The 56,517-nt window shown below is 60.7% G+C and carries 52 protein-coding genes and 3 pseudogenes (1 of these 55 only partly in view); 24 read left to right on the top strand and 31 right to left on the bottom strand.

Annotation, left to right across the window (positions count from 1 at the left end; translation table 11 throughout):
• The 6 genes from ATF69_RS16195 to ATF69_RS16170 all read right to left on the bottom strand — a co-directional run.
• Positions 1–360, bottom strand: partial view of a VOC family protein gene (locus tag ATF69_RS16195; protein WP_244303745.1) — the 5' portion only. Its footprint begins 216 nt before the window's first position; only the first 360 of its 576 coding nucleotides appear in the window; the start codon lies at positions 358–360; its stop codon lies beyond the left edge, outside the window.
• Between the two features lie 4 nt (positions 361–364).
• Complete coding sequence (locus ATF69_RS16190) at positions 365–1,378, bottom strand: zinc-dependent alcohol dehydrogenase family protein (RefSeq protein ID WP_146871616.1); 1,014 nt, start codon at positions 1,376–1,378, stop codon at positions 365–367.
• An 8-nt stretch (positions 1,379–1,386) separates the two neighbouring features.
• Positions 1,387–1,965 carry an amino acid synthesis family protein gene (locus ATF69_RS16185; protein WP_056066523.1) on the bottom strand — a complete coding sequence of 193 codons (579 nt, stop codon included), beginning with the start codon at positions 1,963–1,965 and terminating at the stop codon, positions 1,387–1,389.
• A gap of 29 nt (positions 1,966–1,994) precedes the next feature.
• Positions 1,995–2,966, bottom strand: coding sequence for a Bug family tripartite tricarboxylate transporter substrate binding protein (locus ATF69_RS16180; protein WP_146871615.1), 972 nt, complete (start codon positions 2,964–2,966; stop codon positions 1,995–1,997).
• A 97-nt stretch (positions 2,967–3,063) separates the two neighbouring features.
• The gene (locus ATF69_RS16175) at positions 3,064–3,924 is read right to left on the bottom strand and encodes a fumarylacetoacetate hydrolase family protein (RefSeq protein WP_146871614.1); all 861 of its coding nucleotides are present in this window, start codon (positions 3,922–3,924) and stop codon (positions 3,064–3,066) included.
• A gap of 357 nt (positions 3,925–4,281) precedes the next feature.
• A complete protein-coding gene (locus tag ATF69_RS16170) occupies positions 4,282–5,001 on the bottom strand; it encodes a GntR family transcriptional regulator (protein ID WP_146871789.1) in 720 nt (239 codons plus the stop codon).
• A gap of 34 nt (positions 5,002–5,035) precedes the next feature.
• Here ATF69_RS16170 and ATF69_RS16165 point away from each other — a divergent pair, with 34 nt between their 5' ends.
• From ATF69_RS16165 to ATF69_RS16155, 3 genes and pseudogenes are all read left to right on the top strand, one after another.
• The gene (locus ATF69_RS16165; protein WP_146871613.1) at positions 5,036–5,623 is read left to right on the top strand and encodes an NADPH-dependent FMN reductase; all 588 of its coding nucleotides are present in this window, start codon (positions 5,036–5,038) and stop codon (positions 5,621–5,623) included.
• 106 nt (positions 5,624–5,729) lie between these two features.
• Positions 5,730–6,146 carry an SRPBCC family protein gene (locus ATF69_RS16160; RefSeq protein WP_146871612.1) on the top strand — a complete coding sequence of 139 codons (417 nt, stop codon included), beginning with the start codon at positions 5,730–5,732 and terminating at the stop codon, positions 6,144–6,146.
• A gap of 31 nt (positions 6,147–6,177) precedes the next feature.
• Positions 6,178–6,444 (top strand): annotated as a pseudogene (locus ATF69_RS16155) (cytidyltransferase); the annotation flags it as partial.
• 79 nt (positions 6,445–6,523) lie between these two features.
• Here the strand turns inward: ATF69_RS16155 and ATF69_RS16150 are convergent.
• From ATF69_RS16150 to ATF69_RS16090, 13 genes and pseudogenes are all read right to left on the bottom strand, one after another.
• The gene (locus ATF69_RS16150) at positions 6,524–7,780 is read right to left on the bottom strand and encodes a Zn-dependent hydrolase (protein ID WP_146871611.1); all 1,257 of its coding nucleotides are present in this window, start codon (positions 7,778–7,780) and stop codon (positions 6,524–6,526) included.
• A 24-nt stretch (positions 7,781–7,804) separates the two neighbouring features.
• Positions 7,805–9,289, bottom strand: coding sequence for a M81 family metallopeptidase (locus tag ATF69_RS16145; RefSeq protein ID WP_099729270.1), 1,485 nt, complete (start codon positions 9,287–9,289; stop codon positions 7,805–7,807).
• Between the two features lie 39 nt (positions 9,290–9,328).
• Positions 9,329–10,030 (bottom strand): ABC transporter ATP-binding protein, encoded by a 702-nt coding sequence (locus ATF69_RS16140; RefSeq protein WP_121942010.1) that lies wholly within the window; start codon positions 10,028–10,030, stop codon positions 9,329–9,331.
• Positions 10,027–10,803 carry an ABC transporter ATP-binding protein gene (locus ATF69_RS16135; protein ID WP_146871610.1) on the bottom strand — a complete coding sequence of 259 codons (777 nt, stop codon included), beginning with the start codon at positions 10,801–10,803 and terminating at the stop codon, positions 10,027–10,029. Before ATF69_RS16135 ends, ATF69_RS16140 begins: the two co-directional genes overlap by 4 nt.
• Complete coding sequence (locus tag ATF69_RS16130; protein WP_146871609.1) at positions 10,800–11,810, bottom strand: branched-chain amino acid ABC transporter permease; 1,011 nt, start codon at positions 11,808–11,810, stop codon at positions 10,800–10,802. The genes ATF69_RS16135 and ATF69_RS16130 overlap by 4 nt, the downstream gene beginning before the upstream one ends.
• A 5-nt stretch (positions 11,811–11,815) precedes the next feature.
• Positions 11,816–12,677 (bottom strand): annotated as a pseudogene (locus tag ATF69_RS16125) (branched-chain amino acid ABC transporter permease).
• A gap of 118 nt (positions 12,678–12,795) precedes the next feature.
• The gene (locus ATF69_RS16120) at positions 12,796–14,001 is read right to left on the bottom strand and encodes an ABC transporter substrate-binding protein (RefSeq protein ID WP_099729268.1); all 1,206 of its coding nucleotides are present in this window, start codon (positions 13,999–14,001) and stop codon (positions 12,796–12,798) included.
• A 204-nt stretch (positions 14,002–14,205) separates the two neighbouring features.
• On the bottom strand, positions 14,206–14,964 hold the full coding sequence (locus tag ATF69_RS16115; RefSeq protein WP_056058939.1) for a response regulator transcription factor: 759 nt from the start codon (positions 14,962–14,964) through the stop codon (positions 14,206–14,208).
• Positions 14,965–15,002: 38 nt separating this feature from the next.
• Positions 15,003–17,015, bottom strand: coding sequence for a sensor histidine kinase (locus ATF69_RS16110; RefSeq protein ID WP_056058940.1), 2,013 nt, complete (start codon positions 17,013–17,015; stop codon positions 15,003–15,005).
• A gap of 463 nt (positions 17,016–17,478) precedes the next feature.
• Positions 17,479–18,411, bottom strand: a complete 933-nt coding sequence (locus ATF69_RS16105) for an electron transfer flavoprotein subunit alpha/FixB family protein (protein WP_146871608.1) — start codon at positions 18,409–18,411, stop codon at positions 17,479–17,481.
• Positions 18,412–18,423: 12 nt separating this feature from the next.
• Complete coding sequence (locus ATF69_RS16100; protein ID WP_146871607.1) at positions 18,424–19,173, bottom strand: electron transfer flavoprotein subunit beta/FixA family protein; 750 nt, start codon at positions 19,171–19,173, stop codon at positions 18,424–18,426.
• Positions 19,174–19,191: 18 nt separating this feature from the next.
• Positions 19,192–20,319, bottom strand: a complete 1,128-nt coding sequence (locus ATF69_RS16095; RefSeq protein ID WP_146871606.1) for a CaiB/BaiF CoA transferase family protein — start codon at positions 20,317–20,319, stop codon at positions 19,192–19,194.
• A gap of 13 nt (positions 20,320–20,332) precedes the next feature.
• On the bottom strand, positions 20,333–21,676 hold the full coding sequence (locus ATF69_RS16090) for a hypothetical protein (protein WP_244303744.1): 1,344 nt from the start codon (positions 21,674–21,676) through the stop codon (positions 20,333–20,335).
• Between the two features lie 252 nt (positions 21,677–21,928).
• Here ATF69_RS16090 and ATF69_RS16085 point away from each other — a divergent pair, with 252 nt between their 5' ends.
• The 5 genes from ATF69_RS16085 to ATF69_RS16065 are packed head-to-tail and all read left to right on the top strand — an operon-like array spanning position 21,929 to position 27,373.
• The gene (locus ATF69_RS16085; RefSeq protein WP_146871605.1) at positions 21,929–22,900 is read left to right on the top strand and encodes a Bug family tripartite tricarboxylate transporter substrate binding protein; all 972 of its coding nucleotides are present in this window, start codon (positions 21,929–21,931) and stop codon (positions 22,898–22,900) included.
• A gap of 11 nt (positions 22,901–22,911) precedes the next feature.
• Positions 22,912–24,651, top strand: a complete 1,740-nt coding sequence (locus ATF69_RS16080; protein WP_146871604.1) for an FAD-dependent oxidoreductase — start codon at positions 22,912–22,914, stop codon at positions 24,649–24,651.
• Positions 24,648–25,001 (top strand): NIPSNAP family protein, encoded by a 354-nt coding sequence (locus tag ATF69_RS16075; protein WP_146871603.1) that lies wholly within the window; start codon positions 24,648–24,650, stop codon positions 24,999–25,001. The genes ATF69_RS16080 and ATF69_RS16075 overlap by 4 nt, the downstream gene beginning before the upstream one ends.
• Before the next feature lie 45 nt (positions 25,002–25,046).
• Positions 25,047–26,009, top strand: a complete 963-nt coding sequence (locus tag ATF69_RS16070) for a Bug family tripartite tricarboxylate transporter substrate binding protein (RefSeq protein ID WP_146871602.1) — start codon at positions 25,047–25,049, stop codon at positions 26,007–26,009.
• Positions 26,006–27,373, top strand: a complete 1,368-nt coding sequence (locus tag ATF69_RS16065) for an MmgE/PrpD family protein (protein WP_146871601.1) — start codon at positions 26,006–26,008, stop codon at positions 27,371–27,373. The genes ATF69_RS16070 and ATF69_RS16065 overlap by 4 nt, the downstream gene beginning before the upstream one ends.
• A 92-nt stretch (positions 27,374–27,465) precedes the next feature.
• On the opposite strand, the gene ATF69_RS16060 is transcribed toward ATF69_RS16065, so the two are convergent.
• From ATF69_RS16060 to ATF69_RS16035, 6 genes are all read right to left on the bottom strand, one after another.
• Positions 27,466–28,623, bottom strand: coding sequence for an acyl-CoA dehydrogenase family protein (locus ATF69_RS16060; protein ID WP_146871600.1), 1,158 nt, complete (start codon positions 28,621–28,623; stop codon positions 27,466–27,468).
• Between the two features lie 21 nt (positions 28,624–28,644).
• On the bottom strand, positions 28,645–29,118 hold the full coding sequence (locus ATF69_RS16055; RefSeq protein ID WP_146871599.1) for a MaoC/PaaZ C-terminal domain-containing protein: 474 nt from the start codon (positions 29,116–29,118) through the stop codon (positions 28,645–28,647).
• Positions 29,119–29,138: 20 nt separating this feature from the next.
• A complete protein-coding gene (locus tag ATF69_RS16050) occupies positions 29,139–29,570 on the bottom strand; it encodes a Zn-ribbon domain-containing OB-fold protein (RefSeq protein ID WP_146871598.1) in 432 nt (143 codons plus the stop codon).
• Positions 29,567–30,760, bottom strand: a complete 1,194-nt coding sequence (locus ATF69_RS16045; protein ID WP_146871597.1) for a thiolase family protein — start codon at positions 30,758–30,760, stop codon at positions 29,567–29,569. Before ATF69_RS16045 ends, ATF69_RS16050 begins: the two co-directional genes overlap by 4 nt.
• Complete coding sequence (locus tag ATF69_RS16040) at positions 30,757–32,049, bottom strand: CaiB/BaiF CoA transferase family protein (protein ID WP_146871596.1); 1,293 nt, start codon at positions 32,047–32,049, stop codon at positions 30,757–30,759. Before ATF69_RS16040 ends, ATF69_RS16045 begins: the two co-directional genes overlap by 4 nt.
• A gap of 236 nt (positions 32,050–32,285) precedes the next feature.
• On the bottom strand, positions 32,286–33,107 hold the full coding sequence (locus tag ATF69_RS16035) for a FadR/GntR family transcriptional regulator (protein WP_146871595.1): 822 nt from the start codon (positions 33,105–33,107) through the stop codon (positions 32,286–32,288).
• Positions 33,108–33,744: 637 nt separating this feature from the next.
• Between ATF69_RS16035 and ATF69_RS16030 the strand changes: the two genes are divergently transcribed.
• The 7 genes and pseudogenes from ATF69_RS16030 to ATF69_RS16000 all read left to right on the top strand — a co-directional run.
• Positions 33,745–34,641, top strand: coding sequence for a LysR family transcriptional regulator (locus ATF69_RS16030; protein ID WP_146871594.1), 897 nt, complete (start codon positions 33,745–33,747; stop codon positions 34,639–34,641).
• A gap of 100 nt (positions 34,642–34,741) precedes the next feature.
• Positions 34,742–35,725: a Bug family tripartite tricarboxylate transporter substrate binding protein gene (locus ATF69_RS16025; protein WP_146871593.1), complete on the top strand. Its 984-nt coding sequence runs from the start codon at positions 34,742–34,744 to the stop codon at positions 35,723–35,725.
• A gap of 37 nt (positions 35,726–35,762) precedes the next feature.
• On the top strand, positions 35,763–36,899 hold the full coding sequence (locus ATF69_RS16020) for an NAD(P)/FAD-dependent oxidoreductase (protein WP_146871592.1): 1,137 nt from the start codon (positions 35,763–35,765) through the stop codon (positions 36,897–36,899).
• Positions 36,889–37,233 (top strand): (2Fe-2S)-binding protein, encoded by a 345-nt coding sequence (locus tag ATF69_RS16015; RefSeq protein WP_146871591.1) that lies wholly within the window; start codon positions 36,889–36,891, stop codon positions 37,231–37,233. The genes ATF69_RS16020 and ATF69_RS16015 overlap by 11 nt, the downstream gene beginning before the upstream one ends.
• A gap of 1 nt (position 37,234) precedes the next feature.
• The gene (locus ATF69_RS16010; RefSeq protein WP_146871590.1) at positions 37,235–38,623 is read left to right on the top strand and encodes an NAD(P)/FAD-dependent oxidoreductase; all 1,389 of its coding nucleotides are present in this window, start codon (positions 37,235–37,237) and stop codon (positions 38,621–38,623) included.
• Between the two features lie 30 nt (positions 38,624–38,653).
• Entirely contained in the window at positions 38,654–39,007 is a 354-nt protein-coding gene (locus tag ATF69_RS16005; RefSeq protein ID WP_005797423.1) for a RidA family protein, read from the top strand.
• Between the two features lie 425 nt (positions 39,008–39,432).
• Positions 39,433–40,029, top strand: a pseudogene (locus tag ATF69_RS16000) (IS30 family transposase); the annotation flags it as partial.
• 296 nt (positions 40,030–40,325) lie between these two features.
• Here ATF69_RS16000 and ATF69_RS15995 read toward each other — a convergent pair.
• The 3 genes from ATF69_RS15995 to ATF69_RS15980 form a co-directional block, all read right to left on the bottom strand.
• Positions 40,326–41,405 (bottom strand): Ldh family oxidoreductase, encoded by a 1,080-nt coding sequence (locus tag ATF69_RS15995; protein ID WP_146871589.1) that lies wholly within the window; start codon positions 41,403–41,405, stop codon positions 40,326–40,328.
• 13 nt (positions 41,406–41,418) lie between these two features.
• Positions 41,419–42,441 (bottom strand): Bug family tripartite tricarboxylate transporter substrate binding protein, encoded by a 1,023-nt coding sequence (locus ATF69_RS15990; protein ID WP_158641491.1) that lies wholly within the window; start codon positions 42,439–42,441, stop codon positions 41,419–41,421.
• 817 nt (positions 42,442–43,258) lie between these two features.
• Positions 43,259–43,957 (bottom strand): SOS response-associated peptidase, encoded by a 699-nt coding sequence (locus tag ATF69_RS15980; RefSeq protein WP_146871587.1) that lies wholly within the window; start codon positions 43,955–43,957, stop codon positions 43,259–43,261.
• A gap of 36 nt (positions 43,958–43,993) precedes the next feature.
• On the opposite strand from ATF69_RS15980, the gene ATF69_RS15975 reads away from it, so the two are divergent.
• From ATF69_RS15975 to ATF69_RS15950, 7 genes are all read left to right on the top strand, one after another.
• Positions 43,994–44,440: a LexA family protein gene (locus tag ATF69_RS15975; RefSeq protein ID WP_146871586.1), complete on the top strand. Its 447-nt coding sequence runs from the start codon at positions 43,994–43,996 to the stop codon at positions 44,438–44,440.
• Positions 44,441–44,460: 20 nt separating this feature from the next.
• Complete coding sequence (locus tag ATF69_RS15970; protein WP_146871585.1) at positions 44,461–45,759, top strand: Y-family DNA polymerase; 1,299 nt, start codon at positions 44,461–44,463, stop codon at positions 45,757–45,759.
• Between the two features lie 206 nt (positions 45,760–45,965).
• The gene (locus ATF69_RS23315; protein ID WP_244303743.1) at positions 45,966–46,265 is read left to right on the top strand and encodes a hypothetical protein; all 300 of its coding nucleotides are present in this window, start codon (positions 45,966–45,968) and stop codon (positions 46,263–46,265) included.
• A gap of 655 nt (positions 46,266–46,920) precedes the next feature.
• On the top strand, positions 46,921–47,052 hold the full coding sequence (locus tag ATF69_RS23415) for a hypothetical protein (RefSeq protein WP_280179007.1): 132 nt from the start codon (positions 46,921–46,923) through the stop codon (positions 47,050–47,052).
• A gap of 323 nt (positions 47,053–47,375) precedes the next feature.
• The gene (locus ATF69_RS15960) at positions 47,376–47,576 is read left to right on the top strand and encodes a hypothetical protein (protein WP_056058943.1); all 201 of its coding nucleotides are present in this window, start codon (positions 47,376–47,378) and stop codon (positions 47,574–47,576) included.
• Positions 47,577–47,672: 96 nt separating this feature from the next.
• The gene (locus ATF69_RS15955) at positions 47,673–48,422 is read left to right on the top strand and encodes a hypothetical protein (RefSeq protein WP_146871584.1); all 750 of its coding nucleotides are present in this window, start codon (positions 47,673–47,675) and stop codon (positions 48,420–48,422) included.
• 164 nt (positions 48,423–48,586) lie between these two features.
• Positions 48,587–49,639, top strand: a complete 1,053-nt coding sequence (locus ATF69_RS15950) for an SDR family oxidoreductase (protein ID WP_167514361.1) — start codon at positions 48,587–48,589, stop codon at positions 49,637–49,639.
• A 21-nt stretch (positions 49,640–49,660) separates the two neighbouring features.
• On the opposite strand, the gene ligD is transcribed toward ATF69_RS15950, so the two are convergent.
• From ligD to ku, 3 genes are read right to left on the bottom strand one after another with little or no spacing between them, the layout of a single operon-like run.
• Positions 49,661–53,092: a DNA ligase D gene (gene ligD / locus ATF69_RS15945; RefSeq protein WP_146871583.1), complete on the bottom strand. Its 3,432-nt coding sequence runs from the start codon at positions 53,090–53,092 to the stop codon at positions 49,661–49,663.
• A gap of 4 nt (positions 53,093–53,096) precedes the next feature.
• Positions 53,097–53,279: a DUF3606 domain-containing protein gene (locus tag ATF69_RS15940; protein WP_146871582.1), complete on the bottom strand. Its 183-nt coding sequence runs from the start codon at positions 53,277–53,279 to the stop codon at positions 53,097–53,099.
• 30 nt (positions 53,280–53,309) lie between these two features.
• Positions 53,310–54,230 carry a non-homologous end joining protein Ku gene (gene ku / locus ATF69_RS15935; RefSeq protein ID WP_146871581.1) on the bottom strand — a complete coding sequence of 307 codons (921 nt, stop codon included), beginning with the start codon at positions 54,228–54,230 and terminating at the stop codon, positions 53,310–53,312.
• 128 nt (positions 54,231–54,358) lie between these two features.
• Between ku and ATF69_RS15930 the strand changes: the two genes are divergently transcribed.
• On the top strand, positions 54,359–54,703 hold the full coding sequence (locus tag ATF69_RS15930) for a hypothetical protein (protein WP_056058964.1): 345 nt from the start codon (positions 54,359–54,361) through the stop codon (positions 54,701–54,703).
• Between the two features lie 1,510 nt (positions 54,704–56,213).
• Positions 56,214–56,517, top strand: a 304-nt coding sequence (locus ATF69_RS15920; protein ID WP_146871579.1) for a transposase, incomplete at its 3' end; no start/stop codon positions are given.

Below are 56,517 nucleotides of genomic sequence, written 5' to 3'. Positions count from 1 at the left end.
GCAGTAAATGGATATCGCATTCCCGTGGTTAAGCCCACGCATCTTCGACGCGCCCAGTGCCAAGGCGCGGCGACGCGCCTCGCGCAGATGATCAATGGTCTGGACCTTGAAGGACAGCTGCATCACGGTGCTCGGGGCATCTTCACCCCGCCCTCCAGCCAGCACCAACTGGTGGTGCTGATCACCGCGCCCGCTCAGAAACACGATCTCGAAGCGAAAGGTCACGCCCTGGCCACGATCAGTCTCCTGCATGTCGAACACTCCGGTATAGAAAGCCTTCATCACCTCCAGGTCACGGCAAAAAATGCCACAGTGAGCGAGATTGGCGGTATAGGGTGGGTTCACGTTGCGAGACTCCATGGGTTCAGGGAATGAGGACCAGCTTGCCCAGCGTGCCACCGATGTCCAACAGCTCGTGGGCCTGACGAACCTCTGCCAGTGGCATGCGCATGGCACGCGGTGCACGCACCTGGCCACTCGCCATGAGCGCAATGGCTTGCTCCATCAAGCTGCGGCGCTGAGCCACATCGGCATCCACCGCGTGAATGGAGAAGGTGCGTATCGCCAGACTCTTGGCGAGCAGTTTGCGAAGCTCATCGAACACATCACTCGATGGTGGGCCTGCAAGGATGTTGTACGACACCGCCATGCCTGAGGGGGCCAGCGACCGCAGACAGGCGATAAACAGCGCCGCCCCCACATGATCAAAAGCGAGGTCGACGCCACGCCCCCCAGTGAGCTCCATGACGCGTTGCGGCAGGGCCTGCACATCGCCATCAACAAGTTCGCTAACTCCGTTTTCCAAGGCGAACTGGCGTTTTTCCGGGGTTGATGCAGTACCGATGACGCGCAGGCCTCGCGAGCGCGCCACCTGGGCCAGCGCGGTGGCAACCCCACCTGCTGCACCGGGGATCAGGATCGCTTTAGCGGGTAGGTTGCCGTTGCTGGCCAGCAGCGCCAGTGCGAGCTGGAAGTTACCGAGACTCACCGCGTCCTCGAACGCAATGCTCTCAGGCAGCACAAATGGCACAACTTCGGGCACGCAGATCGCCTGCACGTAGCAGCCCCCGCGCTGTGGCAACTCTCGTGCACTGACCAGCACGCGATCACCCACAGACAGGCGGGTGACGCCCTCACCGATGGCATCGACGACCCCGGACAGCTCATTGCCGGGCACCGCGGGCAGTGGGGGCATCCATTTGTAAGTACCGTTGCGAATCAGAACGTCCGGCCCACCTGCGCCTATGGCATGAGCCCGGACGCGTACCTGGCCCGGTCCGGGATGAGGTACAGGGATGTCCACCAAAGACAGAACCTCCGGACCACCCGTGACCTGGAGCTGCACGGCCTTCATCGTGCCAGTGGAAGAAGTCGCCATGTCTAACCTCAGCGCTGGCCGTCGTGTACAGACACCTGCTCGCGCGTCAGGCCGCCCAGGCGCGAGTGGACGCGTCCGCCATCGGCCATCACCAGTGCGAAAAGGATTTCGTCGGGGCGGGGCGCGTCCTGAATCCCCACCTCGGCACTGTTGAAATGGCTCCGGACATAGGCCGCATGGATGTAATGCAGTGGCACCATCAAGCGGTAGCCCGTAGCGGCCACGGCCTTCGCCGACGGCACGATGGCTTTGGGTTCACCCAGCACTTGGCGCATTGCCCAGCCCCCCGCTTCATGCCAGACGGCGCCATGCTCCAACTCGCCATTCACGCCGACGATGGCTGCCTTGCTATAGGCCTGTACTTTTTCCTTGCCCAGCGTAGCCACCAGCTCTTCAGCGAGCATCGTACCGAGGGTGCGCAGCTCGGCCATGAAGGGCAGCAGATCTGGCTCATAGCGGCCAGCGTAAGGATTGCGAATCACAGCGCAAGCAGAGGCGATGCGCAGCGGCGTGTCTACCGGTGGCCCGCCCTCGTGGTACACCGTTTCAATGGTCAGGCTGCGTTTTCGGATAGCGATCAAGTTCATTCAAAAGTCCTTCGACAAGGTGATTGGAGTCATTGTTTGGGAATCTTGGCATCAGCCACTACCTGCTGCCATTTTTCGATCTCGTGGCTCACCATGACCTTCATTTCCTCGGGCGTGCTGCCACGCGCTTCGCCGCCCATGTCCTCCAGACGCTGCCGTACTGCAGGCGCCTGTAGCGCACGAAGCACCTCCGCATTGAGGCGATCAACGATCGGTCGGGGTGTTCCTGCGGGCGCCAGAAGGCCGGCCCACGAGCGCACGTCATAGCCCGTCACACCGTGCTCCACGACGGTGGGAACGTTTGGCAGGCCTGCCCACCTTTGGGGGCCGGTGGTTGCGATGGCGCGCAGCTTCCCCGCCTGGATGTTGGTCAATACCGCGGTCGGCGGAGCGATGATGAATGGCACATCGCCTGCCAGCAGCGCCGTGATCGATGCAGCATCGCCCCGATAAGGAACGTGCAAAAGATTGACTCGAGCCATCTTGGCCAGCAGCTCGCCCGCCAGATGGTGGGTTGAGCCCACGCCCGCAGTCCCGTAGCCAACCGATCCCGGTGTGGCCTGCGCGTTTGCGATGACTTCACGCAGGCTCTGGACTTTCGAATTGGCGTTGACAACCACCAGGAACGGAAAGAAGGTGATCGTGGAAACCATCTCGAAGTCCGCAACTGACTTGTAGGGGAGCGTGTTGTAGAGAGCGCCCGCCACCGCATGCCCCCCGGTGGCGAGCAGCAACGTGTATCCGTCGGGCTTTGCCCGCGCTACCGTGGTGGCGGCGATGGTGCCGCCAGCTCCAGACTGTGCCTCCACCACCACGGCCTGGCCCAAGGCTTTGGCCATCTCTGCGCCCACAGCGCGGGCGATAGCGTCCGCATTTCCACCAGGAGCGAACCCCTGATAGAGCTTGATCGCTCGCTCGGGATAGGCTTGGGCCAGGGCCGGCAGCGCCGGCCATCCAAGAGCGGCCGCGCTGCAGGCGGCCAGGACGTGTCTTCTTTGCATGGTGTTTGTCTCCGTGGGCGGCGGCCGCGTGGGGCCTTGCTCTACCGTTGCAGGGTCTGGATGGAAGATCGAACGGGTAAATGACGCCAGACGATGGTCAGCCCTGCGCAACCACTGGATTGCGCAGCACGCCGATGGCTTCAATCTCCACTTCCACGACGTCGCCAGGTTTCATGAACTGCGGCGGCTTCTTGCTCCAGCCCACGCCGGCAGGAGTGCCAGTGATGATCACGTCACCGGGGACCAACGTAAAAATGGTTGAGGCATACGCAATCAGGCGGGGGATCGAAAAAATCATGTGCCCTGTATGGCTGGACTGCACCACAACGCCGTTCAGACGCGTCTCCAGCTTGAGTTCGCGACCAGACGCGATCTCGTCTGCAGTCACCATCCAGGGACCGAAAGCACCAGTGGATTCGAAGTTTTTGCCGGAGGCGATCTGCTTGGCATGGAACTGCCACTCACGCACGCTGGCATCGTTGTAGCAGCTATAGCCTGCAATGTGCGCCCAGGCGTCCGCCTCGCTGATGTCACGACCTTCCTTGCCAATCACTACGGCCAGCTCGCCTTCCCAATCCAGCGACTCCGAAACATGGGGGCGGACGATCGGCCCTTGATGTGGTGTCTGTGAACGCCACACGCGCAAGAAGATCGGCGGCTGCTCGGACAGCTCGCGCTGCATGCCAGCAGCGAGCACCTCCTGGTGGTGATCCATGTAGTTGCGCACCGCGCAGACAATTTTTTCGGGGCGAGGAATCACCGGCAGGAACGTCACTTCGGCCAACTTTGCGTCGGCCTTGATATCTGCCACCAACGCATCCCGGCGCGCGAAGTCCGGGCTTGCGATGAAGCCAGCCAGCGTGGCATGGCCAGTTCGGATCGCCAGTTCGGCAACACCGTCACCGAGGACGGCACCCCAGGTTTCACGGCCGGCGATTGAGTAGGACATCAGTTTCATGGGTTTCCTAGAAAAGGGATGAAAGAGGAATCGGAGAAGGCACGACGATCAGAACTTGGACTTCTGTATCTCCGAATCTAGTGCATGAATGTATTTTTATGCACAAAATACAAATTGTGCTTAGTGGTTTACACCGAGCGATTTGCGGCAACTTGCTTGGCCACCTGCGCAAGAAGAGGCACTTGCAGACAACGGAAATGGGGAACTCAGAAGCGAAAAAGCCCACATGCGCGATGCATGCGGGCTCTGCACCACGCGAGTCGGGTGCAACCAGAAATGAGGAGGGGCAGGGCTGCCCAGGAACCGGCGAAATGCCTGTACCTAGACCATGCCCTGGCTTGCAATGGCAGCGGAGGGTCAGCCTCCCTGGCCGTGCTCCAGCTTGCCCAGCACCGAGAGCACATTGCGCTCGGTACTCAAGATGTGCTCTTGCAAGAGTGCACAGGCGGTATCTGCATCGCGCCGCAGCGTAGCGTCCATGAGCTTACGGTGCTCGCTGGATTTGTGCTTAAAGGTCTTGCGAAAGCGCGCTGAAAACCGCCGGTAGCGCTCCGCCTGGTCGAAGAGGCTTGCACTCCAAGTCCGCAGGCGCTCTGATGGACTGGCTGAAATCAGTGCCATGTGAAAGGCAGTGTGCACGTCCGTCCACCCTTGGTCCAAAACGACCGGACCATCGCTAAGTCGGCCTTCTACCTTCTCCAAGCGGTGAAATGCCCCCACTACTTGCGCCTCCCACACGTCATCACCGTGGGCAATCGATTCGCGCAGCGCCTGAACGTCAAGCATCACACGCATGCGCGTGATGTCGCCCAAGTCCTCTGCAGAAATCGCCGTTACACGAAACCCTCGCCGTTCATCTGCCCGGATCAACCCCTCCTGTGCCAGACGACTCAGCGCCTCCCGCAGCGGACTGCTGGAAAAGCCGTAGGCAGCTTGCAGTTCATCGAGCTTGAGCTTGGCGCCTGGACCGTAGGTGCCATTCAACACATCCCTGCGCAATTGCGCGAAGGCCTGATCCACCAGGGGCGGGGTGCGAGGGGATGTGTCTGTTTTGTACATGTTTTGAATTTTATGCATAAACTTCAGGCATTGAAAGAACGAAAGAATCTCAATGAACACCAACCAGATGACACGTCCTATCCGCCTCCTCGCCATCTCCGGAAGCCTCCGCCGCGCGTCGCACAGCACTGCCGTGCTGCGAAGCCTCCAGCCGCTGCTACCTTCTGGAACCACACTGGAGTTGTTCCCTCTCGACGAGATCCCCATGTACAACGCAGATCTGGATGGGGAGCAACCACCGCCTCCAGTCGTCCAGCTCAAGAACGCCATTGAACATGCGAATGGCCTGGTACTGTGTTCTCCTGAGTACAACTACGGCATACCCGGGGTACTCAAGAACGCGATTGACTGGGCTTCACGGCCGGGATTTGCATCTCCTCTCAAGGGCAAGCCCGCGCTCATCATGACGGCGTCGCCAGGCACGGCAGGGGGAGTGCGGGCACAGGCCCAAATTCGTGATGCATTGGCAGCCACACTGGCACGCCCCTTGGTGCGGCAGCACATCGCCATTGCGGGAGTCGCCGCGCGCATACAAGACGGTCACTTAGTGGACAAGCCTACTCTGGATATCATCCAAACAGGATTGCACGAGCTGGTCGAGGAGATCCGGTGGATCGCCGCGCGCAGCCAACAAGTCTGAGACAGAAGTCGCTAATAAGGCCGGGTTTTAGCGGCCAGTGCCGATAGGGCTGGACTCGGCACCCAATCTTTGAATATGTGCCGGGTCACCCGAATGGAGTTCGCTCATGAAGATCACCGTCTCCACTGTGGTTGCCGCACCGTTGAAAAAAGTCTGGCGGGCATACACAACACCCGAAGACATCAAACAGTGGAATACAGCGTCCCCAGACTGGCACACGACCACCTCGTCGGTGGATCTGCGGCCAGGTGGCAAGTTCTCCTCTCGCATGGAGGCGAAGGACGGCTCATTCGGGTTTGACTTTGCAGGTGAATACACCAAGGTTGTGCCGTGCCAGCTCATCGAATACGCCTTCGGAGATCGAGCAGGACTCGTTGAGTTCAACGAGGGCGCGGACGGAGTCAAAGTTACGGTCACATTCGACGGGGAACAAACGCACTCCGAAGAGCAGCAGCGAGCCGGCTGGCAGGCTATCCTGGACAACTTTTCCCGCCACGTGGTCGCAAAGCTGGCGCGGCAATAGCGGCCAGCTCGCAGAGCCTCTTGCCCGTACATGCAACCTGCCCGAGGCCCGCATGCGCGCCGCACTGCAGTCAGTGGCCGTGTTCGACCACCCCGACCGCAGCCAGCGCGGTCGCACCATCACGCATGCACACTACTTTGACCTGGGCGATGCGCCCTTCCCAGTGGTGCAGGCGGACGATGATGCGGCGCTGGTGCAGTGGACCCCCATCGACCAGCTGGCGGGCCTGGAAGAGGAATTCTTCGAAGACCACTTCCACATGCTGAACCACTTTCTGGGGCTGACGAAGCTGGACTGATCCGTTCCACCCGCTTTTTGCATCCAGACGGGCTCAAGCGCTACGGAATCATGCATCTACCGCTATATTTTGTATAGCACTAGGTACCAGCCCGCTCCAGCATGGCGTGCAGCAGCACGTTGCACCCGGCCTCGATGTGCTCAGGTTTCGCATCCTCGATCTCGTTGTGGCTGATGCCGTCCTTGCAGGGGATGAAGATCATGCCGCTGGGTGCGAGCTTGGCCATATACACGGCGTCGTGCCCCGCGCCCGAGACGGCAGGCATGTGGCTGTAGCCCAGCTTGGCGGCGGCGCGGCCCACGGCCTGCACGCATTCGGGCTGGAAGAGTTGCGCGGGGTAGCTGGAGACCATCTCGATGTGCACTTGCACGCCATGCTCCTTGGCCACCTGGTCGGCAAAGGCCTTGACCTCGGCGGCCATGGCGTCCACCAGTGCGTCCGTGCTGTTGCGCAGGTCGATGCTGAACTTGACCCGGCCGGGGATGACGTTGCGGCTGTTGGGGAAGACTTGCACCATGCCCACGGTGCCGCGCCCGTGCGGCGGGTGGCGGTGGGCGGCGGCGACTACGTCTTGCATGATGCGTGTGGCGGCCAGCATCGCGTCCTTGCGCAGGGCCATGGGGGTGGGGCCTGCGTGGGCTTCCATGCCGGTGACGGTGCAGTCAAACCAGCGGATGCCCAGCACGCCGCTGACCACGCCGATGGTCTTGTCGTTGTCTTCCAGCACGGGGCCTTGTTCGATGTGGGTTTCAAAGTAGGCGCCGATGGGGTGGTCGCCGGGCTCCTGGTCGCCGATGTAGCCGATGCGCTCGAGTTCGCCCTTCACCGTCTTGCCTTCGGTGTCGGTGGCGGCGTAGGCGTGCTCCAGCGTGAAGGCTTTGGCAAACACGCCCGAGCCCATCATCACGGGCACAAAGCGCGATCCTTCTTCGTTGGTCCAGAAGGCGACTTCGATGGGGGCTTCGGTTTCGATTCCGTGGTCGTTGAGCGTGCGCACCACCTCGATGCCGGCCAGCACGCCGTAGTTGCCGTCGAACTTGCCGTCGGTTGGCTGGGTGTCGATGTGGCTGCCGGTCATGATGGGTGGCAGGTTGTTGTTGCGGCCGGGGCGGCGCATGAAGCCGTTGCCGATCTTGTCGATGGTGACGGTCATGCCTGCCTCGCGCGCCCAGCGGGTCACCAAGTCACGGCCCTGCTTGTCCAGGTCGGTGAGGGTCAAGCGGCACACGCCGCCCTTGGGGGTGGCGCCGATCTGCGCCAGCTCCATGAGTGACGCCCACAGGCGTTCGCCGTTGATGCGCAGGTTCTCAATGTCGGGTTTGACTTTCGTGTCCATAGAAGCTCCAGAGATATAGCTCAGTCAGGGATATGCGAGCACGTCGCCCAGCGGGTAGACGGGCTGGCGCAGGTTTGCGAACGGGAACAGCTGGTAGTCCGAGCTGGTCACGCCGGGGCTATCGCACTCCACCAATCCAGCAGAGAGCGGCACAAAGACCGGTCGGCAGTACATGCGCGACTTGAGCAGCAGGTAGCGATATGCCGCGGGGTCCAGGCCCACACAAGAAAAAACGCCCAGATCCCACGGTTCGTGCGGCTGCTCAACCACCACGATCTGCGTGCCGCCGGCATCCAGCCAGACGGCACGCCCCATGGAGCAGCGCTGGCCGGTGTATATCGGGCCCGTCACGGTGTAGCTGCCGTCGCTGATGGCACGCACTGTGCCCTGCACCAGCACGGGCTCTTTGACAATGCCCAGCCGAGCCAGCGGCACCTTGTTGCCCAGGCGCACCGACACCTGCGCGCCCACACCGGCCGCCACGAGCTGCTCAACGGCCTCCGGATCAGACAGCGGCCCCGTGGCGATACCAGTCAGGCCATGCCGCCAGGCGGCCTGCAGCACGTCCATGGTGTCGCAGGTTCCTCCGGACATGCAGTTGTCGCTGTGATCCAGCAGCAGTACGGGCTTGCCCACCCCTTCGGCCATGCGCTGCGCCCGAACGAAGGCTTCGGCCAAGGGCTCGCTGGCATACACGTAGCCTTCACGTTCCGCCCAGATCTGAGCAGCCACGCGGTCCAGCGCAGCGGCGCACAGCGCTTCACCCTCGGCAGTGCATTCCGCCGTGGCCACTACGCTCACGCATGGTGCGGCAATGTCGGCCAAGGAGAAGCCCGCAAAGATGGTCATGGCCGGCACACCCTCCCCTTCGGCCTGCCGCGCCGAGGACACGGCGGCGGCCATAGCGCCACCCAAGGTCGTGCTGCGCAGGGTGTGACTGAGCAGCGGCAACTGTCGCCAGCGCACGGCGTACCTCGTCCCTTGCTGCAACATGTGCAACACGAGACGTGCCGCGTGCTCGCCCGTCTCGTACATGTCCACATGCGGGTAGGTCTTGAACCCCACCATCACATCGGCGTTATCGACCATCTTCTGCGTGATGTTGCCGTGCAGGTCCAGAGCTACGCCCAACGGTACGCCAGGCGCAGCCGCCCTCACCCGGGCAAGCAGGTCTCCTTCCCCGTCCGGTGTGTTCTGCGCCACCATCGCGCCATGCAAATCGAGCAGGATGGCATCGCAACCCACCGCTGCGGCGACGATGCGGTCCGTCAACTGGCGGTAGGCGTCGGCATCTACCGGCCCGCTGGGGTTTGCCGTGGCGGAGACGGGCGTCACGCACTGCGCCCCTACCCGCTTTGCTGCATCAATGAAAGCCGCCATCGCCGTTCGCATGCCGAAGTTGGCATGGAAGGCCGCCGCGTCGTACTCGGGCGCAAACGCCTTCAAGGGCGTGGGTACCGGAGAAAAGGTATTGGTCTCGTGGTTAAGACGAGCAATCAGAAACTTCATGAAACGCCCTTCGGGATTCAGTGCGGGATGGGCCACAGCTCAGGCCAAGCCCACGCCCAGATAGCGGTCTTTGACCTCTTCGTCGGCAAGAAAGCTTGCGTTGTCAGCTGTGTAGACGATGCGTCCTTGTTCCAGGATGCAATGGCGGTCGGCCAGTTGCGTGCAGACCTCCAGGTTCTGCTCCACCAGCAAGATGGCAACGCCTGCGGCCTTGATGGTCTTGAGCTGGGCCACGATTTCCTCCACGATCACGGGGGCCAGCCCCTCCACGGGCTCGTCCAACATGAGCAACTTGGGGTCGTTCATCAGCGCGCGGCCGATCGCTAGCATCTGCTGCTCGCCGCCGGAAAGCTGCCCACCGCCGTTGCGCCTGCGCTCCTTGAGCCTGGGGAAAATGCGGTACACGTCGTCCAGTTGCCAGGGTGAGCTTTTTCGCAGGCCCAGCATCAGGTTCTCTTCCACGGTCAGCAGCTTGAAGATGCCCCGGTGCTCCGGTACCAGACACACCCCCTGCCGGGCGATCACATGCGAAGCCTGACCCTGCAGCGGTTTGCCGGCAAATGCCACACGGCCCTGCGTGGGAGCGACTACCCCGGCAATGCTCTTGAGTGTGGTGGTCTTGCCTGCGCCGTTGCGCCCCAGCAGGGTGACCAGTTCGCCGTTACCCACCGTGAAACACACACCCTGAAGCACATGGCTTTTGCCGTAGTGGGCATGCAGGTTGTCAACATCGAGAATCATGCCTTGCCCCCTGTGATCATGTTGCCCAAGTACGCAGTCCGTACCCTTTCGTCGCTGCGTATGTCGTGTGGCATGCCTTCGGCCAGCACGCGCCCCATCTGCATCACCGTCACGGTGTCCGAGATATCCATCACGATGTTCATGTTGTGCTCGATCAAGACCACCGTGTGCTCGTCGCGCAGGCTCTTGATCAAGCGCTTCATGTCGTCCAGGTCATCGATGCCCATGCCCGACGTGGGCTCGTCCAAGAAAATGGCCTTGGGCCGTGCAGCCAGGGCCATGCCCACTTCCAGCCGGCGCTGCTGGCCATGCGAAAGATTGCCAGCGGGGGTGTCTGCGAGGTTCTCCAGTCCCACCTTGGACAGAACGGCGTCAACCACCTGCGACTGCGCACGCGCCCCTACCGGCTCGTGCCAAGGATTCAGGGCGCGTGCAGGCTGTACGCCTTGTGCGCCAAGGCGCAGGTTCTCACGCACGGGCAAGCTCAAGAACAGGCTGGTCACCTGGAATGAACGCGCAATGCCTCGCTGCACCCGCCGATGGTCTGGCTCATGCGTGACATCCTGTCCATCAAAAAGAATCCGGCCTCCACTGACTGCCTTGGTGCCGGTGAGCATGTGGAACAACGTGGTCTTGCCAGCACCGTTGGGGCCAATCACCGAATGCACGGTATTCGCACGCACCTGGAGACTTACACCGCCCAGCGCTGCAAACTTGCCATAGTGCTTCTCGACATCAATGGCTTCCAACAAGATCGGGGTCTTTGGGCTCATGCCTGTTCTCCTTTCGCAGGAACTGCAGCTGCCGATGGCGTCACCACCGTGTCAGCCGACTGCTTGCGATGACCTTGCGGCCGATTCCAGACCGTTTCACCCAGGCCCCACAGCCCGCGCTGCATCCAGAGGCTCACGGCCATCAATGCAATGCCCAGCAGCAAAAGCCAACGCGGCCACAGTTGAGACAGCCAGTCGGCCAGCAGCAGGTAGAACGCTGATCCCAGCAGCGAGGCAAACAGGTTGCCCGTCCCGCCAATAACGGTCATCACCAGGATCATTTCACTGGTGTGGTACTCCGCGTTGGACAGCGGAGCCAGGCCGGTCATCATGGCATGCAGCGCCCCCGCGAGACCGGTGACAGCACCCGAGATCACAAACGCCTGCAGCTTGAGCAGCCTGAGGTTGTAGCCAATGGCAGCCGCACGCTCTTCGTTGTCTCGCACTGCCAGCAAGGTTCGCCCGAATGTCGAGCGTGACACCTTGAGCAGCAGCCAGAACACCACCAGAAAAATCAGCGAAACAAAACCATAGAACTGCCAAGGCGACGCCAACGTCCACAGGTCAAAGCCCAGGATGGACACATTGGGACGAGGGATATCCATCAACCCGTTGTCTCCCCCCGTCAAGCCGGTAGCCGTATAGGCAATGAAATAGAACATCTGCGCAAAGGCCAAGGTCAGCATCACAAAGTAGGTGCCACGCTGGCGAATGGCCACCCAGCCCACCACGGCCGCCCCGATCGCTCCCATGACTGTGGCGAGCAGCAACGCAAGCGGCATGGGAACAGGCCAGCGGGTGAGTAGCAAGGCAACGGTGTAACTGCCCAGACCAAAGAAGATGCCCTGCCCGAACGAAAGCAAGCCGGTGAAGCCGAGCAGCAGGTTGCACCCCATGGCCGCCAGCGCAAAGATGAGTACCTCGCTAGCCAAGGAGCCCGACTGCATCAGCAATGGCATGGCCACCACCACCACTGCTGCAAACAGGAAATGCGTGTATTTCTTCATGGGGTTTACTCCTTGCGGCCCAGCAGGCCGTGGGGACGCAGTAGCAGCACGGCCGCCATGGCCACATAGATCATCAGGCGGGCCCCTTCTGGCCATAGCGTGCTCATGACGCTTTGCACAATGCCGATCATCAATCCGCCCAGCAATGCGCCGCTGAAACTGCCCAGCCCCCCCCACTACCACCACAACAAAGGCTACGGCCAGGGCTTCAATGCCCATGAAGGGTTCTGCTCCACGAATGGGGGATGCGAGCACTCCGGCCAGTGCAGCGGTGGCTGCGCCCAACCCAAATACCAAGCTGAAAATACGCAGCACATTGATGCCGAGCAGCGAGACCATCTCGGTCGACTCGCTGCCTGCTCGCACAGCGCTACCGAGTCGCGTGCCCTCAAGAACCCACCACAGCAGCACTGCCAGCACCGAAGTAAAGCCGATCACGAACAGGCGGTACTTCGGGTAGATGAAACTGCCCCACATCACCACTCCCTGCAGCGAATCGGGAACCGCCACGCTGTCACCCAGTGGGCCCCATTGCAGGATCACCAGCTCCTGGACTGCGAGTGCCAGGCCCACCGTCACGAGGATGTGAAACTCATGGTCCGAGGCATACACGTGGCGCAGGACCAGCTTCTCCGTGGCCCAGCCAATCGCCCCCACCACCAGCGGCACCACGACCAGAGCCAACCAGAAGCTCATGCCCCATCGCGTCATCTGGTAGCAAAAGTACGCTCCGATCAGGTAGAACGCCCCATGCGCGAAGTTCACGAATCGCAGCAATCCAAAAACAATGGACAGGCCCACCGCCAACAGGAAATACAGCATGCCAATGCCGATTCCATTGATGACCTGTAGAAGGTAAATGTTCATAAAGTGCTCGGCCGAACGACCACCAGCCGCACCCTGTCGGTGCCGCTGGGGTTCTCAAAAAAGGGGCGGCCACAGCGCGCGCATGGGGCTATGCCCAGCCCGGCGGACGCCGCGAGGGTCAGGCGCGCTTGCAGCCCGTCTGGTCGATGGGCAGGAACGACTTGCCCGAACTGAGCACGTCTACGTAATCGTCCTTGTTCTTCATCTTGGACTTGGCCTTGCCCTTGAGCAGGTAGTAGTTCTTGAGCACCTGGTGGTCCGCCTTTCGCACCTCTTCCTCACCGGTCAGACCCTGGTATTTGTGGCCCTCCAGTGCGGCGATCACGGCCTTTTGCTCCACGGACCCGGCCTTGATGATTCCGTCGATCAGCAGCTTTGTGCAGATATAGGAGCCCGCCAGGCTGTAGTTGGGGTTCATCTTGAGCTTGTCATTGGTGCGTTTGACAAGATCGCGGTTGAGTTCGGAATCCACCGTGTGCCAGTACTGAGCGCCAAAGTAGATACCGTCGCACAGGTCAGCGCCCAGCGATTCGAACTGCTCCAAACCAGAGGCCCAGGCCACCAGGATCGTCATGTTCTTGTGCATACCAAAGCTCACGGCCTGGCGAAGCGTGTCGGCACATTGCGCGCCAAAGTTCAGCAGCAGCAGGACATCGGGCTTTGCGGCCAGAGCATTGGTGATGTAACCGCTGAACTCCTTCTCGGTCAGCGAGTGGTAGCTGTTACCCACATGCTCGATCCCCTTTTCCTTGAAGATGTTCTTGGCCGCGGACAGCAGGCCATCGCCAAACACGTACTGCGGTGTGATGGTGTACCAGCGCTTGGCCTTAGGCATGGAATCGATCAGCGGACGCACCGTCTGCTCAATGGCGCCGAAAGTGGGTACCGACCAGCGGAAGGTCGCAGCATTGCAGTCCGACCCAGTGATTTCATCGGCCCCAGCCGTGGTCACAAACAGGCCGCCAGCCTTCTCGGCCTCCTTGCCCATGGCCAGGGCCTCGCCCGAAAGGATGCCGCCCGCGAAGAATCGAGCACCTTGCTGCTGGGCTGCTTCCTGCACCTTGCGCACGGCTGTAGCGGGCTTACCTTCCGTGTCCAGGAGTGTGTAGGCCAGCGGGCGATTGAGGGCTTTGCCATATTGCTCAATGGCCAGTCGCATCCCCATGTCGGCGAACTTTCCGTTGGCCGCAAAAGGACCGGACATCGGTACCGGACAGCCAAACTGAATGGCGCCCGGTGCCTGCGCAAAGGCGCTGCGGGTCAGGCCGATAGAGGCGGACAGCGCACTCAGTGCCGAGACTTGCAGAAGATGACGACGTTGCATGGAGGACTCCAGTGAGTAGAAGTGGGAGATCAAGAGTTGCCACCTCCATGGTGTCCAAGAAACCACCTTCCTGATCTTTCCAAATCTTTCATTTGGATTCATGCAAGCACAGGGTTAACCCAGCACGCTTTCGTTGCTGGCGCGGCCAAACCGCGGCGCGCTCCCCGTCTGGTTTAGCGCCGCTTCAAGAGGATCACGGGAGTGTCAATGCAGCCGTTGAGTGTCCTGCACGAGCTGTGCTGAGGCTGTAAAGGCGTAGCCAATCTGGTGCAGCGTCTTGACCGGCAGAGGTTCAGAAAACGCTTCCGCCGCCTTTTTGCGCAGCCTCGTGAGAAGCAAGTTGAGCCGTTCAGCCCCGTTTTGGGCACGAGCACCAAACAGGTGAGTGCTGAGGTCGCGCTTGGACACGGGCTGGCCATCCGCTCGCAGGAGTTGCTGCAAGAACATGAACTCGTGGGTCGTCAGTTGCAGACACTTGCCCTGCGGCGATGACAGTACCCAGTCCTTCATGGCCAGCACCCAGCACGCCGCCTTTGCGACAGGTATGGCCGCAGCAACCAGCGATCCTGCGGGGTCTACGGATGTCCTGGGGGCAAGTCGGCTCGCCGTAGCGTCAATATTGGCGGCCAACTCCAGCAGGTTGACCGGCTTGACCAGGTAACGATCTGCCCCAGCACGCATTCCCGCCAGACGATCGTCAAGTGAATCTCGGGCGCTGAGGATGATCACCCCCACCTCGGGTCTGGACTTGAGTAGCGACGCCACGCTGAGGCCATCCTCTCCGGGAAGCCCCAGGTCCAAGAGAACCACATCGACCGGCTGAACGGTGAACCCTTTGTAAAACGCCTCGGCGCTACCCGCACCCCAAACGCTATAGCCCGAGTCGAGCAAGAATTCCTCGATGCTGTGCAGTTGATCGGAGTCGTCCTCTACGATAGCAATGCTGGGCTTGGATTGGGTCATGTTGCGAATACCTCCGGCACCTGTCCGGAATGCAACATTCAGGCCACCGGTGTCACGTTCAACGGGATGTCGATCACAAAGCGAGTGCCTTGGGGTTGGACGGCCTGTAGCTGGACAGCCCCACCATGCAAGTCAACGATCCGTTTTACCAAAGCCAGCCCCAGTCCGGCACCGGGTTTGCCCTCTGCCGTACGGCCGCGGCGGTACTTCTCAAACACCAGCGTTTGCTCTTCCAGCGGAATGCCAGGGCCTTCGTCCTCAATGACAAAACGGCACTGGCCCTCTTGCTGATGCACGCTAAGAGACACCGTTGCACCCACCTCGGAATACTTGAATGCGTTCGACAGCACGTTCATGAGCATCACGCGCAACAGCACGGGGTCGCCGTTCAATGATGGCAACCCGGGTTCCACCGTCAGGTACAGCGGGTGCTCGGCAGACAGTTGGCCACCGTTTTCTGTTACCCACAGGCACAACTCTCCCACGTCAACGGGTACTGGCTCTACCGCAAAGTTGTGGCTATCAATGCGGTCCTGGGTCAGGCAGTTGTCAAAGAAGTAGCTCAATCGCGCCGAGCCCCGCAGGATGCGCTGCGCCAATGCCAGCTGCGCGGGCACATCCTTGGAGCGCAGCGCAAGCAACTGCCCGGCGGTGTTGATCACCGCCAGTGGAGAACGTACCTCATGGGACAGCATGGCGATGAAATGGCGCTGGTCGGTCAGCGTCTGCTCAATGGAGGCCACAGCACTCTCCAACTCCTGGGTGCGTTGCGCGACCATTTGCTCCAGATCTTCGGCATGCTCCTTCAAATGCCCTGCCATGTAGCCCATGGAATCCGCCAGAGACCGTAACTCGCGAATAGGGCTGGATTTCGGTGCCTGGGCATTCCAGTCGGACTGGGTCAGTCTGACTGCCCAGTCACTGAGTACCTGCAAGGGTCTCACCAACCGGCTGGCTACGAACACCGAAAACAGCACTGAAGCCAGCAAGACGGCCAGCGTGGTGTAGATCGTGTTGCGTAGCACCCCCCGCAACGGCGTGTTGAAGCGGCTCTCAGGCAGGATGATCGCCATCGTCAGCACAGGACCGCGATCCAGCGCATGCGTCCACCAACGCGCCAGGTGGCGCACGCCGTCCACATCCATGAATCGGTTTCCCTCGCGTTGACCGCTCTGCAGGATGTGCTGCCCCAACGCACGCATCACGGGGTCGCGGCTTTGGTCGATGCGCACACGCTGCCCATCCACCAAAGCCGATACACCTGCAGACGGATCGTGCGAGGACATTGCAAGCAGTTCTCCCGAGGCCTCGGCCAGAAAGGCCCTGCCCCCGGACTCGGAGGCCAGCGCGGCCAGAAACTCGTTGAGCTGGGACAGCGCCACATCGGCGGTGACCACCCCGATCAAACTGCCATCGCGTGAGCGGACGGGAGCTGAAATCCCCATGCCAATTGCGGCATATGCGCCTTGCGCATCGTTGATCATGTAGCGATAAGGCGCGTACCACGCGACCCCATCATTGGCAATCGCTGACTGGTACCACGGACGGGTACGTGCATCAAAGCCCACCTCGCTGCGGGAAATCAGCGTTGGCTCGCGACTCACGGCGTCGATACGCAAAACCTCCATGGCCCGGCCATCACTGATCCGTGCGCGCAGCATGCGCAAAGCGCGGTCCTCCCCCAAAGGGGGACGGCTGCCGGCGTAGTACTGACCATCAGGCATGCCCATGGATATGAAGGTCAGTTGGGGTTGCTGGTCGATCTGCAGCATGAACTGGCGCATCAACACGTCAGGTTGCTGAACCATCAGATATCCGGCGCGCACTTGCTCGACATTGAAAGCGACTACGCGCTGCGGCACATCAAAGAAGGAGACCACCTTTTCGCGGACCCTGCCTGAGACCTCGTCAGCCAATTGCAGCGCGAACTCTTCCATGGCACCCGTAGCAGAGCGATAAAACAAACTGCTGCTGGCAAGCACCAGGGGCAGCAAAACCGCCAACAGTGCGAGTGTCAGAAAAGTGCGCAGGGCAAGACGGCGAGTGAACATTGGGAGATCGAGGGTGTACAGGCGGTGCACCGCAGAGACACGCCTGTGCGCGCGGTTCGGCGCGTTGCCTCGGATTCAATCACATGTACTCAACGAGGGCCTTGAGCCTTTGTTTGTCGCCCCCATGTGACTCAACCTTACGGTGCGCCTACGCGCAGTGTCTTCGGATGCCAAGCTCAGTTCACGTACTGTAGAACCTGCCGTAGTCGTCTTCAGTCACTTGCCTGGCCGAGAACGGCAATTGCTCAGGCATTTAGATAGACCACATGGGGTCTGTTTCTTCCCTCTGTCAGTGCAGCAGTGACTCTGCCTACTGCTATCAGGAATGCCAGTTACGCAGCGATTGCCGCCACTTAATTCGAATCGGCGAACTCACGGTATGTAACGCAAAGCGGTCATTGCTTGGACGCAAGCGCAATAAAAAGGCATCGCGAGCGATGCCTTTGTGTGCACAGGGGCGTTCTTACAGGGCCTTGACCAGTTCAGGCACAGCCGTGAACAGATCCGCTTCCAGCCCATAGTCGGCCACGCTGAAGATCGGCGCCTCAGGGTCCTTGTTGATCGCCACGATCACCTTGGAGTCCTTCATGCCCGCCAAGTGCTGGATGGCACCCGAGATACCGGCGGCCACATACAGCTGCGGTGCCACGATCTTGCCGGTCTGGCCCACTTGCCAGTCGTTGGGCGCGTAGCCTGCGTCCACTGCGGCGCGGCTGGCACCCAGGGCGGCGCCCAGCTTGTCGGCCAGGGGTGTCATGACTTCGTCGAACTTTTCCTTGCTGCCCAGCGCCCGGCCACCGGAGACGATGATCTTGGCAGCGGTCAGCTCGGGGCGGTCGCTCTTGGCGATTTCGCTGCCCACGAAGCTGCTCTTGCCTGCGTCGGCCGTGGCAGCGGCGGTTTCAACAGCGGCAGAGCCACCGGTGGCGGCGGCGGCGTCAAAGCCGGTGGTACGCACGGTGATGATCTTCACGCTGTCAGCGCTTTGCACGGTGGCAATGGCGTTGCCTGCATAGATGGGGCGCTCGAAGGTGTCTGGGCTCGCCACCTTGGTGATGTCGCTGATCTGGGCCACGTCCAGCTTGGCCGCCACGCGGGGGGCCACGTTCTTGCCGCTGGCAGTCGCGGGGAACAGGATGTGGCTGTAGTTGGATGCGATGGCGAGCACTTGCGCGGCCACGTTTTCTGCCAGGCCGTGTTCCAGGCCAGGGGCGTCTGCGTGGATGACCTTGGCAACACCGGCTATTTTGGAGGCGGCTTGTGCGGCTGCACCAGCGTTGTGGCCAGCCACCAAGACGTGCACGTCGCCGCCGCAGGCGACGGCGGCCGTGACGGTGTTCAGCGTGGCGCCCTTGATGGACGCGTTGTCGTGTTCAGCAATAACGAGTACGGTCATTTCTTGTTCTCCTTAGATGACTTTTGCTTCGTTCTTGAGTTTCTCGACCAGGGCGGCCACGTCGGCCACCTTGATGCCAGCGCCGCGCTTGGCGGGTTCGGTCACCTTCAGGGTCTTCAGGCGCGGAGCCACATCCACGCCGAGGTCTTCGGGCTTGACGGTGTCCAGCTGCTTTTTCTTGGCCTTCATGATGTTGGGCAAGGTGACGTAGCGGGGCTCGTTCAGGCGCAGGTCGGTGGTGATGACTGCGGGGAGCGTGAGGGCCAGGGTTTCCAGGCCGCCGTCGACTTCGCGGGTCACGCTGACTTTGTCAGATGCGAGTTCGACCTTGCTGGCAAAGGTGGCCTGGGGCAGGTCGGCCAAAGCAGCCAGCATCTGGCCGGTCTGGTTGGCGTCGTCGTCGATGGCTTGTTTGCCCAGGATGACGAGAGAAGGCTGTTCTTTGTCGACCAGGGCTTTGAGGAGCTTGGCCACGGCCAGGGGCTGCAGTTCGACGTCGGTCTCGACCAGGATGGCGCGGTCGGCGCCAATGGCCATGGCGGTGCGAAGGGTTTCCTGGCATTGGGCCACGCCGCAGGAGACTGCGATGACTTCGGTCACCAGGCCTTTTTCTTTCAGGCGCACGGCCTCTTCAACGGCGATTTCGTCAAAGGGGTTCATGCTCATCTTCACGTTGGCGATGTCCACACCCGTGTTGTCCGATTTGACGCGGACCTTCACGTTGTAGTCCACCACGCGCTTGACAGGGACGAGGATTTTCATAGGTCGATCAGCTCACTTTCATTGCTGGTTGGGAGAATCTTTGAGCCAGCTTGCCAATACGCTAGCGACATCAACGGGCGGGACACCGGCGGAGCACTGAATGCGTCCAGGCGTGCGCGAGAAGCGCGGTGCTGGCGCGATGTGCGTTACACCATCGACGCTCGTAAAACTTTTGCGCGACTGGATGTGGGGATGCTGCTGAGCTTCCTCCAGCGTCAGAACGGGGGCAAAGCAACTATCGCTACCCTCTATTCGCAAGCACCACTCTGCCAGGGTACGCTGGCGAAATGCAGCGGCGATGGCGTCACGTAGGAGGTGCCAACGAGCACGGTCCTTTTGGGCGTCCCGTAAGGTATCGGGCAAATCCAATTGTTGACACAGCAGGGCAAAAAACTGGGGCTCAATAGGCCCGACAGCTACATGCCTTTTGTCGGCAGTCTCGTACGTTGTGTAGTAAGGCGCGCCACCATCCAGCATGTTGCTATACCGCTGGTCGCGGTATAGGTCCCGCAATCGGTGAGACAGGTTATTGTTCAGCATAGAGAGCACACCATCGCAGATGGCGGCATCCACCACTTGGCCCTCCCCCGTAGCGCGAGCGTGCAGCAGCGCCGCGAGCAGACCCGTCACCAAGTACAGACTGCCTCCGCCATAGTCACCCACCAGGTTCAACGGCGGCACGGGACCTCTGTCTGCCTCGCCGATGGTGGCTAGTGCACCTGCGACTGCGATGTAGTTGATGTCATGGCCAGCCACCTGTGCGAGCGGCCCATCTTGTCCCCAACCAGTCATCCGGCCGTAGACCAAGCGGGGGTTGCGCTGTGCAACCAATTTTGGGCCGAGTCCAAGCCGCTCCATGACCCCGGGCCTGAAACCCTCCACCAACGCGTCTGCCTTTTCGAGCAACTGCAGTACTTGCTCAACGGCCTCGGGCCGCTTCAGGTCCAGCAGGATGGTCCGGCGTCCCCGTCCCACAATGTCCAAAGGACTCATCGGCGGCGCATCCGGACGATCAATGCGCACCACTTCCGCTCCCATGTCTGACAAGAGCATGCAGGCGAAGGGCCCTGGTCCCAGACCCGCAAACTCGACAATTCGCAATCCGACCAACGGACCTTCGCGTGTGGGTGAGGAGTTTTTTTCCACGTGTTTCTCCAGTTCAGTTCCCTATGGCGCGAGCGACCAACCCCAAAACGCTGGCGGAGCTACCAAGTGCTAGCAAGACAAAAACAGCATTCGCCCGGAGGCTTATCACGATTACGGGAATTCCTGACCAGCGACTTGCGAGCGCACTGACTACCGAGAAGGGCGTAACAATGATCGCAAGGCCCCAGCCAATGAGTACTGCGCTGATGTGCACCAACACTGGCAAGCCCAACAGGGCAGGTCCCAAGCTGGCGCCAACGATGACGGAACTCAGCATGGGATGCATCGCGCTGGCCGACATCAGCACAATGGCCGAAGACACAGTCAGGCAGGCCAGGGCTGGAGAACCTGCGACTGAGGCGCCCACGGCAGCGGTCCATTCGGGAGGGATGGCGTTGCCAATTACAGTCCCTGCGCAGCCCGAGGCAAGGAAAATCATGACTTCTCCCGCCATTCCTCTGAAGCTGGACATGTCCTGCCCGAGTTGGATAGTCGCCGCGTGGATGCCGCCAAGGCCACCGCCTTGCAATCGAGCATTCAGTAGCCACGCGGCGGCGGGGGCTATGGAAATGATCACTGCGGAGATTGGCATTGCCAGCCATCGGCTTGTCACGACCATGAGCGACACAAAACCGAGCATGGCCAGCAGCACTGGCCAGCCACTGCGCACAAGCTCGCCCACATTCACAACAGATGGATCGGCGGAAACGCCGCTCCTCGAAATGGCGAATCTGTCCAGCACGACGCCAAGCACGATGAACATCGTAGTGATACCCAGCGCTACCGGTAGCACCCCTGCCCAGCTCGCTCCCTCGTACATGGCCAGCACGATGCTCATATTGCTATACATCGGGCTCCAAAGGCTTAGGGCTGCGTAGCCGCGAGTCACGGCAGAGAAGGCGGCAATTTTCTCGGAGTCAGCCAGGTCTTTCTGCTGAGCTGCCGACTCCATCATCATCGAGATGCCTGCGAGCCCTAGTAGGCCGCCAAAGAACTGGCTCGCCATGCTGAGCACGCCGTACCTTTGACTGGGATGCACGTGATACAGGCGCTGAAGAAGGATGCGTACTTGTGGCACCCGGGAGGCGGAGCGCGAAAGCAGGTTGATTGTCACCAAGAGCGAAGCAATCAGCGCACCGATGCGAACTCCGCGCTCCAACGTGGCGATGGGTGAGGAAAGCAGTGGCAGCAGCACAACTGTCACGGCTACAAGCACCACTGAAGTGCGGCGAAGAGGCCGTGCGACGTGACCCAAATGACGGAACAAAAAGCACAGCGTCACAAATGCCACTCCGGCGACCAGCCCAGGGTTGCGAAACAAGAGATCCGCCAGCGTCAGAGCTGGAATGGCACCCATCACAGCAATGTCGATTGACGGGGGCCGCGCGGTCGTCATGGTCGATACCGCTAGTTTCGTTTGAGGCTGAGGAGATGAGTCTGGCAGCTTGTCCATCGTAAATCTGTCCCATGCGAGAGGCTTTTGTGGCTTTCGCCCAAGGGTTTTCATGCGGCTTGGAGACTGGATATACCTACTATACAATGAATGGATCAACCATTGACAATTGCTGCTCAGGCAGAGCGGCACCAACACTACCAGGAGACAAAAGAGATGAAGATGAGCAAAAGAGCACTGATCGTGGCTTTGGCCGCTTTGAGCACAAGTCTGGCCGGCGCGCAAACCGACAGCTTCCCGTCGCGCCCCATCACCATTGTTGTGCCTTATCCGGCAGGTGGGACCAGCGATGGGCAAGTGCGCATGGTTCAGGAACGGTTGAGCAAGCTTCTCGGCCAGCCGATCGTGGTGGAGAACAAAGCCGGGGCTTCGGGGGCGATTGCTGCACAGTACGTCGCGCGCTCAAAAGCAGACGGCTACACCTTGCTATACCCCAATTCTGGCGTGCTGCTGGCGCCGTTACTGAGTGACAAGGCCGGCTACGACGCACTGAAAGATTTCAAGCCCATCAGCATCATGACGTCAGTTCCCATGGTGCTGGTAACAAACAAGTCCATTACCGCCAACAGCGTGGCCGACTTCATCCAGTACGCACGCAGCCAACCTAACGGTATCCAATATGCGTCGGCAGGCCCTGCGTCGTTTGGTCACATCGCATCCGCGAGATTTGCGCAAATGGCCGGCATGAAGGTCGAGCATGTACCTTACCGCGGGGAAGCCAACACCACATTGGCTATTCGCTCAGGTGAAGTACAAATGCTGCTCACAACACCTTCGTCAGCGATGCTGGGCCAGATTCAGCAGGGCAACATCAAGCTGTTGGGTGTGGCAACTCCAAACCCCTCGCCGCTGCTCCCCGGTGCGCCGACACTCAACAAGACGGTCGCAGGCTTTACCTCAGAAATCTGGTTCGGGCTCCTGGCTCCTGCAGGCACTCCGGATGACGTGGTTGCCAAGATCAGTTCGGCTGTCAAGACGGTGATGGCCGATGATTCCATTCGCGAAAAACTGCAGCCTACTGGCGCGTTGCCTCAGACGTCCACTCCTAACGAGTTTGCAAAGGTGATGAGGGACGAGACCGCTCAGTTGCGTGAAGTCGTCAGCAAGTACGGCATCAAGGCTGAGTAAGGGAGGCCCTCATGAAAAACGAGTACGACCTGATCATTGCAGGCTCCGGCGCTGCAGGGTTGGCTTGCGCCATTACAGCAAAGAAGCGCGGGCTGGATGTAGTGGTGCTGGAAAAGGAGCCCGTCTTTGGTGGTACGACGGCCTTATCCGGTGGCGTGTTGTGGATTCCGCTCAACCACCATGGCCGCAAGCAGAACGCCAGTGATTCCGTAAGAGCAGTGCAGACCTACATGCAGTCCGAAACTGGAAAGTTTTATGACGAAGAGGCTGTGAAATGCTTCATTGAGAACGGTCCAAAGATGGTGGAGTTCTTCGAGCAGAACACCGCCATGCAGTTCATCCCTACGCTCTACCCGGACTACCACCCTGATGCTCCTGGAGGTGTCGATATCGGACGGTCCATTTTGGCAGCTCCTTACGACATTCGGGAACTGGGCAAGGATATGGACCGGCTCAAGCCCCCGCTGAAAACGATCACGTTCATGGGGATGATGTTCAACTCATCCAACGCAGATCTCAAGCACTTCTTTCGCGTGACCAAATCCTTGACTTCGTTCTTTTATGTCGCCAAGCGTCTGGCCAATCACATGAAAGAACTCGCGTTGTATCGCCGTGCTGTGCAGGTCACCAGTGGTAACGCACTTGCCGCCCGGCTGGCCAAGTCAGCACTTGATCTTGGAATTCCCATCCTCACCGAGACGCCGGTACGGAATGTTTTGGTCGAGAGCGGGCGTGTAGTTGGTGTGCTTGCAACTCGTCTGGGCATCGACCAACGCATCACTGCGAGACATGGTGTGGTGCTCGCTACAGGCGGCTTTCCGCACGATGTCCAGCGGATCGCCAAGGCCTATCCCCATGTCGATCGAGGGCACCAGCATCTTTCACCAACGCCCAAGAGCAATACAGGGGATGGTCCCAATATGGCTGAGGCTGTCGGCGGTGTGGTGGATATCCGCTTTCAGGAGCCCGCAGCCTGGATGCCCGTGACACGGGTGGACTTTGGCAAGGGGGAGATTGGCGTCTTCCCGCACCTGCTGGATCGCTACAAGCCAGGTGTGATTGGGGTGCTCTCGAATGGCCGCCGGTTCACCAACGAATCCAATTCCTATCACGACGTCGGCGCGGCGATGGCAAAGGCTTGCGCGAGCATGAAGGAGACTGCTATGTGGCTCGTCTGCGACAAGTCAACCCTTTCCAAGTATGGCTTGGGCTATGTGAAGCCTGCTCCTATGCCGATCGGTAGTTTTGTGCGCAATGGTTATCTCATCAAAGGTCGCACCCTTGCAGATCTCGCAAAACGCGCTGGTATCGACGCCACTAACCTTGAGCGAACCGTACGCGAGTACAACAAAGACGCAGTTAACGGAGATGATCCTGCCTTCGGACGGGGGACTACCAGTTTCAATCGCTACCTTGCCGATCCAGATCGCGAACCCAACCCTTGTGTTGCGCCCATTGAGCAAGGACCATTTTTTGCCGTGAAGGTGGTGATGGGCGACCTCGGAACATTTGATGGCATCGCAACTAGCGTTGTCGGGGAAGTTCTGCGTCGCGATGGCACTCCGATTGCAGGCCTCTACGCGGTGGGCAATGATCGAGCCAGCATCATGGGTGGAAACTATCCAGGAGCGGGTATCACCCACGGCCCCAATATGACCTTTGGGTATGTCACTGCGAACCACATTGCCGATGCGGCAATACGCGCGACAACGCCAGAACCGTCGATTACCGGGGAACGGGGACACGCATGACAGCCCATTTATCTCAACTTGATCTTCCGTTGGTGGATCACCGTGTTTACACCATCGCGCTGAGAAAGATGCCTGAGTTTCTTGATGTGTTTCAGCGTCTTGCAATTCCGGTGTTGATGGAAACGTTAGGGCATCCGCTGGGTTTCTACACCAGCTTCGTAGGTCCTCAAAACCAGTTTGTCCACCTGTGGGGCTACACCGACTTGGCTGACTATGAGCGGCGGAGCCGCGCGCGCGACAACCATCCTGCCTTCGGGAACTACCTTGCCGCGTCTGGTCACCTCATCACGTCGCAAGAAACGCGACTGATCCGCACTGCCCCCGTGAATCTTGCCCCTTTCCCCCAGTAAGCCGCAGACCCGAAGGGCTGCGATTGACCAAATTAGGAGACAAATATGAAGTTGAATAAATGCGCCCTCTCCCTCACACTCGCGTTTGCATGCGCTGGTGTGCAGGCTGAAGCACAGTACCCAAGCCAAGCAGTACGGCTGATTGTTCCCTTCCCTCCTGGGTCCAGTTCCGACGTGACGGCGCGTGCAGTGGCGCAGAAAATTGCAGGCCCGCTGGGCCAGCCGGTGGTGGTAGAAAACCGACCAGGCGCCATGGGGGGTATTGGCATGCAAGCTGTAGCACGCAGCAAACCCGATGGGCACACATTGGTGGTGGGAACTGTCTCGACCACGGTCGTGCCTCCCATCATCTCGAAGAGTGTCCCCGTTGATTTGTTCAAGGATTTCACGCCTGTCGCTACGATGGCTAACACACCGTTGTTACTCACAGTGCCTCAGGATTCACCTTTCGGGAGCGTCGCCGACTTGGTGGCTGCTGCCAAGAAAACCCCCAAATCACTGACTTATGGAAGTTCAGCGGGCCTTTACAGGATCGCTATGGAAGCTGTGAACAGCAGTGCCGGAATCGACCTGCTCGGTGTTCCCTTCACCAGTCCTCCTCAAGCACTCACAGAGTTGCTGGCTGGTCGGCTTACCGTCAATCCCGATGCTTTGGGGGCCGTAGGACCGATGCTTCAAGCTAAGCGCGTTCGCGCGCTTGCCGTGCTGGGCTCCAACAGGACGCCCAGCCTACCCGATGTGCCAACCATGCAGGAGCTAGGCTTCAAGGGCTTTGCGTTCAACGGCTGGCTTGGTGTGTTGGCTCCGGCAGGAACACCCCAGCCAGTGATTGAGCGACTGCATAAGGAAATTGCCAAAGCCGTTGCTACCCCAGATATTCAAGCTCTATACACTCGCCTGGGCATGGAGGCAACGGTGCTGTCGCCGCAGGCCTACGGCGAAGAGATGCGCAAGGACGCCGCCAAATACAAGGCCGTCGCACAACAGGCTGGGATAGAAAAAGAATGAACACAGCCCCCAACTCCACCTTGTGGCAGATCGCGCAGCAGGCGCGCTCTATGTCTGGCGCCCACCTCCCCGAGTCGGTCCGACAGCAAGCGAGACTTTGCATCCTGGATACGATCGGGTGCATATTGGCTGGCAGTCGTACCGAGGAGGCGCAGTTGGTACTCGCGTGCGAGCCAGAGTCAGGCGATCAAATCGCCACCGTGTTTGGCACTGCGCACCGTCGCGGGCTGCGTGCAGCCATGCGTATCAACGGTTATCTGGGCGATGTCCTCGAACTGAACGATCTCATAGGCGGCCACGCCAGTATCGGCAATGTCTCAGCGGCGCTGGCCCTTGGCGAGTCGCAGGGGAGCAGTGGCGCGCTCTTGCTAGAAGCAGTCGTGCGTGGCATCGAGGTGACCACACGAGTGTACGAGTCTGTATACCCCTCACTGCGTCGGTACACCGACGCAGGCCTGGTACCTGTGGGCATACCGGCTTCTTTCGGCTCAGCTGCCGCAGCCGCTCATCTGCTCACACTAGACGGAGAGCAGACGCTACATGCTATGGCGATTGCCGGTAGCCTCGCCGGCTGGTGCCCTGCCGAAGTGATCTTTGGCCACGGAGGGTCGGTCAAACCGATGCTGTTTGGCGCCCAGCCTGCGGATGCGGGCGTGACCGCTGCGCAGTATGCGAAGGCGGGCATGACGGGCCCCGTGCACTTGCTGGACAGCAAGGTCGGATACTTCGCCACGGCCTCTACGGAAGGTCGCTTCGATGCAGCGGCATGGAGCAACCGATGGGCGCTGGAGCAACCGCGACGCAAGCTGCACGCATGCTGCGGTTACCTGCATTCCGCTGCGGATGCGCTGGGCAAACTGCGCCAGCGCACCGGCGCGGCATTGCAGGATGCGCGCGTCGAGGTGCGCGTCCCCACCTACGTAGCCGACGTAGTAAGCAAAGACCGCCTGCCGGACTCTCCCAATGACGCCCGCTTTCACTTGCAGTACTGCCTGGCGCTGGTGGCCTGTGGCGCCGACGTGATCCTGCCGGAGCACAGCATCGCCCTGTCCGACCAACTCCGACGCTCCGAGGTGCTGGCGGCGATGCAAGGGATCACCGTGGTGCCAGACACTGCACTCACTCACTATCACCAATGCCGTATCGCGGTGACCGACGCCAGCGGTCAGACCACTGTGCAACCAGGGACAGCCCCGCGCGGTTCGCCGCAGGAGCCCCTGAGTGATAGTGAGGTAGTTGCGAAGTTCCACGCGCTTGCCGATCCGGTACTGGGGCGCCCTCGTGCCAAGCTATTCGCGCAACAGGCTTTGTCATTGGAAGCAGTGGACGACGTGCGCATGTGGATCGCAATGCTTCGCACCTGAAAGCGGCAAACCAACCGCGCAAAGCGGTGACGCAAAACATAAGGGCCCACCGGTTTTTCGGCAGGCCCTTTTCTTATGGGCGTTCGCCCGTATTACAGGTCCATCTGCTTGGCAATGATGTTGCGCTGGATTTCGCTGGTGCCACCGCCGATGGGGCCCACGCGCGAGTCGCGGAAGAACATCTGCATATCGTACTCGTTAGAGTAGCCGGCACCGCCCATGATCTGCATGCCGATGTCGGCGCACTTGAAGTTGTTCTCGGTGGCGACGATCTTGGCGATCGATGCCTCCTGCACCACCGGGAAGCCGCTGTCCAGCAGGTCGGCCACACGGTAGGTCATCTGCCGCGCCGTCTCGGACATGATCATCATGTCGGCCAGCTTGTGCTGGATTACCTGGAACTGAGAGATCGGCTTGCCAAACTGAATACGGTCACGGGCATAGTCACGCGCGTATTCGGTGATCTTAAAGCAGTGTCCCGAGGAGATCGCGGCCAAGCCGAGGCGCTCCAGACCCAGGGCTTTCATGATGTTTTTCCAGGCTTGTCCTTCGCCTCCGAACAGGTTCCCCGCTGGCACACGGACATTGTCGAAGAATACTTCGTTGGCATGGGTGGTGCGGCGGCCAAGCATTGAAAGCGGGCGGATCGTCACGCCAGGCGTCTTGGTCGGCACCAGGATGGTGCTGATCCCGTTGTGGCGGGCCTGCGTATCCGTCTTCACGATGGCCACGATGTAGTCGGCGACGTGGGCGCAGGTAATCCACACCTTGCTTCCGTTGATGACATAGTCGTCGCCATCGCGGACTGCGGACGTCTTGATCCCTGCAACGTCGGAGCCGGTGCCAGGCTCCGACATGCCCAATGCCAGTTTGGCCTGGCCGCTGATGATCTTAGGAATGATCTCCTGCTTCAGCTCTGGCGAGCCAAACTTCGCCACGTGCATGCCAGCATAGATCGCCGAAGTGGTCACAGCCTGGGCGATACCGGTGTAGTAGTAACCCAGCGTTTCCAGGAACACCGCGATGTCCTTGTAGGTGCCGCCCATTCCACCAAGTTCTTCGGGATAGAACAGGCCCAGATAGCCGGCTTCGGCCAGCGCGTTGTAGGCCTCATGCGGAAACTCGCGCGCCTCGTCCATCTTGCGCACCTTCTCCCAGGGAAGGTGGCGCGACAACAGGTCGAGCACGCCCTCGCGCATCATGCGTTGGTCTTCGGTCAGGCCGGCGGTATTGATCAGTGATTGCGACATGGTTACTCCGTGGAAACAGGTTCAGGGCTTGTTCTTCATGGCCTCGCGGCCCGCAATAGTGAGGACCATTGTGGTCATGAGTCCGGTCTGCACGACGTCGTCATGCTGATTCAGAAGATCCATGCGGCGGACCAACACGCCGCGGTCAGGCTTGGAAGTAGGTCGCACGGCAACCACTGTGGCGCGCAGGCGGATGGTGTCGTTGAATAGGATGGGTTTGATAAATTTCCACTCATCAATACCCAGTGCGGCAACTGCTGTGCCGTCCAAGTAGCCGAGACTGGCGCTCAACCCCGTGGCTACTGAAAGCCCTAGCGCACCATGAGCGATGCGCTGTCCCAGCGGAGACTTGGCGCTATGCACTGCATCTGTGTGCATTGGATTGACGTCGCCAGAGATCCAGGAGAACTGGACGACATCGGTTTCGGTAATGGTGCGGGCCCGACTTTCATCGACCTGCCCGACCTCGAATTCTTCAATACATTTGCCTCGCATTTTGGTTCCTTGTTTCAGTTTCAGGACGCGACTGCTCGCGCCGCGAACAGCGGCCCGTCTTCGTATTGCAGGACGGCCATTTCCACAGCCATCCCCGGGGTCCAGGTAACGCCCGGAGCATCCAGCAGGCGGCATGCAAGCCGGATGTGGCTGTCCAGGTCGACAATGCCAACGGCATAGGGCGCCTCGGCTGCAAAGACGGCAGGTGCCGCATGGATGCGGGTCCAGGAATAGAGCGTGCCGCGCGCGGACAGCGGGCTCCAGACCACCTTGTCTGACCAGCATTGCGGGCAGATCGGCCTCGGTGGGAACGTCTGCTTGCCGCACGCCTCGCAGCAGGTGGTCTGCCAGCGGCCTTGCGCGAGGCCGTCCCAGAACGTCTTGGTAAAAGCGGAGGTACGCGGTGGATAGGCACGGCGGCCCGGCGCTGGAAGTGTGTGTATCTGCGTCATGCCATGGCCTCCAGAACGTGTACGAGGGCGGCGTTGTAGTTACCCAGTTCGCCAGTGGAAAGGCCGAAGCGCGCGTTCTTCACCTGGCGCGCGCCAGCCCGGCCGCGCAGCTGGTCGGCGAGCTCAACGTAGTTGTAGAGTGAAGTCACGTACGCCGGATGGCCCCGAGAGGTCAGGCCGCCGGACGTCGACACCGGGATGCGGCCGCCCAGGCGCGTCTCACCTTCAAAAGCTGCGCGGGCTCCATGGCCTCTGGGCACCAAGCCAATCGCCTCGCTCACCAGTACCTCGACGATCGTGCAGGGGGCGTAGAGCTCCACCACATCCAGGTCGGCGGCAGTGATACCTGCCTGCGCGTAGGCATCACGCGATGCGCGGGCGGCAGCCTCGAAGCCGATCATGTCGTTGGGCACGTCGTTGATCTGATGCGAACCATCGTGGTAGAACCCGCGGCCACGCACCAGTACATAGGGCTTTCCGAGCGATTTGGCGACTTCCTCACTCGCCAGCACCAAGCATGCGGCGCCATCTCCGCGTGGCGGCACGTCATACAGTCCCAGCGGCTCGACGATGGGGCGCTGCGCCAGCACCTCCTCCAGCGTGATCGGTTTACGGTACTGCGCCAACGGGTTCAGCGAAGCGTGGTGGCGGTTCTTCACCGCCACAGAGGCCAGTTGCTCGCGCGTAGCACCGGTCTCGTGCATGTAGCGCATGGCGTCCATCGCATACCAGGCAATGGGCGTAAAACCGGCGGAGGTGTGAAAGTCCACATCCCCCGTCGTTCGCATACTGCTCATCATGTGCTCAGAGGCTGGGACTGCGCTTTCCATGTTGATGCCCAGCGCCAGCGCCACATCTGAGCGACCCAGAAGGATCTCGTCACAGGCTTTGTCGAAGGCCAATGCCGCCGTCATGCCGTTGCCCATCACCTCCATCACACTGCCGCGGCAGGCCAGCCGCAGTTGGCCTACCAGAAACGTGTGGAAGTACTTCTGGCGCGTGTAGGGGCGCGGCAAGGTAAACACTAGGCTCTGGATGTCTTCCTTGGAGATGCCTGCGTCCTGGACCGCCTCGGCGACCAGCCGCGTCATGATCTCGTGTTCAAGGACCTGCAGCTCTTCCTCGTCAGCAGTCTGATGCCTGCCGTTGGGGATGGCGCTGGCGCCGATCAAAGCGACGCGGCGGGTCACGATGCCTCCTTTACCGCATCGGCACTTGCCACTCCAAATGCTCCCTCAGCTTGCAGCTGTGCAATGTGGTCTTCGTCGTAGCCCAGGGTTTCTCTCAGAACTGCTTGGGTGTGCTGCCCGACCGACGGCGCGGCAAAGGGTGCTACCGCCGGCGTCCGCGCCAATCGCAATGGACTGGCGATGTTGGGAATCCAGCCCTTGACCGGGTGCGGGATACGCGTGACCAGACCGCGCGAGCGCGCTTCATCCGAGGCGAGTGCTTCACCAAGTGTCCTTACTTGCCCGTGCGGCACGTTCGCAGCACGCAACAGTGGCGCCCAATGGCTCCATGGCTGCTTGGCGAAGGCCTCGTCCATGATCTGAAAGATGCGCTCACGCTGCTCAAGCCGCTTGACCCGCTGCGAGAGTACGGGATCGTGCGCAAGATCGGGCCGCTCCAGCACCTGCTCAAACAACCGCTGGAAAATCTTGTCATTGCCGCAGTTGATATAGAAAGGTTTGTCTTGCGACTGGAAGACGCCCGAAGGACATGTGTCGGGACTGACGTTGCCGTTACGCTGAGGCTCGTAACCCGTGGTCAGGTGCTGCATGGCGCCGAACCCGGTCATGAGGATGGCTGTGTCGAACAAGGCCACCTCCACCTTCTGCCCCACACCGTCCCTTGTGCGGGCCATCAACGCCAGCAAGATGGCATTGGTGGCGGACATTGCCGTCGCAACGTCCATCACTGCGGCGCCAGTGCGAACTCCTTGACGGTCTCCGTACCCGTTCATGGAGATAAAGCCGCTTTCCGCCTGTGCGATAGGGTCAAAGCCCAATCGGTCCGCGTAAGGACCTTCGCGCCCGTAGGCCGAGATGGAGCAGTAGACCAGGCGAGGATTGAGTTTGGCGCATGCTGCGTAGTCCAGCCCAAATCGATCCATCACGCCACTGGAGAAGTTCTCCACCAATACGTCGGCCTGGGCAATGAGTTCCTTCGCAATTTTGAGCCCTGCCTCGCTCTTCATGTCTAGCGCGAGGCTTTTCTTGTTGCGGTTGGCCCAGATAAAGGGACCTCCCTGGGCCGGAATGGCGGGGTCCACAGTGGGATAGTGACGAAAGTCTTCGCCCCGTTCCGGAGCTTCGATCTTGATCACGTCGGCGCCGAAGTCGGCCAGGGTCTGTGTCGACAACGGGCCCGCCACGAAATGCGTGAAGTCGATCACTCGAAGCCCTTTGAGCGCGGGCGACGCCTGAGACGGCGTGCTTTGATGGACCGGAAGGGAGTCGATGCTTTGCTGATTGAACATTGGTTATCCTATCAATGGTTCAACCATTATATTGAAGAAATGAAATTTGCCCAGCCCTTCGTATGTGCTGCTCAATTGCCAATACGGGTACTTAACGTCAAAAAGCCCCATCGACGGCTGTCGAGGGGGCTTTCATAGGGGTTACGCAAAGGGGAGCTGCTAGTGTTGCGCCAGCAGCGAGTGGCTCAGCGCTTGCACATGCTATCGGGCAATCAATTTAACTCCCGCTGCGCTAGCTACTTATTGCGCGCCCTGATCGGATTCTCGGCGTAGGCTCCTTCAGGCAGTTTTGCAGCTGTCACCGGCGCAGCTTCTTTGGCGAGGGATAGGTAGCTGCGCTGTAGGCGTTTGAGACTAGCTTCCATTTCGGCAACCGCACCCTCCGCATCCCGCGCTTCCATCATCTTGATGAAGCGTTTGCGAGAAGGCAAAACAAACGAGTTCTCGTAAGGACCGATTGTCTGTACGAAGTGGCGCAAAACAGAGAGAACGCTGTCCATGACAATCACCATGACAGGGTTCCCGGTCATGCGCGCGAGAATTCGGTGAAACTCCAAATTGGCCTCAGCGCGCTTGCCTAGATCCCCCTGCGCATTCGCCTCCTCTGCTTGCCGCACATTTTCGCGCAGGTTTTCGATGTCGTTGGGAACTGCGCGCTGGCAAGCTTCGCGGACCACGATGGATTCCAGCCAGATGCGAGCCTCGGTTAATTGGGCCGGCAGTATTGACCCACTGTGGAACATGTCCAGCAAACCGGTTGCGATTGTCTCGCCACTGGCCTCGGTGATAAAAGCTCCGCCAGTCGCACCCTTCTGAAGTCGTACCAACCCCGAATGCTCAAGCGAGCGAAGCGCCTCACGCAATGTGTTGCGGGAAACACCAAATTGCTCGGAAAGCGCCCGTTCAGAAGGCAATCGATTGCCTACGCGCAATTTACCCTCGGCCAACTGGGCGCGGATTTGCGTCGCGATTTCCTCAAATGCACGCTGTGACTTGATTGGCCTAAAGACAGGTGCTAATTCGTCAGAGGAACGTTTGTAAGATTGTGAGTCCGTCAAGGTGCTCAGAGCCAATAGTTAGATTGGCACAATGATAGGACCAAAAGCGACCGCTGCAAGACCCAATATGGTTGGATGCGTATGAACGTCCTCAGATGCACGCCCGCGGACGAAACGAGGCCGTAATCTTGCATGTAGATCGGCAGGAGTGATCCACTGCTGACGCCCTTTGTTGGAATAGCACCGACTTTTGCCTGTGCTTGAGCTCAATGTCTGGTTTCTGCGCAACAGGCTATTGAACAGAAAAGCCAGCTCGTCAGTTAAGCCTGAGGCCGGCACAACGGCGGCCCGCTTGGCAGCGATTGCTGCCACTCGCGCCCGCAATGTGGAAGCCAGCTGTAAGCCAGTCACCGGGCACTCGCGGGTTGTTCTGAGACAGTGGCCACAGAACCTGATTAGGCTGTCTGATCGGTTGATCCCGAATCGATCTCCCGGATGCGATCGATCAGTAGGCCACGGATGCCACTTCTGAACTGCCTCTTGTGCGGCAAGGTGCTGCGCTTCTGGGTTGAGCTAATTTGCTACGTCGACACGCTGGGGAAGCCAGAAATGTTGTCATTCCTCTTCCCACGATCTCAGCTTTGGCTTTGAGATTTCGCTATTTGCGATACCCAAATAACTATTTAAGGTAAACCCCATGAAGTATCGAAATGTCACCCACCGAATGGTTGAGGCCTTCCAGGCTGCGATGCTGCATAACGGAATCAGCGCCGGAGCCGATGCGCTGGGAATCACCCAGCCGGCCATGAGTCGGCTGATAGCCGATCTCCAAAGATCCATGGGTATTTTGCTGTTCGCCAAAAACGGACGCAGCATCAAGCCCACGCAAGAGGCCCATGCTTTGATGGCAAAGGTTCAGCAGTCTTTTCTGGGGCTGGAGCAAATCGTCGATTTTTCCGATCAACTGCGAAAGCAGAAGCTTGGCCAGCTCTCGATCGGCGCAATCCCTTCCATCGGGCATTCCATCCTGCCAGCCGTCATCCGCCAATTGAGAGAAAAATTTCCCGACGTCTTCATCAGCCTTCGAGTTGCTTCGTACATTGAAGTGGCTAGGCACGTCAAAACCCGGCAGGCCGATATCGGGCTCACGGCAGATACGCTCTCGCTGGGAGACCTGGAGACGGTGGCCGAGTTTCCCTCGGAATGTGTATGCATCGGCACCGAGAAGTGGCTCGATCCGAGGTCCGACCACATTCACGTCGGCGAATTCGTCAACAAACCGTTCATCGCTTCATCCGGAACGTTCCAGACGCGCCTGAATGCCTGGCTCGGTGCCAACGGGGTACAAGCCGATGCCATGATCGAAGCGTCGCTGTTCCAGTCCATCAGCGATCTCTGCCTGGAGGGGCTGGGCATTGCCGTGGTCGATCCCATGACGGCGGCAAAACACCAGAAGCGGGGCGGCGTGGCCTTGCCCCTGCGCCCTTCGATCGGCTACACGGTTTATGCCACGGCCATGAGCGACGCGAAGCTTTCAGTCCCGGCCAAGGAATTAATTCGTTTGGTCGCGGCGGCTTCATGCGCAGAAACATAACATCCATGTATGTATTGATGATCCAGCATCCATAGATATCGGCGGGATCCCTCCCTACCATGAGAACTCGATCGTTCATCATGTCCAACGGAGAGTGTCCATGTCGTATCACAACCAGCACCGGCCCCTTATGGCCGCGGCTGCTTTCATCACCCTGATTTCGCTCGGATCTGCTGCACAGGCAGAGTGGCCGGAAAAACCGATCCGCTTCATCGTGAACGCCGCGGCAGGCGGCGCTGCGGACGGCACGGCGCGGGTTCTGGCGGACGGTCTCAGCAAGCGCCTGGGGCAGCCCATCGTGATCGACAACAGGCCCGGCGCATCGGGGGCCATCGGGCTGGATGCGGTGGCCAAGGCCGCGCCGGATGGATACACGATCGGCAACTCCAATCTCGCGACCTACACCGTTACCGCGCTGACCGCGAAATCACTGCCCTACAACCCTGCCAAGAGCTTCACGCCCATCGCCAAGCAGTGGACGCAGCCCAATCTGCTGGGTGTGAACCCGGCCCTTCCCGTCAAGAGCGTTGCGGACTTGGTGAATTACGCCAAGGCCCGTCCTGGCCAGGTTTTCTACGGCTCCACGGGCAACGGCACCGCGCTGCACGTGCTCGGCGCATTGTTCGGCAACCTCTCCGAAACCCAGATCACCCACGTCCCGTACAAGAGCGCCCCGGGCGCAGAGATGGACCTGGCGGCGGGCCAGATCCAGATGATGTTTAGCAACTTCACCTCGATGGAGCCCCAGGTGAAGGCGGGCCGCATCAACGCGCTTGCTATTACGGGACCCACTCGCTCCCCCTTGCTGCCCAACGTTCCCACCATCCGGGAGGCCGGTTATCCAGGCCTGGAAATGGAAACCTGGGGCGGCGTCGTGGGCCCGGCCAATATGCCGCAGGCCATTGTTGAAAGGCTGCACCGGGAGATCAACGCCGTGCTTGCAGACCCCGAGGTCATCAAGAAGCACGAGCGGCTCGGCGCCAAGGTGGCCCCCGCCTCAATTGCCGAATACAGGCAAATGCTCAATGCAGACAGCGTGCGCTGGGGCGAGGTCGTCAAGCGCAACAACATCACGCTCGATTGAGAAAAGCTCTCTGGAGCGCACTTCCCGGGATACATCTATGTCTTCAAATGAAACTGTCGTCGTCGTCGGCGGGGGGCTGGTGGGGGCCGCCATCGCATACGGCGTGGCCAGGTCCGGCGGCCCGGTGACCCTGCTCGATCAGGGCGACGTGGCGCACCGCGCCTCGCGCGGCAACTTCGGCCTCGTCTGGCTTCAGAGCAAGGGCGCGGGGTTTCCCCGCTACGCCCGATGGAGCCGGGATGCCGTTGACCATTGGGGGCCGCTTGCCAGCGAACTCCGTGAGCTTACCGGGGTCGATGTGGATCTCCAGCAAAGCGGCGGATTCTGGATTGGCTTCAGTGAAAAAGAAGTCGTCGAGCGGGAGGCGATGCTGGCAAAAATCAATGCCGACGGCCGCACGCCCTTCGAGATGCTCGACCATCAGGCGCTCAAGGCCCGGCTGCCCGCGATCGGCCCCAAGGTGGCCGGGGGCAGTTGGTGCCCTCTGGACGGCCACGCCAACCCGCTCAAGTTGCTGTATGCGCTGCATGCGGGCATCAAGGCGCTCGGCGGCCGCATTTGTAGCGGAGTTGACGTGGGCGAGGTTCGCTCGCTCGGCGGAGGACGGGGCTTTCAGGCCAAAAGCAGCGATGGCCGCCGGTGGAGCGGCACAAAAATCGTGCTTGCCGCAGGCCTGAGCAACAACGCCCTCGCTCCCCAACTGGGCCTTCACGCGCCCGTGCTGCCCAAGCGGGGCCAGGTGCTCATCACCGAGCGGCTGAAGAAATTCCTGCCGCACCCCACCAACAAGGCGCGCCAGACCGCCGAGGGCACGGTTCAGCTCGGGTTCTCGGCGGAGGACGTGGGACTGGACGACGGGACGACGGTGGAGGCCATCGAGTCGATCGCCAAACGCTCGGTCGCCACCTTTCCCATACTGTCGTCGGCCAAGCTCGTGCGGGCATGGGGATCGCTTCGTGTGCTCACCCCCGATGGTTCGCCGGTCTATCAGGAATCGGCCCAATACCCCGGCGCATTCACCGCCACCAGCCACAGCGGAGTCTCCCTGGCAGGCTCCCATGCCTACGAAATCGCGCCATGGATCGCGGGGGTGAAACCAGCGCCGGATGGCATCGGGGAATTCGCTGGCGAGCGATTCCTGGACCCCAATAGGAAATTCAGCAATGCATACTGAAACCCAAGAAACAAAGATTTCCCTGTTTATGTCCGAAGCCGGCTCGCAGGGAAAGAAAGTCCGCATTTATTTTGACGGCCAGCCGCTGGACGTTCCGGACGATGTGAGCGTAGCGTCGGCGCTGCTCATGTCGGGCGTGCGGACATTCCGCTCGACCCCGGTTTCCGGCTCTGCGCGCGCACCCTATTGCATGATGGGCGTCTGCTTTGAGTGCCTCGTGGAAATCGACGGCCGCCCCAGCCGCCAGTCATGCCTCACGCAGGTGAGGGACGGCATGCTCATCCAGCGCCAGGAGGGCGCATCCGGGCTGAACATGCAAAGTGCGGAGAACTGATATGGCAACCGGCGTTGAATTGTTTGACCTGGTGGTCATTGGTGCGGGCCCCGCAGGGCTTTCGGCGGCCATCGAGGCACGGCGCTTCGGGCTTTCAGTGGCCGTGCTCGATGAGCAGCGGCGGGTTGGCGGCCAGATCTACCGGGCCATCGAGGAGTCCAGCCCCCGCCGCCGCGAAGTGCTTGGCCCGGACTACGCCGCCGGCACAAAACTCGCGCAGGATTTTGCATCCTGCGGTGCCGTGCACGTGGGCGGTGCTGCCGTCTGGAACGTCGCCAGGGACAAGACGGTGTCCTACCTTCTCGACGGCGGCAGCAAAAAAATTCAGGGGCGCTGCCTGGTGCTCGCCAGCGGTGCGATGGAGCGGCCCTTTCCCGTGCCCGGCTGGACGCTGCCGGGAGTCATGGGCGCGGGCGCGGCCCAGATTTTGTACAAATCTTCGGGCGCCGTTCCGACAGAGCCCGTGGTGCTGGCAGGCTGTGGCCCCTTGCTGTTTCTGCTGGCGCAGCAGTATCTGGATGCGGGCGTCAAGATCAAGGCGCTGATCCACACCACGGGGACGGGCGACTATCTGCGTGCGGCCTCCCATGTCCTGGGCGCGCTGCGCGGCTGGAAAGACCTCTCCAAGGGCAGCCAGATGCTGAAGAAAATCCGCAGCCATGGCGTTCAGACGTTCGCGGGAGCCAGCGCGTTCGCCATCGAAGGCGCAGAGAAGGCCGAATCCATTGCGTTCACCCACAACGGCCAGAGAAAGCGCGTCCAAGCCTCCCTGGTGCTGCTCCACCAGGGCGTGGTGCCGAATACCCAGCTCAGTTGGTCGCTGCGCGCCGAGCACCGCTGGGATGAACAGCAGCTGTGCTGGATTCCGGTGACCGATGCCTGCGGGCAAATCGAGGAAACCGGCATCTACATCGCGGGCGACAGCCGGGGCATCGTCGGTGCGAAAGCATCCGCGAGCCAGGGCCGGCTGGCTGGGCTGGCGATTGCCCGCCAGCTCCAAGCCATTTCGCCCGAGAAATTCAAGGCGCTTGAGCCGGCGATCCTGGAAGAGATCAGGGCCCATACGCAGATCCGCCCCTTTCTCGATACCTTGTATCGCCCGCAGGACGCACACCGCATCCCCACCGATGACGAGGTCACGGTATGCCGCTGCGAGGAAGTGAAAGCCGGGCAAATCAAAAAATACGTGGAGGTGGGCTGCCTCGGCCCCAACCAGACGAAGGCGTTCGGCCGCTGCGGCATGGGGCCATGCCAGGGGCGGCTGTGCGGACTGACGGTGACCGAAATCATCGCCAGCGAGATAAAGGTCAGCCCGCAGGAGGTGGGCTACTACCGCATCCGCCCGCCCATCAAACCCATCACCCTGGGCGAACTCGCCTCATTTGGATAACGCATTTCCCATCAGCCAAGGAGTTTTTTCATGGAAATCAAGCGCATCGCCACCGACACCCGCCGCTCCCGTGCAGTCGTCTACAACCACATGGTCTTCGTCGGCGGCCAAACCGCCGACGACAGAAGCCAGGACATTCGCGGCCAAACCGCCCAAACCCTCGCGAAAATCGAGAAGTTCCTGGCGGAAGCAGGAACCGACAAGAGCCGCCTGCTCACTGCCCAGATCTGGATCAAGGACCTCGAACGCGACTTCGCGGGGATGAATGAAGTCTGGGATGCGTGGACCGCGCCCAACGCCGCGCCCACGCGCGCGACCGCGCAGTGCGAGATGGGGGCGAAGGACATTCTGGTGGAAATCATCGTCACGGCTGCGATCAAGTAGCCGTCCTGCTAGCCGCTGTCAGCACGCGAAGAAGCTGGATCGGGGCTGACTCCACTTGATTTTGTCTTCGCTGAAAACAACCAAGCGGCACCTTTAGGAAAGGCAAACCTGAGGTGCATTCATAGTTACTTCAATGGCTGAGCGGCTGTCTCAGACCCACCTGCCTGTAGTGCTTCGGGAAATAGCGTGGAGATGTTGCTATTTCCAATTTTGAAAATTCATTGAAGGGCGGAAGTTCTTACTCCTTCAATGAACCCATAGGTAGGCACGCTGCTCCCGTTGATGCATCTGAAACCATAGGCCTTGCCCCCTGGTAATCAATGGCTGTAGCCTTGCCCGCATGGAACGCGCGACTCCTACTGTTCACAAATTGGATGCTGATCAGCAAACCCCGATCTCACGGGAGTCTGTCAACTTCTAGCTGCTTGTTGGCGCACCTCGGGCGCACTCGCGGGATGAGTCAATCACGGCACTACACACAGAAGACGGCAATTCACGGAAAGATTGCTGATGCTGTTTCGATCAGCGAGCGCCCCGCTTGCGTCGAGGATCGAGCGGTCCCTGGTCACTGGGAAGGCGATCTGGTCTTTGGTAGTGGCAACAGCCAAATTGCGACGCTGGTTGAACGTCAAACGCGATACGTGATGCTGGTGAAGCTCAATGGCAAAGACTCGGAGTCGGTCGTCAAGGCACTCATCAAGAGCGCCAGCAAGCTACCGCAGGAGTTGTACAAGTCACCGACCTGGGACAGAGGCACGGAGATGCATGCCCACAAGCAATTCACGATGGCTAGCGACATCCAGGTTTACTTCTGCGACCCGCGAAGCCCATGGCAGTGAGGAAGCAACGAGAACACGAACGGTTTACTTAGGCAGTACATGCCCAAGGGGATGAATCTCTCGGGTCTCTCACAGCTTCAGCTCAACGCCATTGCAAGACAATTGAACGAGAGGCCGCGCAAGACGCTGGGCTTCCACACACCCGCTGAGATGTTCAGCGAATGTGTTGCATCGACCGGTTGAATCCGCCGCGCAGAGCCGACGCTGGGGGCGCAACGCGATGAAGCGACGCCAGCAAGCCTGCCTCGATCCGATGGTCGATGGTCGATGGGCTTCTCTCCCGCTTCGAGGCGGTCCAAATGTCCAGCCGATCAGGCTCGGTCTGTCGCCCCCCAGGGATGCCCTTCCTCCACAGCGCCCACACCAAGCACCAGCAGTCGAGCCGCACGAAGATACCGTACGCGACAGCACGTTCCGGCACACCATCCGGCGCAAAAGACGGTGAGCGCGACGCGCTCTGCGCCAAGGCGCACGCTCTCCTACAGCGGCCTATTCACATCCAGCGGTGCCGGCATGGCCATCTCGTAGCGGTCAAGCCAAGGCTGCAACCCCGTCAGGATCGCATCGTCCAGTGGCACACCGTGTTCGAGCGCCGATTTCTTGGCCTGGGCCGCCCGGTCGCCCGGAACCCGCACTCTGTCGACGCCAGGCACGGGCGGCGTGTCGCGGCATGCGGCGGCCAGATGCGCCGTCTGGCGCGTGAACTCCGTGCTGCCGCCGAACGCGCTGGGATCCAGCACCTGCACGAACAGCGAGACGCTGGTGCCGCTCGGCGCGTCGGCCCGGCCGAAGCCCGAGAGGCCCTGGGTCAGCGCCTCCACCAGCAGCGCCAGGCTGTAGCCCTTGTGGCCATGGTCCAGGCCCCCGACAGGCAGCAGGCTGCCGCCCTGGCTGACGACGACGGCGGGATCGGCCGAGATACTGCCGTCCTTGTCGAGCACCCACTCCGATGGAAAGCTGCGGCCCTCGCGCGCCAGTTGTCGCGCCCGGTTCAACGTGGTGATGGACGCACTGATGTCCAGCAGGATCGGATCGCCTTCCGTCGGAATGCCCGCGGCGATCGGGTTGGGCGTGAACACCGCCTTACGCCCCCCGAAAGGCGCCACCCCGGCCACCGAGGGGGTCGAACTGGCCATCAGCAGCAGCATGCCACGCTCGGTCGCGCGCGCCATGTAGGCCGCCAGCGCGCCGACGTGGCCGCAGTCGCGGATCACCAGCGTCGCGGTACCGTAGGTGTCCGCACGTTGGATGGCCAGGTCGACGGCCTTCGATGCCAGCCAGGCCCCTGGCAATCGGTGACCGTTCCAGACCACGCAGGCGCCCCGGTCGGAGACCACCTCCGGCGCGCCGACGAGCTGCATGGCGCCCGACCGCGCTGCCTCCAGGTACCAGGGCACCAGGGCCAGTCCGTGTGTGGCATGGCCGATGAGGTCCGCATCCAGCAACACCTGCGTGACGGCCTGCGCGGCCTCGGGCTGCAGCCCGGCCTTCTCCAACAACGCCAACACTGTCGCCCTGAGCGCGGACAGCTCGAAGCGTTTTGCGATTCCCGTGTCCATTTGAATTTCCTTGCTAGTCGAACTTGGCGCCGGAGTCCTTGACGACTTTGGCCCAGCGTTCCCTCTCTTTTCTGGTGAAATTACCGAACGCCGCCGGGCTGCCCGGCTGGTGCTCGGCACCGAGATCCTGCAGGCGCTTTTGCATCTCTGGCGTCGCCAGGATCTTTTTCAGGGTCGCGTGCAGCGTGGCCACGATGGGCGCGGGCGTTCCCGCGGGCGCCACGACGCCTTGGAAAGAATCCGTCTCGAAGCCTTCCAGCTGCGCCGACTCGGCCACGGTGGGAATTTCCGGTGCTGCGGGGAAACGCTTGGCGCTGGAGATCGCCAGGGCCTTGAGCTTGCCGCCCTTGACCATGGGATAGGTGGCGACCATGCCGTTGAACAGCACGTCCGCCTGGCCCGCGACGACATCGTTGATCGCTTGGGCGCCGCCCTTGTAGGGCACGTAGGTCCAGGCGATCCCGGTGCGCAGCGCGAAGTCGATGCCGGCAAGATGGTTGGCGCCGCCCGTGCCGGAGATGGCGAAGTTGAGCGAGTCCGGCTTGGCCTTGGCCAGCGCGATCAGCTCTTTCACGTCCTTCACTGGCAGCCCGGGCGAGACGGCCAGGATGTGCGGCGAGTAGGCCACCAGCGAGACCGGTGCGAAGTCCTTCACCGGGTCGAACGGCAGGCTGCGGAACACGCTCGGCGCAATGGCCAGTGAACCGATGTCGGTGAGCAGCAGCGTGAGCCCGTCGCCCGGCGCCTTGGCCACGAAATCAGAGCCGAGGTTGCCGGTCGCGCCGGCCTTGTTCTCGACGAGGATGTTGGCGCCGAGCAGCTCACCCATTTTGGGTGCAAGCACGCGGGCCAGGATGTCGGACGTGCCGCCTGCCGGGTTCGGCACGATGATGCGGATGTTCTTGCCGTTGAAGTGCGCGCTCGCGGGATCGGCAGCCTGGGCCGTGCCGAACAGGGCCGTCGTGCCGACGAGAGCAGCGGCTTGGGCGAGTGCCCGGACGACGGCGCGTCGCGGCAACAGCTTGTTGCAGTTCATGGGTGTGTTCTCCTTGGGTTGACCGGTTGTCTCGATCGGACACGCCGGCGCAGTGCCCGCGTTGTCCAACGCTTGCATCACTGCACCTTGATTCCGGCTTCCTGGATCACGCGTGTCCAGGTCGCCGTCTCGCGGCCGAGCAGCGCGCGCATCCGCGAAGAACCGTTTGGCCCGTTTCTCGTTACCCCCCTATAGCATCTGGCGGTTCAATCGCTGGGCCACAAACACCGGCGTCTTGGTGGTGCCGGAGTGCAGCACCGCAAGGGCCTCATAACAAAGCTCCCGCAGCTGCGGCCGGGGCGTGATGGCCGGTGGTGTGCCATTCGCAAAGAACTGCGGGCACCGCGCAAAGGATGTGGGCTCGGGCGTGAGCAGGGCCGCACTGTCGAATTGTGGAAACCGCGCCCAAGAGAAATTCGGGAGAGCAACGCTGGCAAGAAACAGAGCCAGCACAGCTGCCAGGCGCACACGGCCTGGCCAAAAGAACAAACGATTCACAGAAGGAGCATTCGGGTCGAACAAAACGGAGCCCGATTGGAGCACCGTTCATCTCTCGCTTCTGGCCCGAATGCGCGGATCTCGCACGGTTTTACAGCTGCTTGCAGAGATGGGATCCACAAACAGAAAGGGCTCCCAAAGGGAGTACGGTCTGACTGCTCGCCCCTGCAGTTCAGTTAACACGCCCCATAGCAGCACCCACACTGCGCGAAGTGCAACCCCCTGGGAAGTACCGCAACTACTTCAATCCAACTCAAGCGGTTCGTCTACCATGTTCCATGGCGCTGAATTCGCCAAAGGGCGAGGGATTTTTCATGCGTTACGCTGACTCGACAGGTAACGCTACCTGCTGTGCCGGATCCTTCGCTCGATTCACAAACAGGTCCAGCTCCGGCACCTTGATGAGTTCCTCCGCCTGCTCAATGGCGCCGCGCAGCCAGGTATCCCAGTCCCCCTTTTCCAGCGGCACCACAGTGCGCTTGTCCTGCATGTCGGGCGCGCGCTTGGGGTCAGGCCGGTGCATGAGGTTGAGCACTGGCACGTCGTCGCAGTTCTGCGTGATCATGGTGTAGCTGAGCACCATCTCGCCCGTGGCCGGGTCGGTCCACTCACTCCACAGGCCCGCCAAGCCCCAGGGCTCGCCATCGGCGCGCTCAAACTGCCAAGGGATGTGCTTGCCAGTGCCCCAGTAGGGCTCGACGTACAGCTGGGCGGGGATGATGCAGCGCTGCCCTTTGCGCCAGGGGCCGCCGTAGGTCCATGACTTGGCCATGCCCTCGCGCCGGGCGTTGACGGTGCTCAGGCGCTTGCCGTCCTTGCCGGTGGGGATGGGCGTCTTGGAGTTTGGCGGGATCATGCCCCACTGCCCTACCACTAGCTCGCACCCTGCCTCACCCTTGGCCCGCAGGAACGCCCCCCGGTACAGCGGGCTCATCTTGTCGCGCCACTCTTCCTCGGGCACGTCACCGAAGTGCAGCACCAGCTGCTCACGGCCCGGGACCTCGTAGTAGGTACACATGACAACATTCTGGCAGCAGGGAGCTATACTGTAAATATGTACAGTCTTTGGAATTCCCCGCTACCCGTGCCGTACGACACGGCGGCGCAGTCGCTGGCCTTGCCCCTTTGCGGGGTGAGCGTGCGTGCGGGGTTTCCATCGCCTGCCGATGACTTTGCGGTGGAGCGGCTGGACATCATGAAGCTGCTGGTGAAGCACCCCCAGGCCACCTACTTCTGGCGCGTGCGGGGCGACTCGATGCGGGACGCTGGAATTGAGGACGGCAGCATCATCGCGGTGGACCGGGCGATCAAGCCCAAGCACAACAGCATCGTGGTGGCCATCGTGGACGGCGAATGCACCGTGAAGTACCTGCACCAGCGTGCCGGCCGCATCAAGCTGCGCGCGGCCAACCCCACCTATCCCGACATCATCCCCCGCGACAGCCAGACCATTGAGGTGTGGGGCGTGGTGAGTGGGTGCGTGAAGCTGTTTCTCACCTGATCTGATGGACGGAGGCCAGCATGTATGCGCTGGTGGATGGCAACAATTTCTACGTGAGCTGCGAACGGGTCTTCCGCCCCAGCCTGAACGGCCGCCCGGTGGTGGTGCTGAGCAACAACGACGGCTGCGCCATTGCCCGCAGCAATGAGGCCAAGGCCCTGGGCATCAAGATGGGGGCGCCGTGGTTCCAGATACGGCACATGGAAGAGACCCACGGCCTGGTGGCCTTGAGTGCCAACTTCACCCTGTACGGCGACATGAGCAACCGCATGATGAGCCTGGCGGCGGGCCTGGGCCCCTCGCAGGAGATCTACAGCATCGATGAGTCGTTCATCGGCCTGCAGGGCATGCGCGGCGACCTGATCACACGCAGCCACGCCATCCGCGCCCGCATCCACCAGTGGGTGGGCATCCCCTGCGGTATCGGCATTGGTCACACCAAGACGCTGGCGAAGCTGGCCAACCACATCGCCAAGACGGCCGAGCGCAAACCGGGGAGCTACCCGGCCGAGTTGGCCCAGGTCTGCAACCTGACCGCCCTGCCTGCCCAGGACCTGGACGACGTGCTGGCCAGCACGCTGGTGGAAGAAGTCTGGGGCGTGGGCCGCAAGATCGCAGCGCAACTGCACGAGGGTGGTGTGCATACCGTGCTGGACCTGGCCCAGCTGGATCCGGCCATGGTGCGCAGGCGCTGGAGCGTGGTGCTGGAGCGCACGGTGCGTGAGCTGCAGGGCATGCAGTGCATAGAGCTGGATGACGCGCCTGAGCCCAAAAGAGAGATTGCCTGCACCCGATCATTCGGCCAGGCGGTGACCGAGCTGCCCCCGTTGGTAGAGGCTGTGAGCGAGTTCGCCAGCCGCGCGGCAGAGAAGCTGCGCAAGCAAGGCAGCTTGGCCAGCCAGTTGCTGGTGTTCTGTCACACCTCCCCCTTCCGACCTGGTCCGCGCTTTAACAAGTCGGTGGTGGTCCCCCTGCGCCGACCTACTGCGGACACCGGCAAGCTGGTGTGGGCGGCCGCAGCTGGCATGCGCCGCATGTATGAGCCTGGCTACAAGATGGCCAAGGCCGGGGTGATGCTGCTGGACCTGGTGCCGGGCAGCGTTCTGCAGGGTGAGTTGGATCTGGAGGATGAAGACCACCGGGACCGCACGCAGCTGATGGTGGCGCTGGACGGCCTCAACCAGCGCTATGGCAAGGGTACCGTGCATTCAGGTGCCACGGGCGGCACTAACAAGGGCAAGGACTGGGGAATGAAGCAGGAGAGGCGTACGCCGCAGTACACGACGCGGTGGGAGGATGTGCCGGTAGCGAGGGCCTAAGAGTGGGGGAGCTCCCACGCTCGAGGTCGACTCTGCAGCGGTTGCTGCCGCACGGCGTCGCAGACCAAACGTCCGCACTCACCCCCATAGCAGCCATTGGACGATGCATTTTCTCTCAAGGCCCCTCCGGCTAGGGCAACCGCATATGCAACCCTCAGCCGGTATATTTCAGAGACTACATCTGTAGAATAGGCTCAGGAGTTGACATGCAGTCCAAGGATCACTGGGAACAGGTGTATTCGACAAGATCCATCTCCGGTGCGAGCTGGTTTCAAGAGCATGCTAAGCGCTCCGTTCAGTTAATCCAACATGCTGGCCTAGCCCGAGGCGCCGGTATCATTGATGTGGGAGGGGGCGCCTCGTCGAAGGCCCGCCTGGGTCACCTCTCCGGTGATGTCTCCAGGCTGTTGAGAGATATCACTCGTCTGGAACTCTCGCAGCATTTTTATGACGTTTGGCATGACAGGGCGTTTTTCCATTTCCTTACCGCCCCTGCGGATACGTGATTGTGGCGACGTGCAGAGGACGGTCCGGACAAGTGCAGCGGCTTGTCGGCGATGCGATACAGCCCGATAGGTTGCGTGCAGAGTTTGGTGCCCAGTTCACGCTTTTACAGCAGGAACGCGAGGAACATCAGACGCCGGCTGGCACGGTTCAGAAGTTCGTCTACTGCCTATGCTGCAAAGAACCAAACTGAAGTGCGCTTGCAACCGCGGTTCTGAAAATAACGGATCATCTGGCTGACGCTTTGAATGAGCTCGGGCTTCGCCTGCGTCGAACCTGGCGGATCATCCCGTCATTTCCATGGGTTGAGATACCCGCTGTACATTCTGTTGGTGCGACGATTTTTGTTCATATGCCTGCTGTTTATGAGCAGTGCTTTTTTGACCCAGGCGGTCTCTGCGAGCATTTCCTCCTACGGCCATTGCTGTATCACCGAATGCGGTGATATGGATGCGTGCGCCGTTCCTGGCTGCCAACCCTGTGGCTTGCACCTGATGACCTCCACGCTGTCCCGAAGGTCGGATTCACCTCAGTCCACAGGCATGCCCGACGGCTCTGTAAAAGGCTGGACTTCTTGGCGGGCATCGGTGTGGCGACCTCCTGACTAGGTTTGGGTTGATTTCTCAATTTCCATTCAACCTAAACAGGAACATTCCTATGAAGAACAAACTTTTGAAGTTCAGTGTGGCCACTCTCTTGCTTTCGATTGCAAGCGTGGCCATGGCCCAAACCGATTGCTGCTCAGAACTCGCTGAGTGCTGCCTGGAAATGTTGGGCTGCTGCGATTGATAGCTAGCACTTAGCTGTCGCATGAAGGGTCGGCGTCCATGGATGCTGACCCTTTTTTTCTTCCTGGCAGCGATGCGCATGGTGGCGGTCTGGCATGCCGCTCAATTGCTGACCGCAGAGCAATTGCGCCGGAGCGCGCCTTTGCCCCGTTAACAGCGAGCTACAGCTTGTGCAATTTGTCACCTCCCCTCGCACCTGGCCCACAGGCCTATAGGACACGGCCTACAAAAAGCGCTGCGGTGCCCCTCGAACATGAACCCACACAAGACGCCTTTGAAGGCTTTGTGTGCAACCTTTGTTCAACCACTTCGACAGGAGCCACCATGTCTCAAAACAACCCGCAGAACCAGCCCAACACCCCTTCGTCTCAGCGCCAGTCGCCCGCCGGGCAGCAGCAGGCCGAGCAGAGCACGGGCGGCAACACCCACCGCCAGCAAGGTGCCCGCAACGACGCCGACACACACGCGCAGGGCCGCGACCAGAAGCAGCAAGGCAGTCGCGATTCGCACAAGAGCCAGCCCTGAGACCGGGCGGGCCACAACAGCATGTGGCCAGCCGCACCCTTTCATTCCTATTCACTTTCAATTTTTGATATTCCCATTGACCGCAAGGAGAACACCATGGGCTACCGAGACAGCGACGACAGCAACTTTTCCCGCCATGGCATGGGCCGCGATGCCGACGACATGCGCTTTACCGAGCGCGGTGACCACCAGGGCTACGGCAGCGAAGACCATCGCGGCAGCAGCCCTGGCGGTTACCGCCAGGAGTTCGAGAACCGCAATGACCGCAGCGACCGCTATGAGCAAGAACGCTATGGCCAGGAACGTTATGGCCAGTACGGCCTGAACCGCAGCCGTGGCGAATCGCAGGGCTACCCGCGCTCGGGGCGTGAGGGTTTTGGCGCGTATGGGCCTCAGGGCCGCTCGGGCTATGACAACGGCCCCGGCCGTCAGCACCAGGCCTGGGGCGCCCCGTACGAGAGCCAGGGCTTTCGCGATGACGAAGGGCGTTTTGCCTCGCCCTATCGCGATGATGAACGCGGCCAGGGTGGCTACGGCAACGCCTATGGCTTCACCCGCAACGCACCGCCCGCCCAGCAGAGCCGGGGCCACCGCGATCCCGACTACCAGCAGTGGCGCGACGAGCAACTGCGCATGCTGGATGACGACTACGACAGCTGGCGCAAGGAGCGCTACCAGAAGTTCTCGGATGACTTCAGCCAGTGGCGCTCCAGCCGCACCAGCGGCAGTTCGGGTCAGCAGCAGTCCGGCCAGCAGAACCAGAAAGGTGCGGGCTCCCAGAGCGCATCCAGCAGTGCATCGGGCGGCAACCAGGGCAATACCGGCAAGTCCAAGGATGCCGGCTGACCGTTGCAGCGACTGACGCGGCCGGGCCGGGGCAGTGTGTACTGGCCCGGCCCGGTCGTTGAACTCGCCGTCCGTATCACCGTGGGCGCACTGGCCTTGAAGCCCAGGCGCCACTTCTTACTTTGGTTGACTTAGAGCCCCTCGCGGCAGAAAGACATACCGCCATGACCGCCTCCACCTCCATCCGCTCCCAGCCCCCCAAAAAATCCAGTTCCAGCGCATCCGGCCACCAGACCGCAAAGAAGCACCGCGCCATCCAGGCCCAGCAAGACCTGAACAACCAGGACCACGTTGCACAGAACGAGAGGAAGGAAGCGCAGAAGGGCGCCCCCAACCAACGTGCAGCACCAGGTCCTGGCCATGAAGAGCCCAAGCCGCCACTGCCGCGCCAGCATCTGGACAAGCCCGGCCTGGAAGCCGATATGCAGCTCAAACCGCGCTACCAAGCCCAGCATTACCGTGGTAGTGGCAAGCTCGATGGGATGTCGGTACTGATCACCGGGGGAGATTCCGGCATCGGGCGCGCCGTGGCTGTGCTCTGCGCCCGCGAGGGGGCGGATGTCGCCATCGCCTACCTGAGTGAACATGAGGATGCCCGCGAGACCTGTGCCCATATCGAGGCCGAAGGGGGCCGCAGCCTGGCGCTGGCGGGTGATGTGAAAGATGCGGATTTCTGCAGCGAGGCGGTGGGCAAGGTCGTGAAGACCTTTGGCAAACTCAATGTGCTGATCAACAACGCGGCGTTTCAGGAGCACGCTGCGTCGCTCGATGAATTAACGGAGGAACGGTTTGACGAGACATTCCGCACCAACATCTACGGCTACTTCCACATGGCCAAGGCGGCGCTGCCGCATCTGCAACGCGGCGATTCGATCATCAACACGGGCTCGGTCACGGGCCTGCGAGGTAGCAAGGAGCTGCTGGACTATTCGGCCACCAAGGGCGCGATCCATGCCTTTACCAAGGCGCTGGCGCACAACCTGGCCGACCGGGGCATTCGCGTGAACGCGGTGGCGCCGGGGCCGGTGTGGACACCGTTGAACCCTGCGGACCGCCCCGCCAATGAGGTGGAAAAGTTTGGCGCCAAAACGCACCTGGGCCGCCCGGCGCAACCCGAGGAAATTTCACCCGCCTACGTGTTCCTGGCGGCGCCGTGTTGCTCCAGCTACATCACGGGCATCGTGCTGCCCATAACCGGCAATGCGGGGGACGGCTAGCTGCAACAAATAATCAACGGGTCAGGGACGATGAGCACTTTTCTGCGCGGCAGATAGCACCTTGTGAGCCCTTTCCAGGGATTGGCGCTTCCTCCAGAATTTCGCCCAAGGGTCCTCCTGCTGAAAACTCAGATACTCCCGGGCCGTGGCAATGGTCCACTGCGCCCCACCTTTGAGTTCCTTGAGTTGTTCCCATCCCACCGGCATCGAAACCCCCATACCAGGCCGCGAACGAGCGGAAAACGCGCACGCGGTGGTCTGCCCGTGGCCATTGCGCAAGTAGTCGATGAATATCTTCCCGACGCGCTTTCGCCCTCCCATCACAGCGACAAATTTCGATGGAATGACGCGGGCCATGTGCCGGGCGACTGCTTGGGAGAAGGCCTTCACCTTGGGGTAGTCGTACTTCGGCGCAATGGGCACGACCAGGTGCAGTCCCTTACCACCACTGGTCTTGAGCCAGCATTCCAGACCTAGCTCATCAAGCACCACCCGCGTGAGCTGCGCCGCTTCCTGCAGCATCGGCCACGTGACTCCCTCGCCAGGATCAAGGTCAAGCACGAACCGATCCGGTTGGTTGATTCGGGCTACCTTTGAATTCCAGGTGTGGAACTCGATCACATTCATCTGGGCAGCAGACACCAGCCCTTCTTCAGAACCCACTGTTAGCAACGCCTCGTGGCCCGGCCAAAGCGCTGGATCGAGTATCTTCACACCAGGCATCCGGCTGTCGGAGTGCTTCTGGAAAAACAGCTGCCCGGTGATGCCAGTGGGAGCCCTCACCAAAGAAGTCGGGCGGTCCCTGAGATGCGGAAGCATCCATTCAGCCACGCTCTCGTAGTACCGGACGAGGTCGATCTTGCGCAGTCCTGTACTGGGATCGATCACCCGGTCAGGATGGGTGATCTTGACATTTGGGCTGGAAGACGTTGCCTTGCTTTTTGCTGCCACCGCAGAGGTTGTTGGGCTTCGAGGTGCCTTAGCGCTCTCGCGTGTGATCATCTGCGCGGGCTTGTCGGTGCGGATTCCACGAAACACGGCATGGCGAATGCGCTTGTCAGGCGTCCACTCGCCAAACGCCACCTCCACCACCAGCGAGGGACGAACCCACCGTTCTGCGCCCGCCTTCCGCTTGGACCAGCGCCCCGGCTTGAACTCGGCTTCATCTAGGGACGGTTCCGCGACTTCCAGCTTCGCCAGGCGTCGGTGCAACTTGGCGCCCATCGCTGCGTCCCACCCTGTGCCAACCGAACCGGCGGCCAGGAGCTTTCCATCCTCGTAGTAGCCCAGCAGCAGGCTACCCACTTCCTTGGGGGCACCTGTGCGATCGTTAAATCCCAAAACTACGAACTCCTGCCGATGCTGGCATTTGAGCTTCATCCAGCTGTCCGTGCGTCCCGAAACGTAGGGCGCGTCCGCGCGCTTGACCATCAAGCCCTCCAGCCCCATCTCGCACGCTGCGCCCAGAAGCTGGGAGGGCACCACTTCATAGGCGGGGCTGAAGCGCACTACGTTGTTCTCGCGTTTGTTGAAAAGCTCCTTGAGCAACTGCCGCCGCGCAGAAAGCGGTACATCGCGCAGATCCTGGTCGCCCAGGTAAGGGACATCGAAAGCGAAGAACACGACATCGCGCGTACGCGCATTGTCGATAGCGTTCTGAAGCCGGTTGAAGTCGGGCAGTCCTGAATCGTTGAGGACCACAATCTCCCCGTCAATCCAGGCCCGGGTCACCCCCAACTTCGCGATTGCGTTGGCGACGCCTTGCAGCTTGTTCGTCCAGTCATTTCCGTTACGCGTGAAAAGCCGGACCTCGTCGCCCTCGACCCGAGCGAGGATCCGGTATCCATCAAATTTGGTCTCGATGATCCAGTTGCCCTCGGGGACCGAGGACACCAGGGTAGCGAGCTGCGGCTCCAGCTTCTCAGGCATACGGTCCTTGCGCGAAAGGGCCATCGATGTAGGGGCGGCGGCTGACGCCTGCGCGCCACCAGCCGGTTCGCGCTCCTCTGCCAGTCCGAGCGGCGTCTCAACCACGCTGTCGGGCAGCGCGGTGATAACGTCGTAGTCCGTGCTCGCTCGCGCCCAGGCGTCGCCGCTCTTTTTGAAGAGAATCCACTGGTCCTGCTTCTTTTCGCCGGGCTTGGAAATCCGCACGAGTTCCCACAAGCCTGCGAGCTTTTGACCGTGGAGGTGGAACATGATCTTGCCCTTGGCCAATCCCTCTCTGGGGTCACCCACTGGCTCCCAGGTTCCTCGGTCCCAGATAATGACTTTGCCACCTCCGTACTGGCCCTTGGGAATCGTGCCCTCAAAAGTGTTGTAGCCGACGGGATGGTCCTCCACGTGGATTGCCAAGGACTTGACCTTGGGGTCCAAAGAGGGGCCTTTAGGCACTGCCCAGCTGACCATCACCCCGTCCATTTCCAGGCGAAAGTCGTAGTGGAGGCGGGTTGCCCAGTGTTTCTGTATGACGAATTGCAGGGCCTTGTTCGGCGCGCTTTCACTACGAGGCCGCTTTGCGGTAACGCCTGCAGGTTCGCCAGTTTTGCTGAAGTCACGCTTGGCGTTGTACTTCGTAAGCGGATCGATTGGGGATGCCAGCTCCGCTTTCGCGTTTGGCAGCTCCGGCTTTGTGCGTGGCGATTTTTGGGCTCCAGTTGTCTGTTTGCGAGGGGACCGACTGTTCTCGACGGAGAGTTCCGCCCAGACCGGAGCGTGGTCGCTCGGGCTTTCTCTTCCGCGCTCCTCGCGGTCCACGCCCGCGTCCACCAGTTTGAGCGAGTGTCCAACCAAGATGTGATCGATGCGGAGGCCGGCATCGCGCTCCCAGCGCTTGCGCCGGTAGTCCCAGAAGGTGAACGGCACTTTCTTCCGATGCAGCTTGGCAATGGCATCTGTCCAGCCTTGCGACAGAACACTGGCGAAAGCTGCGCGTGGCTCTGGCTGCAGCAATGCGTCATCGCGCCAAGTGTCTGGCTTGTAGATGTCGGCATCGGTGGGTACGACGTTCCAATCACCGAGCAATACCACGGGATGCCCGGAGTTCCACAGTTCCTGGGTGCGGCGCTGTAGTCGCTCGAACCATCGGAGTTTGTAGTCGAACTTGGGACCGGGGCACGGATTGCCGTTGGGCAAATAGAGGCATGCGAACAGGATCCCTTGGATGGCTGCTTCAAGATAGCGCGCCTCCTTATCTGCCGGGTCCCCAGGCAGCGCCGTGACGACCGGCAGAGGCTCCGCGTCGCGGGTCAGAATTGCCACACCATTCCACGCCCGTTGGCCAACCACCAAGCTGTTGTATCCGGCGGCCTGCAGTGCGGCGGTCGGGAAATCATCCGCCAGGCATTTGATCTCCTGGAGCGCGACAACATCAGGTTGCGTACGCTGCAGCCAGTCCAAAAGCAGCGCTATACGCTTATTGACATTGTTGATGTTCCACGTCGCGACCCGCACGGACTCACCGGCTTTGCTTCAAGTGGGCCTCGACTGCGGCGGCCTCGTTGCCGACGGCACCGACCGCAGCCTTGAGTTGCTCCGGTGTCACGTGGAACTTCTTGGCCCAGTCGCGAACCTCGTAGTCCTCGGACAGGTTGATGCGTTTGCGATCCTGGCCGCCGATTTGGGATTTGCTGTCTGGCATGGTGCTACTCCTTTCAAGGGGGAATAAGACTTAAGCTGCTTTGCGTTCAGCACCTGACCTGCGCGCAGAGGATTTGGCGGCAGGCTTTCTGGAGGGAGTCTTCGCGGCTGTTTTGCTTGAGGGTGTTTTAGCGGCCGACTTACTGTTGCCAGACTTTCCCCCGCTTTTGAGACTGCGTTGGAGCAATGCGGTGAGATCAATCACGTCGGCGGACTGCGGAGCTTCCTCTTCAGGTTCAAGCACAGTCTTGCCCTCACCGGCCTTCGCTTTCTTTTCCACCAGTTGCATGACCTGAAGGCGGAACTCATCCTTGAAGTCGGCTGGGTCCCACTTGCCGGACATTTCCTCCACGAGTTGCGTGGCCATCTTGAGCTCAGCCGCGCTTATCGCCTTGCGGCCCGCGGCAGGGAGTGCCAAGCTGTCCAGCGTCTTGACCTCATCGCCCCATCGCAGCAGTGACAGGACGAGGGCCGGTCCTGAGGGCACAAGGGCAGCCAAATGCTGTTTCGTAGCGATGACAACTTTCGCCAGACCGATCTTTCCTGTAGAGACCAGCGCTTCCCTCAGAAGGGCGTAGACTTTGTCGCTCTTATTGATGGGCGCGACGTAATACGGACGCTCAAGGAACACGAAAGGTAGTTCGTTCGCTTCGATGAACCGTTCTATCGTGATCGTCTGCGTGGTCTTCGGAAAGACAGCTTCGACTTCCTCGGGGCTAATGATTACGTACTTGCCGTCTTCGTACTCGACACCCTTGACGATGTTGTCCTTGGTGATTTCGCGGCCAGTGCGCTTGTTCACCCGCTTGTAGCCCACCGGGTCCATGCTGCGTTTGTCCAGCCAGTCAAAGTCCACGCCTTCCGCTGTGGCTGCGGTGTGCAGGCCGACAGGTATGTGGACCAAGCCGAATGTGATGGCACCTTTCCAGAGGGTGCGACTGCCAGTTGCCATGGGGTTCTCCACCGTATCTATGGCGACCAGTCTGGCGGTTGGGCTTTCGGGAGAATGTAGGCCGCGACTTACCACTGGCGTAGGCTTTCGAACATTCCTGTCCCAGTGGCTCGTTCCTATGCTCGGGCATGGCCAATGAACTACGCCTGGTGGCAGTCCATGTTGAAGAACCCAGTCCCGGCACTTACGAGTGGGTGATCACGGAACAGCGCTCTGGGGATCAATGGGTAGAAATCGACCGAGCGACCGGTGGGCGTCATCGCTACAAGGAAGCGATGGCCGATGGGTTGGTCTCGCTTGAACAGATGATTGACGATCTCGATGAGGGGCCCCGCTGGACGCGGGGGCGAAGCGATGCAACTCAGAAAGAAGGGCTGATTGCGACAGCGCACTCCGATGCTGAAGAGACCGCCAAGAGGCCGCAACCGAAACCTGAGAAAGTTGGCTATTTCGGTTTCGGCCCCATCAGGTGAAGGTTTCCAATGTGAACGTGGAGTAGGAGGCTGTTTGGAAAGCTACCAAGCTTTCGACCTATATCCGCTGTAGCGGGGTCGCTGCAGAAAGCTTACGGAGGTAGTGATGAGCACCTGCTGGACAGACTCACGTGTTCAGCGCCGCGATCTGCCCTTCCTTTCGCCAACACGCGCTAAGCCTCGTGCACATTTAGTTCAGTGAAGGTCTGCAGTCTGGACCTCTTTGGGTCCAAGGTGGCTTAGCGAACCATGGGTCGTGACTTGGATGTTGGAGTTATGACGACCCTGACCCGAAAGTGGGCAACGAATTTTCACAATTTGAAGAAGACAACTCTCTAAAAATTTCACGTGTGGTGACATTTTTAGGAGACGAATGTGCCTCTTGAGTACCTTAGGGAGATATCGCGGTCTTCGTTACCGCTCACCGTGGAAGAAGAGGCGAAGATCGATAAGCTTCGCGTACTACGCGCAGCAGGTTTAGTGACCGTGATGCTTTCGCATCCGCATTCCGGGATCAACTACGCGCGCGTGCTTTCCATAACTCCAAAAGGGCGCGAGGTGTTAGTTACCGAGTGCGAACCCCTGGGGCCCTAAACACCAGCGTTTGCCGGTGGCACTGTAACGAGGTGAGACGTCGGGCCGCGTCGTTGAACCTCCTTACCGTGCTTGCCATCGGTAAATGCCTACAAGCACGGCGGCACTATTCCGGCGGCATTGGAATCACCACACGCCTAAATTTATCTGACGTCCTTCGTTGATCGGAAGTCAATCCAATGAAAAAGCAGCGTGCGCCAACTACTTGTACCTGCGACCGCCATGTGCAGGTTCTCGCTCTTACATACGGGCAATTTATTGCGATTACAGAGATTCACGACCCGCACCATGACAAGGCACTCGCAGGCCGTGAAAGACGCGCGAGAACTAAAGACAAACAGGATGGCACGCAACCGTCCTTGCTCGTGCGATTCAACCCTTGAGGAGTCCTGCATGTCGAAGACCCATCGCTCTGGTGCCGTACTTCTTAAGCCCCGGCAATTGAAACGAATGCGTCAGTGGGAAGCTCTGCAAAGACCTCAACGAGAAACGCTGCCTTTCCCAGAGCCCGACCCGCCGCTGTGGAAACCACTCGGATGAGCATCTTCAAAGACGTTGCCCGTTTGGATTACGGCTTCAAGGGTGCCAACAGTGAGTTGGGGAGAACCTCAACCAGCACCACCTCATTGCTAGGTACTGTCTCCATTACATCGAGCGATCGAGCGACAACTGCCTCATCAAGGTCGCTTAAAGGGCTCAGGGTATCCGACGAAGTCGCTGACAGGATTGTCCTTCTTCGTACCAAGCCAGTTCGTTCTTTCGTAGAGCATGACTGCCACCGCCCCTAACGCGGTGATCGCGATGCGGCCTTACCGCTGGTACCGCACTACGTGTTCAGATCTGAGATCACATAACCGCGACCATCATGAACCGCCCCGGGTTTTGAGGAGGCTCTTTTCTCTGAGAGGATTGAGCCATGAGCAAGAAGTCAAACAAGTTCTCACCCGAGGTTCGCGAACGCGCTGTTCGCATGGTGCAGGAGCACCGAGGCGAGTACCCCTCGCTGTGGGCCGCGATCGAATCCATCGCCCCCAAGATTGGCTGTGTGCCGCAGACCCTCAACGAATGGGTCAAGCGCGATGAGATCGACACCGGCGCGAGGGCCGGTGTCACGACGACCGACCTGCAGCGCCTGAAGGAACTCGAACGCGAGAACAAGGAGCTGCGCAAGGCCAACGAGATCCTCAAGCTGGCCAGCGCGTTTTTCGCCCAGGCGGAAC

It is taken from the genome of Acidovorax delafieldii (assembly GCF_007993815.1).
Classification (GTDB): domain Bacteria; phylum Pseudomonadota; class Gammaproteobacteria; order Burkholderiales; family Burkholderiaceae_C; genus Acidovorax; species Acidovorax delafieldii.
Note: the sequence above shows the minus strand (reverse complement) of the source record. Positions and strands in the feature narration are given on the sequence as shown.

Excerpts from the sequence above, each read along its gene's own strand:
- ATF69_RS16190 (WP_146871616.1), bottom strand. The coding sequence starts at position 1,378 with ATGGCGACTTCTTCCACTGGCACGATGAAGGCCGTGCAGCTCCAGGTC.
- ATF69_RS16185 (WP_056066523.1), bottom strand. The coding sequence starts at position 1,965 with ATGAACTTGATCGCTATCCGAAAACGCAGCCTGACCATTGAAACGGTG.
- ATF69_RS16180 (WP_146871615.1), bottom strand. The coding sequence starts at position 2,966 with ATGCAAAGAAGACACGTCCTGGCCGCCTGCAGCGCGGCCGCTCTTGGA.
- ATF69_RS16175 (WP_146871614.1), bottom strand. The coding sequence starts at position 3,924 with ATGAAACTGATGTCCTACTCAATCGCCGGCCGTGAAACCTGGGGTGCC.
- ATF69_RS16170 (WP_146871789.1), bottom strand. The coding sequence starts at position 5,001 with ATGCATAAAATTCAAAACATGTACAAAACAGACACATCCCCTCGCACC.
- ATF69_RS16165 (WP_146871613.1), top strand. The coding sequence starts at position 5,036 with ATGAACACCAACCAGATGACACGTCCTATCCGCCTCCTCGCCATCTCC.
- ATF69_RS16160 (WP_146871612.1), top strand. The coding sequence starts at position 5,730 with ATGAAGATCACCGTCTCCACTGTGGTTGCCGCACCGTTGAAAAAAGTC.
- ATF69_RS16150 (WP_146871611.1), bottom strand. The coding sequence starts at position 7,780 with ATGGACACGAAAGTCAAACCCGACATTGAGAACCTGCGCATCAACGGC.
- ATF69_RS16145 (WP_099729270.1), bottom strand. The coding sequence starts at position 9,289 with ATGAAGTTTCTGATTGCTCGTCTTAACCACGAGACCAATACCTTTTCT.
- ATF69_RS16140 (WP_121942010.1), bottom strand. The coding sequence starts at position 10,030 with ATGATTCTCGATGTTGACAACCTGCATGCCCACTACGGCAAAAGCCAT.
- ATF69_RS16135 (WP_146871610.1), bottom strand. The coding sequence starts at position 10,803 with ATGAGCCCAAAGACCCCGATCTTGTTGGAAGCCATTGATGTCGAGAAG.
- ATF69_RS16130 (WP_146871609.1), bottom strand. The coding sequence starts at position 11,810 with ATGAAGAAATACACGCATTTCCTGTTTGCAGCAGTGGTGGTGGTGGCC.
- ATF69_RS16120 (WP_099729268.1), bottom strand. The coding sequence starts at position 14,001 with ATGCAACGTCGTCATCTTCTGCAAGTCTCGGCACTGAGTGCGCTGTCC.
- ATF69_RS16115 (WP_056058939.1), bottom strand. The coding sequence starts at position 14,964 with ATGACCCAATCCAAGCCCAGCATTGCTATCGTAGAGGACGACTCCGAT.
- ATF69_RS16110 (WP_056058940.1), bottom strand. The coding sequence starts at position 17,015 with ATGTTCACTCGCCGTCTTGCCCTGCGCACTTTTCTGACACTCGCACTG.
- ATF69_RS16105 (WP_146871608.1), bottom strand. The coding sequence starts at position 18,411 with ATGACCGTACTCGTTATTGCTGAACACGACAACGCGTCCATCAAGGGC.
- ATF69_RS16100 (WP_146871607.1), bottom strand. The coding sequence starts at position 19,173 with ATGAAAATCCTCGTCCCTGTCAAGCGCGTGGTGGACTACAACGTGAAG.
- ATF69_RS16090 (WP_244303744.1), bottom strand. The coding sequence starts at position 21,676 with ATGGGTGCCATTCCAGCTCTGACGCTGGCGGATCTCTTGTTTCGCAAC.
- ATF69_RS16085 (WP_146871605.1), top strand. The coding sequence starts at position 21,929 with ATGAAGATGAGCAAAAGAGCACTGATCGTGGCTTTGGCCGCTTTGAGC.
- ATF69_RS16080 (WP_146871604.1), top strand. The coding sequence starts at position 22,912 with ATGAAAAACGAGTACGACCTGATCATTGCAGGCTCCGGCGCTGCAGGG.
- ATF69_RS16075 (WP_146871603.1), top strand. The coding sequence starts at position 24,648 with ATGACAGCCCATTTATCTCAACTTGATCTTCCGTTGGTGGATCACCGT.
- ATF69_RS16070 (WP_146871602.1), top strand. The coding sequence starts at position 25,047 with ATGAAGTTGAATAAATGCGCCCTCTCCCTCACACTCGCGTTTGCATGC.
- ATF69_RS16065 (WP_146871601.1), top strand. The coding sequence starts at position 26,006 with ATGAACACAGCCCCCAACTCCACCTTGTGGCAGATCGCGCAGCAGGCG.
- ATF69_RS16060 (WP_146871600.1), bottom strand. The coding sequence starts at position 28,623 with ATGTCGCAATCACTGATCAATACCGCCGGCCTGACCGAAGACCAACGC.
- ATF69_RS16055 (WP_146871599.1), bottom strand. The coding sequence starts at position 29,118 with ATGCGAGGCAAATGTATTGAAGAATTCGAGGTCGGGCAGGTCGATGAA.
- ATF69_RS16050 (WP_146871598.1), bottom strand. The coding sequence starts at position 29,570 with ATGACGCAGATACACACACTTCCAGCGCCGGGCCGCCGTGCCTATCCA.
- ATF69_RS16040 (WP_146871596.1), bottom strand. The coding sequence starts at position 32,049 with ATGTTCAATCAGCAAAGCATCGACTCCCTTCCGGTCCATCAAAGCACG.
- ATF69_RS16030 (WP_146871594.1), top strand. The coding sequence starts at position 33,745 with ATGAAGTATCGAAATGTCACCCACCGAATGGTTGAGGCCTTCCAGGCT.
- ATF69_RS16025 (WP_146871593.1), top strand. The coding sequence starts at position 34,742 with ATGTCGTATCACAACCAGCACCGGCCCCTTATGGCCGCGGCTGCTTTC.
- ATF69_RS16020 (WP_146871592.1), top strand. The coding sequence starts at position 35,763 with ATGTCTTCAAATGAAACTGTCGTCGTCGTCGGCGGGGGGCTGGTGGGG.
- ATF69_RS16015 (WP_146871591.1), top strand. The coding sequence starts at position 36,889 with ATGCATACTGAAACCCAAGAAACAAAGATTTCCCTGTTTATGTCCGAA.
- ATF69_RS16010 (WP_146871590.1), top strand. The coding sequence starts at position 37,235 with ATGGCAACCGGCGTTGAATTGTTTGACCTGGTGGTCATTGGTGCGGGC.
- ATF69_RS16005 (WP_005797423.1), top strand. The coding sequence starts at position 38,654 with ATGGAAATCAAGCGCATCGCCACCGACACCCGCCGCTCCCGTGCAGTC.
- ATF69_RS15995 (WP_146871589.1), bottom strand. The coding sequence starts at position 41,405 with ATGGACACGGGAATCGCAAAACGCTTCGAGCTGTCCGCGCTCAGGGCG.
- ATF69_RS15990 (WP_158641491.1), bottom strand. The coding sequence starts at position 42,441 with ATGAACTGCAACAAGCTGTTGCCGCGACGCGCCGTCGTCCGGGCACTC.
- ATF69_RS15980 (WP_146871587.1), bottom strand. The coding sequence starts at position 43,957 with ATGTGTACCTACTACGAGGTCCCGGGCCGTGAGCAGCTGGTGCTGCAC.
- ATF69_RS15975 (WP_146871586.1), top strand. The coding sequence starts at position 43,994 with ATGTACAGTCTTTGGAATTCCCCGCTACCCGTGCCGTACGACACGGCG.
- ATF69_RS15970 (WP_146871585.1), top strand. The coding sequence starts at position 44,461 with ATGTATGCGCTGGTGGATGGCAACAATTTCTACGTGAGCTGCGAACGG.
- ATF69_RS23315 (WP_244303743.1), top strand. The coding sequence starts at position 45,966 with ATGCAGTCCAAGGATCACTGGGAACAGGTGTATTCGACAAGATCCATC.
- ATF69_RS23415 (WP_280179007.1), top strand. The coding sequence starts at position 46,921 with ATGAAGAACAAACTTTTGAAGTTCAGTGTGGCCACTCTCTTGCTTTCG.
- ATF69_RS15960 (WP_056058943.1), top strand. The coding sequence starts at position 47,376 with ATGTCTCAAAACAACCCGCAGAACCAGCCCAACACCCCTTCGTCTCAG.
- ATF69_RS15955 (WP_146871584.1), top strand. The coding sequence starts at position 47,673 with ATGGGCTACCGAGACAGCGACGACAGCAACTTTTCCCGCCATGGCATG.
- ATF69_RS15950 (WP_167514361.1), top strand. The coding sequence starts at position 48,587 with ATGACCGCCTCCACCTCCATCCGCTCCCAGCCCCCCAAAAAATCCAGT.
- ATF69_RS15940 (WP_146871582.1), bottom strand. The coding sequence starts at position 53,279 with ATGCCAGACAGCAAATCCCAAATCGGCGGCCAGGATCGCAAACGCATC.
- ku (WP_146871581.1), bottom strand. The coding sequence starts at position 54,230 with ATGGCAACTGGCAGTCGCACCCTCTGGAAAGGTGCCATCACATTCGGC.
- ATF69_RS15930 (WP_056058964.1), top strand. The coding sequence starts at position 54,359 with ATGGCCAATGAACTACGCCTGGTGGCAGTCCATGTTGAAGAACCCAGT.